The following is a 54529-nucleotide window of genomic DNA, read 5'->3' as shown; positions in this document are numbered from 1 at the left end:
TGCTCGCCGGCCACGTCAAGGTTGACGACTATGCCATCCTCGGCGGCGGCTCCGCGGTTCACCAGTTCGGCCGCATCGGCCGCAACGCCTTCATCGGCGGCCTGTCGGCAGTGAGCTACGACGTCATTCCCTACGGGATGCTCAACGGCAACCCAGGTATCCTTGCCGGGCTCAACGTCGTGGGTATGACGCGCGCGGGCATAGAGCGGGCGACGATCCATCGGGTTCGGCGCGCCTTCAAGCAGATCTTCGAGGGCGAAGGCAACATCCGCAACAATGCGGCTGCCATCCGCGACGAATATGCGGACTGCAAGGAAGTGGTCGAGATCCTTGATTTCATTGCGGCCGAAAGCGATCGCGCGATCTCCTCTCCCTTCCGTGGCAAAGCCTGACGGCATGACTACGCCCGCTCCGTCCCGAACCAGGGGACGGCTCGCGATCGTCGCGGGCTGGGGGTACCTGCCGCTCTATCTGGCCCAGGCCGCGCGTGCCGCCGGCGAGGATCCGGTCATCGTCGCTCTGGCGAGCGAGGCCGATAGGACGTTCGATGGTTTTGAGACGGTGACGGCGGGCGTCGGCGACCTTGCCGGAATAGAGCGTTTCATCCGTCAGAAGGGCGTAGACCGGGTCGTGATGTCGGGCGCTGTGCGCCGGCGGCCGGATCTGCGCGATATTCGTCCGACGCTGCGCACGCTGCTGCGCGTTCCGTCGGTGGTGCGCACCTTGTTGTCCGGTGGTGACGACACCGTGCTCCAGATGGTCATAAAGCTCTTCGAAGGCATGGGCTGCCGGGTCATCGGAGCGCATGAGGTGGCTCCGCATCTCCTGGCACGGACGGGAACCCTGACCTCCATCAGCCCATCGCAGGAGGACGTGCGTGACATCGAGGAGGCAGTGAAGGCCGCGCTCGCCCTTGGTGCGCTGGATGTGGGGCAGGGCGCCGTGAGCATTGGCGGCAGGGTCGTCGCGCTGGAAGGCGTTGAAGGAACCGACCAGATGCTAGATCGCGTCGCGAGCCTGCGCCGGGAAGGGCGCATCTCGAAACGGCGGAAGGGTGTTCTGGTGAAGCTCTGCAAACCCCAGCAGGACGTTCGCGCCGACCTTCCGGCGATCGGCTTGTCGACGATAGCCAACGCCTCCCGTGCCGGGCTTGCCGGAATTGCGGTGGAGGCGGGGCGTTCGCTCGTGCTGGATGAACGGGAGGTCCTTGGAGCGGCAGAGGGCGCCGGTCTGTTCGTATGTGGTATTGATGCCGGGCTTCCACGAGGAGGATTGTGATGGCCGAGGCGATGCTGAAGGTGGCTGTCGTGGCAGGGGAGGTGTCGGGCGACCTTCTTGGCGCCGATCTTGTGGCGGCGTTGAAGGCGTCTCGCGCCGGCGGTGTGGAACTGGTCGGCGTCGGCGGAGATGCCCTGCAGGCGCAAGGTCTGCGGTCTCTCTTCGATTTCTCCGAGCTTTCCATCATGGGGCTGACGCAGGTTCTTGCCCGTCTGCCGCAACTGATGCGCCGCATCCGGCAGACGGCGGATGCGATTGTAGCCGCCAGACCGGATGTCCTCGTCATCATAGACAGCCCCGATTTTACCCATCGCGTCGCAAAACGCGTTCGCGCGGCGCTGCCCCACCTGCCGATCATCGATTATGTCTGCCCCAGCGTCTGGGCCTGGAAGGAATACCGCGCCAGGGCCATGGTCCCCTATGTCGATCATGTGCTGGCCGTGCTGCCCTTCGAGCCGGCTGCGATGGGTCGCCTCGGCGGGCCGCCGACAACCTTTGTCGGGCACCGGCTGACGAGCGATCCGGATGTCTCGAGAGTCCGGGCCATCCGCAAGGAGCGGCAAGCCAGGCAGGCGGGCGAGAGCCGGACGATCATGCTTCTTCCCGGCTCCCGTTCCGCCGAGATTCGTCACCTGCTTCCCGTTTTCGGTGAAGCAGCGGCAGAGTTTGCGGCGCGCAACGGACCCGCTCGCTTCGTTCTGCCGACCGTACCGCGGCAGGAGGCGCTGGTCCGGGAGATTGCGGGAACTCTGCCGGTCGCGCCTGAAATCAGCGTCACCCCCGAAGAGAAATGGAATGCCTTCTCCGAGGCGGATGCCGCGCTTGCTGCCTCCGGAACGGTGCTGCTGGAACTTGCGCTGTGCGGCGTTCCGGCAGTCTCAGCCTATAAGGCGGACTGGCTGATCACGCTGCTTTCGAAACGGATCAAGATCTGGTCGGCAGCGCTTCCCAACCTGATCGCGGATTATACGGTGATACCGGAATATCTCAACGAGGTCGTTCGCCCCGGAAGCCTCAGCCGCTGGATGGAGCGGCTTGCCTCCGATACGCTGCAGCGTCGGGCGATGTTGGAAGGCTTCGATCTCACATGGCAGCGCCTGCAGACCGCGGTGCCGCCGGGGGAAGCCGCGGCCGGCATCGTCCTTGAGCTCCTGGAAAGAAAGAAGCCCGGTCAATGACCGGGCTTCAGACATTTTAGTGGCCTGCGCTCAGCGCTTGGAAACCGGCACGTAATCGCGCTTCGGGGCACCCGTGTACAGCTGGCGCGGACGTCCGATGCGCTGCTGCGGATCCTCGACCATTTCCGCCCACTGGGCGATCCAGCCGACCGTGCGGGCAAGGGCGAAGAGCACCGTGAACATGGTGGTGGGGAAGCCCATCGCCTTCAGCGTGATCCCGGAATAGAAGTCGATATTGGGATAAAGCTTCTTTTCGACGAAGTATTCGTCGGTCAGGGCGATGCGCTCGAGCTCCATGGCGACCTGCAGCATCGGATCGTCCTTGTGGCCGAGCTCGCTGAGGACCTCATGGGTGGTCTTCTGCATGATCTTGGCGCGGGGGTCGTAGTTCTTGTAGACCCGGTGGCCGAAGCCCATAAGGCGGAACGGATCGTTCTTGTCCTTGGCGCGGGCGATATATTCGGGGATGCGGTCGACGCTGCCGATTTCCGTCAGCATGTTGAGCGCAGCTTCGTTGGCGCCGCCATGGGCGGGACCCCAGAGGCAGGCGATGCCGGCCGCGATGCAGGCGAACGGATTGGCGCCCGAGGAGCCGGCGAGACGCACGGTCGAGGTCGAGGCGTTCTGCTCATGGTCGGCGTGCAGGATGAAGATGCGGTCCATGGCGCGCGCCAGGACGGGGTTGACCTTGTACTCCTCGCACGGCACCGCGAAACACATGTGCAGGAAGTTCGACGCGTAGTCGAGGTCGTTCTTCGGATACACGAAGGGCTGGCCGACATGGTACTTGTAGGCCATCGCAGCAATGGTCGGCATCTTGGCGATCATGCGCAGCGAAGCGACCATGCGCTGGTGCGGATCGGTGATGTCGGTCGAGTCGTGGTAGAAGGCCGAGAGCGCGCCGACGCAGCCGCACATCACGGCCATCGGATGCGCATCCCGGCGGAAGCCGGTGAAGAAGCGCGTCATCTGCTCGTGCACCATGGTGTGGTGCGTCACGCGATAATCGAAGTCCTTCTTCTGCGCCGCCGTCGGCAGCTCGCCGTAGAGGAGGAGGTAGCAGGTCTCGAGGAAATCGCCGTGCTCGGCCAGTTGTTCGATCGGATAGCCGCGATGCAGGAGCACGCCTTCCTCACCGTCGATATAGGTGATCTTGGACTCACAGGATGCGGTTGACGTAAATCCGGGATCGTAGGTGAAGGCTCCGGTCTGCTTGTAGAGAGAGCCTATGTCGATGACGTCGGGACCGATGGTGCCGGACTTCACCGCCAGTTCGACGCTCTTGTTGCCCAAAACCAGATTTGCGCTCTTGTCCGTCATGCTGATCCTCCAACCTGTTGGCGGCGTGGCGTCTCAAAACGCCACAAGAATTAAGCGTAATGTGTTGCTATATGATCCGGCGCCTGCTGCCAAGCACTGCTGATGTCTAATTGTGCAGTGCCGAAATCGCTTCTGCCCTGACGTTCAGTTTGCGGTTAAAAATCAGTCATGAAGGCTGATCCGACGAAGACGCTGAGAAACCGTTGCACAGGTTGGGGTTGCAATTTCATCGTGGCGGTTGCATGGTTCATGCGAGGCTGGGTGGGTGCCGATGTCGCAGGAGGGGGCAGTTCGGGAACGAACCGAACCGGGGGATCTATCCTCACGCGGTACGACCCGGCTCGTTTCTGCCGCCACCGGAGATCACGTGTCCGCCGACCGCCGTCTTGCCGGTCCGCTGAGGCTGTTGAGCAGGCGCAAAAGGGTTGATTCCGGGTGGTCCCGGGAGCCTTCGGCAGCGAAGCTGCAGAAGGCGCTGAACGAGGAGGTCTCCCACGGTCATGCCTTCCTGTTCATCCCGGTCCTGATAGGCGGTGGCGCGGCAGTCTGGTTCGCGCTGCCCCGTGATCCTCCTGCCTTTCTGGTGTTCACGCTTCTCCCGTTGTCCTTGCTTGCGCTCTCCGTCGCGTCTCCTCTCGGCAGGATCCGTAGCTTTCTTCTTTCCTTCAGCCTTCTTCTCATCGGGGCGGCCGCCGCGGAAGTCGAGACGTGGCGGCGTGCAACGGTAATCCTCGACTCCCCCGTCACCACCAGCGTGGTAGGGGAAGTTCATCGGCGCGAACCGGCGGGAGAGGGCCGCTGGCGCTATTTCATCCGCGTCAACGCGACAGAGCGGCCGATCCTCAAGCGGCCCCCGGAGGATGTGGTACTCCTCGCCCGCGCGAAGCACCGGCCTTTCGAGGCCGGAGATGTGCTGCGGGGGCGAGCGCGCCTTTCGCCTCCATCCGGCCCGGCCCTTCCGGGACTGAACGACTTCGCCTTTCGCTCCTACTACGACGGCATAGGAGCGGTCGGCTTCTTCTATGGGGCGCCTCAGCCCGCGGGGACGCGGAAAGCCGACGAGCGAGATTGGAGCGAGAGGCTCTCGCAACGGATATTCGAACTGCGCGGAACGATCGCCGACCGTATCCGTGCGACCGTCGCCGGCGATGCCGGCGCCTTTGCGGCGGCCATTGTCACCGATGAGAGACGTGCCATCTCGGAGGAGACGACGGAGGCGCTGCGCATATCGGGGCTTGCCCACATCGTCGCCATTTCGGGTCTCAACATGGCGCTCGCCGCCGGCATATTCTTCATCGGACTGCGCAGCGGCCTCGGGCTCTTCACCGGTTTCGCACAGGCCTGGCCGATCAAGAAGATCGCCGCGGTCGGAGCGCTCCTGATGGCGACCGTCTATTACCTCATATCGGGCTTCGCAGTTTCCGCCGAGCGCGCATACCTGATGATGGCCGTGATGCTGATCGCCGTCCTCGTCGATCGCGCGGCCATCAGCCTGCGCAATGTGGCAATCTCCGCGATCGTGATTCTGCTGGTGTCGCCGTCCGAGGTCATGGGGCCGAGCTTCCAGATGTCATTCGCCGCCACGGCGGCGCTGATCGCCGGCTATGCGTTCTGGAGCAGGCGCCAGAGCCACCGGGAACCCCACCCCTTTCCGACCGGGCACGGCCGGTTGGCGCCATTCCTGACGGTCTGGCACCTGATGGCCGGCATCTTCGCAACGTCGCTGATCGGAGGGCTTTCGACGGCGATCTACTCGATGGACCATTTCCATCGGCTGTCCGGCTACGGCTTGGTCGCCAACCTGGCGGTGATGCCGATCATCTCCTTTCTGGTCATGCCTGCAGGCCTTGTGGGTATGCTGCTCATGCCGTTCGGGCTGGATGCGCCCTTTCTGAAGCTTATGGGAGCGGGATTGGAAGCGGTCATCCATGTGGCGAAAGCGGTGTCGTCCTGGGGCGGAGATGTCGGTGTGGGCCGCCAGCATCCCTGGTTTCTGCCGGTCGCCTCGGTAGGGCTTCTGTTGCTGACACTCCTCCGCACGAAGTTGAGGCTATTGGGCATCCCGTTGATTGCGACAGCCTTTCTGCTGTCCTGGCAGGCGCAGCGCGCACCGCTTCCGGATATCCTCGTTGCCGATGACGGCACGCTTGTCGCGACCCTACAGCCGTCGCCTGCCACGAATCGCACCCGCCCGCCCGGTTTCGTCTTCGACCAGTGGCGGCGGGCCCTGTTGCTCACCGATCCGCGAAAGCCTGTCGTATCACCGGGCGAAGACATTGCCCCCAAGGGCGTTGGAGAGGGAGGCCTGAGCGCAACCGGAAAGGAGAAGGACGGCGGCGCGTTCGATGATGAGCAACGGCATCGCCACCGCGCGGCGATGCGGCAAGCTTTTGCTGCGGCAGGTGCGGATGCCGGCCGTTTCCAATGCCTGCCGAAGGCCTGGTGCGTGGCTGTGACCGACGAAGGCGTGGCCATCGCCGTGGTGGAGGACGGCCGCATTGCCGGCATCGCGTGCGATCTGGCGGTGCTGGTCGTCGCACCGCGGGCCCCCTTCGACCAATGTCGGTCCGGCGCAAGACTGATAAGCGGCGCTACGTTGAGAAGAGCGGGCTCCCTGGAGATCAGCCTCAACGGCAGCCGGGACAGTCACCAATGGACGATCGTCGCCGCCATGGCCGGCATTGACCGTCCCTGGTCCAGGCACCGCTTATTCGACTGGAGGACCGGAGAGTTCGAGGCGCCGGTTCCGTCCTCTCGAGGCGAAGCTGATCAGTGGTAGCGGCGGATGAGACCAACGAGCTTGCCTTGAACCTTCACACGGTCCGCCGGCAGGATACGCGTTTCGTAGGCAGGATTGGCCGCCTCCAGTGCGATCGAGGCGCCGCGGCGGCGGAAGCGCTTGAGGGTCGCCTCCTCGTCGTCGACGAGTGCCACGACGATATCGCCGGGGCTGGCGGTCTGGCCATTGCGGATGATGACCGTATCACCGTCGAGGATGCCCGCCTCGATCATCGAGTCACCTTTCACTTCCAGTGCGTAGTGTTCCCCGGAGCCGAGCATTTCCGCCGGAACGGCGATGTCGTGTGTGTTGTTCTGGATGGCGGAGATGGGAACGCCGGCTGCGATGCGCCCCATGACCGGAATGCTTGTGCTTGAGGTTTCGTCGTTGGCCGCCTTTGCCGGAGCAGCGGGCGTCGGCTTCTGCTTGCCGAGGCTGCCTTCGATGACGCTCGGCGAGAAGCCGCGGCGAGGTTGCAGGCTGCTGCTGTAGGCTTCCGGCAGCTTGATGACCTCCAGCGCCCGGGCCCGGTTCGGCAGGCGGCGGATGAAGCCGCGCTCTTCCAGCGCCGTGATGAGGCGGTGGATCCCCGATTTGGAAGCAAGGTCGAGCGCGTCCTTCATCTCGTCGAACGAGGGCGGCACGCCCGATTCCTTCATCCGCTCGTGAATGAAGAGTAGCAGTTCCTGCTGTTTGCGCGTGAGCATCCGGGTTCCTTCGGGATGAAACAAATCCGGAACGGAATCTATCTGTTCCGCATGTGTTCTGCAAGGGGAAAGTTCCCGCCTGCCTGCGGCATCCGCATCCATCCTGCCGTGACAGAGCCCATACTTGCTGCTAATGACGTCGCGTCCGCTGGCGAGAGCCGAGGCGGAACAGGATGATTGCCTTCGGAGTGCTGCGATGGACGTGAAGCCAAATTCTGAGGTCCTTGTCGGCGAGGGCGAGGGCCGCGTGCTGTTCTCCCAGAACGCGCGTTTCTCGTTGATCGCCGGGCCTTGTCAGATGGAAAGCCGCGATCACGCCTTCATGGTCGCCGGTACGCTGAAGGAGCTTTGCGGCGATCTCGGAATCGGCCTCGTCTACAAGTCCTCCTTCGACAAGGCCAACCGCACCTCGCTTTCCGGCAAGCGCGGAATAGGCCTGGAAAAGGCCCTGCAGATTTTTTCCGATCTGAAGAAGGAGTTCGGGTTTCCCGTTCTCACGGACATCCACACCGAGGAGCAATGCGGGCTCGTGGCGCCTGCGGTCGACATCCTCCAGATCCCTGCCTTCCTCTGCCGCCAGACCGATCTTCTGATCGCGGCCGCCAGGACCGGCCGTACCATCAATGTCAAGAAGGGCCAGTTCCTGGCACCCTGGGACATGAAGAACGTCCAGGCGAAGTTTACCGCCAGCGGCAATCCCAACGTCTTGCTCTGCGAGCGGGGGGTATCCTTCGGCTACAACACGCTCGTCTCCGACATGCGCTCGCTGCCGATCATGGCGGCCATGGGATCGCCAGTCGTCTTCGACGCGACCCATTCGGTGCAGCAGCCGGGCGGGCAGGGCGGCTCCTCCGGGGGGCAGCGTGAATTCGTCGAGACGCTGGCGCGTGCGGCCGTGGCCGTGGGCGTTGCCGGACTCTTCATCGAAACGCACGAGGATCCGGACAATGCGCCGTCCGACGGGCCGAACATGGTGCCCCTGAAGGATATGCGGCGGCTTCTGGAGAAGCTGCTCGCCTTGGATGCCGTGGCGAAATCCGCCTGATCGGGACGTAATTGTAATTTGCCTGTCATCGAGTAAGAGACATCTTCGATGAGCAAAGGGCTTCAGCTTCACCTCGGGGAGAGACAATGACTGCCATTACCGACATCATCGCGCGTGAGATCCTGGACAGCCGCGGCAATCCGACCGTCGAGGTCGACGTCTATCTGGAAGACGGCAGCATGGGCCGCGCCGCGGTTCCCTCGGGTGCGTCGACCGGCGCGCATGAGGCGGTCGAGCTTCGCGACGGCGGCAAGCGCTACGGCGGAAAGGGTGTCGAGAAGGCGGTCGAGGCGGTGAACACCGAGATCTTCGACGCGATCGGCGGGTTCGACGCGGAAAGCCAGATCCACATCGACAAGACGATGATCGCGCTCGACGGCACGCCGAACAAGTCGCGTCTCGGCGCCAACGCCATCCTCGGCGTGTCGCTCGCGGTCGCCAAGGCTGCGGCTGATTCCTCGGGCTTGCCGCTCTACCGCTATGTCGGCGGCGCGAGTGCCCATCTCCTGCCGGTGCCGATGATGAACATCATCAATGGCGGCGCCCATGCGGACAATCCGATCGACTTCCAGGAATTCATGATCATGCCCGTCGGCGCCGAAACGCTGCGCGACGCGGTGCGCATGGGCGCGGAAGTCTTCCACGTCCTCAAGAAGGAACTGGCGGCGCAGGGCCACAACACCAATGTCGGCGACGAGGGCGGTTTCGCGCCCGGCCTCAACAGCGCCTCCGATGCGCTCGATTTCATCATGCGTTCGGTCGAGAAAGCCGGCTATCGTCCCGGAGACGACATCTGCCTCGCACTCGACTGCGCCTCGACCGAGTTCTTCAAGCACGGAAAATATGCCCTGGAGGGCGAGGGCCGTACGCTGGAATCCGGTGCCATGGCGGAATACCTGGCCGAACTCGTCGGCAAGTATCCGATCATCTCCATCGAGGACGGCATGGCCGAAGACGACTGGGACGGCTGGAAGACGCTGACGGATCTCGTCGGTTCCGAGTGCCAACTTGTCGGCGACGACCTTTTCGTCACCAATTCGGCCCGCTTGCGCGATGGGATCAAGATGGGGGTCGCGAACTCGATCCTCGTGAAGGTCAATCAGATCGGTTCGCTCACCGAGACGCTTGATGCGGTCGAGACGGCCCACAAAGCCCGGTACACGGCGGTCATGTCGCACCGCTCCGGCGAGACGGAAGATTCGACGATTGCCGATCTCGCGGTCGCCACGAATTGCGGGCAGATCAAGACGGGATCGCTGTCGCGTTCGGACCGGCTCGCCAAGTACAACCAACTGATCCGCATCGAGGAGATGCTGGGACCGCAGGCCGTCTATGCAGGCCGGTCCATCCTGAAGGCTTGAGTTCTCCTCGCGCCGGTACTCCAGGCCGGCGCTTGGCGGAGTGCCGCACGCAATCCAAGTAAGAGAGAAGGGCCCGCATCCCGCATGCGGGCCCTTCTCTGTCCGAGCCCGGTCAACCATTGCTTAAGCATGTTCTGCGAGTTTGGGCGCGACGTAATGCGTTTCAAAGGTGTCGCGCGCCATGTGGACCAAGCACCACAAGGAAAGAAAACTCGGGCGGTTCGTCCTTCCGCTCATCACTGTCGCTTTCCTTTCCTATTTCGGCTACCATTCCGTGAACGGTGACCTCGGTCTGGTTGCCACGGAACAATTCGAGCGGCAGCGGCTTGAGAGGGTCGCGGAACTCGCCAGGCTCACCGAGAAGCGGCAGGCGCTGGAGCGGCAGGTCCAGTTGCTGAGCGACGGTTCGCTCGAGAAGGACATGCTCGACGAGATCGCGCGGTATCAGTTGAACGTCTCGCGCGAAGACGAAATCGTCATCTTCAACAATTACTTCTAGATTAACCGAGTTCGGGTTAATCCCGAAACCGTTAATGATATCAGCAAGTTGCCACGAATGCGAGCCATGCATTTATAGCATTGCTGGTGTTCTGTTTCTTCCCTATGTTAGCGGCCCGAAACGAGACAACTGCAGCACAGAGGGAGGGATGAATGGCGCCGAGAAAAATCGCGTCTGGATCCGGCCGCACATTCGCGGCGAAGCCTGCAAAGAAGGATTTCAACGGCGGCACCATCGCCGAGTTCGACAAGGAGCAGGAGCTCCAGGCTTATCGCGACATGCTGCTGATCAGGCGGTTTGAAGAGAAGGCCGGCCAGCTCTATGGCATGGGTTTCATCGGCGGCTTCTGTCACCTCTATATCGGCCAGGAAGCGGTCGTCGTCGGCATGCAGATGGCGCTCAAGGAAGGCGACCAGGTCATCACCGGCTATCGTGACCACGGCCACATGCTGGCAACCGGCATGAGCGCTCGTGGCGTCATGGCGGAACTGACGGGGCGCCGGGGCGGCTATTCCAAGGGGAAGGGTGGCTCCATGCACATGTTCTCCAAGGAAAAGCACTTCTATGGCGGCCACGGCATCGTCGGGGCCCAGGTCTCCCTCGGCACGGGCCTCGCCTTCGCCAACAAGTATCGCGGCAATGACAGCGTCTCGACTGCCTATTTCGGTGATGGCGCCGCCAACCAGGGCCAGGTCTACGAGAGCTTCAACATGGCCAACCTGTGGAAGCTGCCGATCGTCTATGTGATCGAGAACAACCGCTACGCCATGGGCACCTCCGTCTCGCGCGCCTCCGCGCAGACCGATTTCTCCCAGCGCGGTGCCTCCTTCGGCATTCCTGGATACCAGGTGGACGGCATGGACGTCCGCGCCGTCAAGGCAGCGGCCGACGAGGCTGTCGCCTACTGCCGCTCCGGCAAGGGCCCGATCATCCTCGAAATGCTGACCTACCGCTATCGCGGTCACTCCATGTCCGACCCGGCGAAGTACCGCTCCAAGGACGAAGTGCAGAAGATGCGTTCGGAACACGATCCGATCGAGCAGGTAAAGAACCGCCTGCTGGACAAGGGCTGGGCCTCGGAAGATCAGTTGAAGACGATCGACAAGGATGTCCGCGACATCGTCTCCGACTCCGCCGACTTTGCCCAGAACGATCCGGAGCCGGACGTTTCCGAGCTCTACACCGACATTCTGCTCTGAGACGGGGAGGGACACTAGAATGCCAATCGATATCCTCATGCCCGCCCTTTCTCCGACCATGGAAGAGGGCACCCTCAGCAAGTGGCTGAAGAAGGAAGGCGACACGGTCGCGTCCGGTGACGTCATTGCTGAAATCGAGACCGACAAGGCGACCATGGAAGTGGAAGCCGTGGATGAAGGCGTGATCGGCAAGTTGCTGGTCGAGGCCGGCACCGAGAACGTCAAGGTCAACACGCCGATCGCCGTGCTGCTCCAGGAAGGCGAGAACGCTGATTCCATTTCGGCGGAAAAGCCCGCCCAGCCGGAAGCGGCAAAGGCTGATGCCGATACGCCGGCCGCGACCTCGGACGCTGCAGGCGGCAAGGCTCGCGAAGCCAAGGACGAGCCGGCCTCCTCCGCCGACAACAAGGTCCCTGCTCAGCCGAAGATCAACGTGGCAAGCGATCCGGATATTCCGGAAGGCACGGAAATGGTGTCGACGACCGTGCGCGAAGCCCTGCGTGACGCGATGGCGGAAGAGATGCGTCGTGACGAGACAGTATTCGTCATGGGCGAGGAAGTCGCCGAATACCAGGGTGCCTACAAGGTGACCCAAGGCCTGCTGCAGGAATTCGGTGCGCGCCGCGTCGTCGACACCCCGATCACCGAGCACGGCTTTGCCGGCGTCGGCGTCGGGGCGGCCATGGCCGGCCTTCGCCCGATCGTCGAGTTCATGACCTTCAACTTCGCCATGCAGGCGATCGACCAGATCATCAACTCGGCCGCCAAGACGCTCTACATGTCCGGCGGCCAGATGGGCGCGCCAATGGTCTTTCGCGGCCCGAACGGTGCGGCCGCCCGCGTCGCCGCCCAGCACAGCCAGGATTATGCTGCCTGGTATTCGAGCATTCCCGGCCTCAAGGTCGTCATGCCCTATACGGCCGCAGACGCCAAGGGGCTGCTGAAGGCCGCGATCCGGGATCCGAACCCGGTGATCTTCCTGGAAAACGAGATCCTCTACGGCCAGTCCTTCGACGTGCCGAAGCTGGATGATTTCGTCCTGCCGATCGGCAAGGCCCGCATTCACAAGCAGGGCAAGGACGCGACGATCGTCTCCTTCGGCATCGGCATGACCTATGCCACCAAGGCCGTCGCCGAACTGGAGAAGGAAGGCATCGACGTCGAACTGATCGATCTTCGCACCCTGCGCCCGATGGACCTGCCGACCGTCATCGAATCGGTGAAGAAGACCGGCCGTCTGGTCACCGTCGAGGAAGGCTATCCGCAGAACTCGGTGGGTACGGAAATCGCCACGCGCGTCATGCAGCAGGCCTTCGACTATCTCGATGCGCCGATCCTGACGATCGCCGGCAAGGACGTGCCGATGCCCTATGCGGCCAATCTTGAAAAGCTCGCCTTGCCGAGCGTCGCTGAAGTCGTCCAGGCGGTGAAGACCGTCTGCTACAAGTAAGGGAGGGCGTCCGATGCCGATCAACATCACCATGCCGGCCCTTTCCCCCACCATGGAAGAGGGCAATCTCGCCAAGTGGCTGGTCAAGGAGGGTGACAAGGTTGCTCCCGGCGACGTGATCGCCGAGATCGAGACCGACAAGGCGACGATGGAAGTGGAAGCCGTGGATGAGGGAACGGTGGCGAAGATCGTCGTCCCGGCCGGCACGGAGGCTGTCAAGGTCAATGCGCTGATCGCCATCCTTGCTGAAGAAGGTGAGGATGTCTCGGCCGCCGCATCCGCTGGCGGCGGTGATGCACCTACGTCGGAGGCACCCAAGGCCCAGGCACGCCAAGCCCAGGCACCCAAGGCGGAGGCTGCGCCTTCGGAAAAGGCCTCCGAGTCTCCGAGGGGTGACAAGCCGGTTGCGGATGCCGCTCCGGCGCCGTCCACCTCGGCGCCTGCTGCCGATGGAAAACGCGTCTTTTCCTCGCCGCTTGCCCGTCGCCTCGCCAAGGAAGCCGGCCTTGATCTTTCGGCCGTCACCGGATCCGGCCCGCATGGCCGCGTGGTGAAGGCGGATATCGAAAAGGCCGTCGCCTCCGGTACCGGCAAGGCTGCTCCTGCTGCCGCGCCGCAGGCAGGTGCTACGGGCGCCCCGGCTCGGGCCATGGCGAAGGGTCCGTCCGACGACGCCGTGCTGCGTCTTTTCGAGGAAGGCTCCTACGAACTCCTGCCGCATGACGGCATGCGCAAGACGATCGCCTCGCGCCTTACCGAGTCGAGCCAGACAGTTCCGTCCTACACGATCTCGATGGACTGCGAACTCGATGCGCTGATGGCGCTGCGCGCGGAGATCAACAAGTCGGCGCCGGTGAAGAAGACGGAGAAGGGCGACGTTCCGGCATTCAAGCTCTCGGTCAACGACTTCATCATCAAGGCGATGGCGCTGGCGCTTCGCGATGTCCCGATGGCGAATGCCTCCTGGACGTCTACGGCTCGCGTGCTGCACAAGCATTCGGATGTCGGCGTTGCCGTGGCCATCCCGGACGGGCTGATCACGCCAATCGTCCGCAAGGCGGAAACGAAGACCCTCTCCGCCATCTCCAACGAGGTGAAGGATCTCGCCCGTCGCGCCCGCGACAAGAAGCTGAAGCCGGAGGAATACCAGGGCGGTACGACCTCGGTCTCCAATCTCGGCATGTTCGGCGTGTCCAACTTCACCTCGATCATCAACCTGCCGCAGGCCTCGATCGTCTCGATCGGTGCCGGCGTGGAGAAGCCGATCGTCAAGAACGGCGAGATCAAGGTCGGCACGGTGATGACCGCAACCTTCGCCTTCGACCACCGCGTCATCGACGGCGCACTCGGTGCGGAGCTGGCTTCAGCCTTCAAGCGCTACATCGAGAACCCGATGGCGATGCTGGTGTAGTGCATATTCCTCCCGGCGCGCCGGGAGGAACTCTTCCGCCCGCGAGTGGCGGTACCGTGACTTTCGCAGGCAGGATCTCCATATTCATCCGGTAGGAACACCCGTTCAGGGAGAGTGTCGATGGCAAATGAACCTGTCGATATGATCATGCCGATGCTGCGCGAGATACGCGCCGACATTCGTGACACGCGTACTGATATGCACGACATGAAACAGCAGTTGGACAAGCTGGAGAGCGGGCAGAAGACCATCCGTCAGGCACTTCAGGCGGATACGATGATGTCGAGGCTTGTCACCGGCGAGTTCGAGGAGCGGATCTTCGAGCTGGAGCGCAAGGTGGAAGCACTGATGAAGGACAAGTGATGGCAGATCGCGACAGACCAGCCTGCCGACTATTGGTCGCCTGATGAGCGATACCAAGTCCGTCCTCTGCTTCGGCGATTCGCTTACCTGGGGCTATGACCCAGCCGGCTCTGGCCGCCATGCCCTTGAGGATCGCTGGCCGAGCATTCTTGCCTCGGCCCTCGGTCCCGAAGTGAACGTCATCGCGGAAGGCCTCAACGGGCGCACCACCGGCTATGACGACCATCTGGCGGATTGCGACCGCAACGGCGTGAAGACCCTGCCGACGGTCCTGCACACCCACATGCCGCTCGATCTCATTATCATCATGCTCGGCACCAACGACATGAAGCCGGGCATTGCCGGAACGGCCATTGCGGCACGCCAGGGAATCCAGCGCCTTGTCGCGCTCGTTCGCCATCACGAATGGTCGTTTGACTACGACGCCCCGGACATCCTGATCGTCTCGCCGCCGCCCCTTTGCGAGACGGCCGATCCGATCTTCGCGGCGATGTTTGCCGGCGGCATAGAGCAGTCGGCCATGCTGGCTTCGCTTTACCGGGATCTGGCAGACGAGCTTGGCTGCGGCTTTTACGATGCCGCGTCGGTTGCGCGCACGACGCCGCTCGATGGTGTGCATCTCGATGCCGAAAACACCCGCGCACTGGGCCGCGGCCTTGAGCCGATCGTCCGGATGATGCTCGGGATATGACACAGTCACAGACGGAGTTGACCACGATCAAAGACTAGACGGGCATGCTCACTAGGCTGGTCCTCGCAGTTGATGCGCAAGAGGAGATACAGCCATGGCGAACACGCCTCACGAAATTCACGACGAATTTCCGGAATATGTCGGCAAGATGCACGCGCTGAAGGTCAGTGACGAGCATTTCGCCAAGCTCCTCGAGGATTACCGCGACGTCAACCGCGCCGTCCATCGGGCAGAAACCAAGGTTGAACCGGTCGGCGACGCGTACATGGAAGACATGCGCAAGCGCCGTATGGTTCTGAAGGATGAAATCTACGGGATGCTGGTCAGGGCGTGATGCCTCTGATGCTTCATCCCGCTGGGCAGAGGGCCAACTGCGGTTGGCCCGTCCAGTCAGAAAAGGAGATGAAGGCCCGTGTCCAACGCTTATGACGTCATCATCATCGGCTCCGGCCCCGGCGGCTATATCGCGGCGATCCGTGCCGCCCAGCTCGGAATGAAGGTTGCGGTCGTCGAGCGCGAGCATCTCGCCGGAATCTGCTCCAACTGGGGCTGCATCCCGACGAAGGCGCTGCTCCGCTCCGCGGACGTGATGCATAGCGCCAGCCACGCCAAGGATTACGGATTGACCCTCGAAGGTTCGATCAAGCCGGATATCAAGGCGATCGTTGCCCGCTCGCGTGGCATTGCCCATCGGATGAACAACGGTGTCGGCTTCCTGTTCAAGAAGAACAAAGTCGATATCATCTGGGGCGAGGCGAAGATCACCAAGCCGGGCGAAGTGGTGGTCGGCAAGGTCACCAAGCCGATCGTCCAGCCGCAGGGTCCGGTGCCGAAGAACACGCTGGGCGAGGGCACCTATACCGCCAAGCACATCATCGTCGCAACGGGCGCACGCCCGCGCGCGCTGCCGGGCATCGAGCCCGACGGCAAGCTGATCTGGACCTATTTCGAGGCGATGAAGCCGGAGGAAATGCCGAAGTCACTCCTCGTCATGGGCTCCGGCGCGATCGGCATCGAGTTCGCGAGCTTCTACCGCACCATGGGCGTCGACGTCACGGTCGTGGAAATCATGAAGCAGGTCATGCCGGTAGAGGACGAGGAAATCTCCGCATTGGCGAAGAAGCAGTTCGAGCGCCAGGGCATGAAGATCCTGCTGGAAGCCAAGGTGGCCAAGGTGGAGAAGGGCTCTAACTCCGTTACCGCCACGATCGAGTTGAAGGACGGCAAGACGCAACAGATCACCGCCGACCGGATGATCTCCGCCGTGGGCGTGCAGGCGAATATCGAGGGCATCGGCCTGGAGGCGGTCGGCGTGAAGACCGATCGCGGCTTCATCGTCATCGACGGCTACGGCAAGACCAATGTGCCCGGCGTCTACGCCATCGGTGATGTCGCCGGTCCGCCGCTGCTCGCCCACAAGGCCGAGCACGAGGCGGTGATCTGCATCGAAAAGATCGCCGGCCTGCCGAACGTCCATCCGATGGATAAGGCGAAGATCCCGGGTTGCACCTATTGCAATCCGCAGGTCGCGTCCGTCGGCCTGACGGAAACCAAGGCCAAGGAGCAGGGCCGTGACATCCGCGTCGGCCGCTTCCCCTTCGTCGCCAACGGCAAGGCGATTGCGCTCGGCGAAGACCAGGGACTGGTCAAGACGATCTTCGACAGGAAGACCGGCGAGTTGCTCGGCGCCCACATGGTCGGCGCGGAGGTGACGGAACTCATTCAGGGCTTCGTCGTCGCCATGAACCTGGAAACGACGGAAGAGGACTTGATGCACACGATCTTCCCGCATCCGACCATCTCGGAGACGATGAAGGAAAGCGTGCTCGACGCCTATGACCGGGCGTTGAACGCTTGAACGGCAACGGATGCCGGCTTGTCTCGGGTCCCGGCATCTCCCACATGCGGAACTTTAACAGGGGGTTGGTGATGGAAGGCGTGGGTTGGTTTGCGGCAATCGTCATAGGCGGCCTGGCGGGATGGCTCGCCGGCAAGCTGATGGACATGCGCTTCGGCGTCCTGATGAACATCGTGATCGGGATCGTCGGCGCAGTCGTCGCAAATGCGGCTTTCGAAAGCGCGAACATCCATGTTGCAGACGGATGGCTGGGTTTCCTGGTGACAGGTTTCGTCGGCTCCTGCCTTCTGTTATTCCTCGCGAAACTCGTCCGTCGTTGACGGCAGCCGCCATGGCGGCAAAGGCAGGTAAGTGATGGTGACCATTCTCGACAGAACCACCGCGGACGACGCAAAGCGTGTGCGCCACCCTGAAAAGGCGCATCGCCCTGATACGGAAGTGCTGCGCAAGCCGGAATGGATCCGGGTGAAGGCGCCTGTCTCCAAGGGTTATGCCGAGACGCGGTCGATCGTGAAGGACAACAAGCTCGTCACCGTCTGCGAGGAAGCCGGCTGCCCGAATATCGGCGAATGCTGGGACAAGAAGCACGCCACCTTCATGATCATGGGCGAGATCTGCACCCGCGCCTGCGCCTTCTGCAACGTCGCGACCGGTATTCCGAACGCTCTCGACCCCAATGAGCCGGAGAACGTCGCCAAGGCCGTCAGGCAGATGGGCCTCAGCCACGTCGTCATCACCTCGGTGGATCGCGACGATCTGGCCGACGGTGGTGCCGAGCATTTCGAGAAGGTGATCTGGGCGATCCGTGCGGCTTCGCCGTCGACGACGATCGAAATCCTGACGCCCGACTTCCTCAAGAAGCCGGGGGCGCTGGAGCGTGTCGTCGCCGCCAAGCCCGACGTCTTCAACCACAATCTGGAAACCGTGCCGGGCAACTATCTGACGGTGCGCCCCGGCGCCCGCTATTTCCACTCCGTTCGCCTGTTGCAGCGGGTGAAGGAGCTGGATCCGACCATGTTCACCAAATCGGGCATCATGGTGGGCCTCGGCGAGGAGCGGAACGAGGTCCTGCAGTTAATGGACGATCTTCGCGTGGCGGACGTCGACTTCCTGACGATCGGCCAGTACCTGCAGCCGACCCGCAAGCACCACAAGGTGATGAACTTCGTCACGCCGGAGGAGTTCAAGTCCTACGAGACGGTGGCCTACACCAAAGGCTTCCTGATGGTGTCTTCGAGCCCCCTGACACGTTCGTCCCACCATGCCGGCGACGACTTCGCGCGCCTGAAGGTGGCGCGCGAGCGGAAGCTGCTGCAGGCGGCGGAGTAAGTGGTGTACTCTAACGGACGGGTAACCGAGCGCCGGCTATTGCCATCGTGCCGCTTCGACATTAGCTCTCGGCTATGCCCAAGTTTGAGACCCACCGTCCCGTCAAGCACTCGCCCCAGCAGATGTACGATCTGGTGGCGGACGTCGAGCGCTATCCGGAATTTCTGCCGCTCTGCGAAGCCCTGGCCATCCGCTCCCGAAAGGAGCGGGACGGAAAGGCGCTGCTGATTGCCGACATGACGGTCGGTTACAAGGCGATCCGCGAGACCTTTACGACGCAGGTTCTCCTCAATCCGGGAGAGCTGGCGATCGACGTGAAGTACATCGAGGGGCCGTTCCGGTATCTCGACAACCGCTGGCGCTTCCAGCCGGCGGCCAACGGCTCCGTTGTGCATTTCTTCATCGACTACGAATTCAAGAGCATGATCCTGGGCGCCCTCATGGGGTCGATGTTCGATCGCGCCTTCCGGATGTTCGCCGAAGCCTTCGAGACCCGTGCCGACAAGATCTACGCCGCAGCCTGAGCCGCCTCGACGAGCATGTCGAGTGTCGTGCGAAGCGTTGCCATGCGCACGCCGCTCCGTCCGATGTCGCCGTAGTGCATCTCGCGGTGGAGGAGCAGGCCCGTCTTCGTCTGCGCCGCCAGATGCACCAGCCCCACCGGTTTTTCAGGCGATCCTCCGGTCGGTCCGGCAATTCCGGTAACGGCCACCGCCACGTCCGCGCGGGAGCGATAGAGCGCTCCATGCACCATCTGCAGTGCCGTTTCCTTCGAGACTGCGCCGAAACGGGCCAGCGTCGCCGGTGAAACCCCTAGCAGGTCCATCTTCGCTTCGTTGGTGTAAGTGACGAAGCCGCGATCGACGACGGCGGAGGAGCCGGAAATTTCCGTGAGGGCGGCGGCGATCAGCCCGCCGGTGCAGGATTCGGCGGCAGCCAGCATCAGTCCGCCCGCCTTGTAGCGGCGGACGACGGATGCGGCGAGTTCCTCCGTCCCGGAGTGAAACGGGCTCATGACGCACCGTCGCGATAAATGACGGTTGCGGTGGCGATCGCCGCGATACCTTCACGGCGGCCGATGAAGCCGATCTGCTCGTTGGTCGTCGCCTTGACGGAGCAGCGATCCACGGAGATTTCCAGTATACCCGCCATGGTTTCCCGCATTGCCTGGCGGTGAGGCCCGATCTTCGGTGCCTCCGCGATCAGCGAGACGTCGGCATTCATGATCGTGCCGCCGTTCTGCCGGACGATCTCTGCGGCGCGCGCGAGGAAGATCCGCGAAGGCGCGCCCTTCCACTGCGGATCGGACGGCGGAAAATGATCGCCGATGTCGCCTGCGCCGCAGGTGGCGAGCAGCGCATCCGTGAGCGCATGCAGGCCGACATCTGCGTCGGAATGACCCTTGAGCCCCTGGTCGTGAGGGATGAACACGCCGCAGAGGGTGACGCCGTCGCCGGCCTCCGTCTGGTGAACGTCATAGCCGTTGCCGGTGCGTACGTCGGGCATTGTAGCCCCAGCCATTCGTTGATCCGCCATGATGATGTCTCGCCTCACTGTCAGTTTCACATTGTCCGGGGATCCCTCGACCAGCTTCACCTCGGTTCCGGACCACTCGGCAATGGAACAGTCGTCCGTAAAGGCTTCGAGGCCGGCGTGGGCTGCATCGCGATGCGCCTGCAGGATCGTCGGAAGCCGGAAGCTCTGCGGCGTCTGGGCGGCAAACAAACCGTCCCGGGGCACCGTTTCCTGCACAATTCCGCCCACCCCCCGCTTCAGCGTGTCGAAAACGGGCAGCGCAGGCAGGACCGCCTCGTCTCCCGCATCCAGGCGCGCGGCGATGCGCTCGAGAAGCGCATGATCGATGAAGGGCCGGGCGGCATCGTGTATCATCACATGCGTGGCCTCTGCCGTAGCAAGCGCCTCTAGTCCCGCCAGCACCGATTGCTGGCGCGTCGCTCCGCCGAGGGCTGTGAGCACGCGGTCGGCGCCGGATATCCTGGCTATGGCTTTCTCGAACAGATCGCGGTCGTCGGGATGGATGACAACGACGACAACCGTCGCCCGGTGCCATGTCAGGAACACCTCGAGGGTGTGGGCGATGACGGCGCTGCCTCCTATCCGGCGATATTGCTTCGGCCCATCCTCCATCCCGGCGCGTTCTCCGCGGCCCGCTGCGACGATGACGATCCCTATTTGCATGCGCTTCTCGTCCGATGCCTGTTCTGACACAAAGAGTTGACAGTCGAGACCTATAGACTCACAAGGCATTTTGCCAGCCGCTACCATTTATCCTTTCTCCGTGATTGCTCTTGTGATCTACAGAAAGTATGGCTAAAAATCATGCATTCGAATTGCATGCCCGAAAGATCATCAATTGCTTCCGTGTCTCGCTGCTTCGTTCCGCATCGGAACGGTAAACATCCGGAACCGTGTCGTGCTCGCGCCGATGTCGGGCGTCACGGACCTGCCGTTCCGGGAGATTTCCTGGCGCTGGGGGGCGGGCCTCGTGGTGACCGAAATGATCGCGAGCCGCGAACTGGTCCTGAGCCGGGGTGAATCCTGGGCCCGCCTGAAGCGGGCCGGGCTCGGCCCTCATATGGTCCAGCTCGCGGGGCGCGAACCGCACTGGATGGCGGAAGCGGCGCGGATCGCTGCTGACAACGGTGCCGACATCATCGATATCAACATGGGCTGCCCCGCAAAGAAGGTGACGGGCGGCTATTCGGGCTCTGCGCTGATGCGGGACCCGGAGCTGGCGCTGTCGCTGATCGAGGCGACGGTAAAGGCGGTAGAAGTACCTGTGACGCTGAAGATGCGCCTGGGCTGGGACGAGACGTCGATCAATGCTCCCGAGATCGCATGCCGCGCCGAGGCGGCGGGTATCCAACTCATCACCATCCACGGGCGCACGCGCATGCAGTTCTATGAGGGCAGGGCCGACTGGGATGCCATTCGGAGAGTCCGCGACGTGATCTCGATTCCGCTGATCGCCAACGGTGACGTCCAGTCCGCGGAAGATGCCGCTGAGATCCTGCTCCGTTCCGGAGCGGATGCGGTCATGCTTGGCCGGGGCGCCCAAGGCAGACCCTGGCATGTCGGGGCGCTCGCCGGATATCGGCCTCCATCGCGAGGCGAACAGGCCGAGATCGTTGCCGGGCATTACGATGCGATGCTGCGTTTCTACGGCCGCAAAGCCGGGCTGCGTCACGCCCGCAAGCATCTCGGCTGGTATCTCGACCGGTTGGCGCCGGCCGTGGCGGGCGATGAGAAGGCGGCGATTTTCCGTTCTACCGATCCGCAGGACGTCATGCGGCGAATGATGCAGGCATTAGCGGCCTCCACGCCGCCGATCTCAAGGGAGGCGGCATGACTGCCATCGAATCTCCGGCCGGTGACAACGGTTTGGCGCTGGCCGTCCTCAACTCCGTGCAGAACCCCGTGATCCTGGTCGACAGGGCCGGCCATGTCGCCTTTGCCAACTGGGAGGCCGAGTCCTTTTTCGGGGCCAGCGCAGCCCAGCTTGCCCGCCATGAGATATCCGGCCTCATCCCGTTCGGCAGCCCGCTTCTGGCGCTGATCGATCAGGTCCGGGAGCGCAAGGCACCGGTCAACGAGTATCGCGTCGACCTCTCGTCGCCGCGGCTGGGGCAGGACAAGCTTGTGGACCTCTACGTGGCACCGGTGGTGAGCGAGCCGGGTTGTGTGGTCGTCGTCTTTCAGGAACGCTCCATGGCCGACAAGATTGACCGGCAGCTGACCCATCGTGCGGCGGCCCGTTCGGTCACCGGTCTGGCGTCGATGCTCGCGCACGAGATAAAGAATCCGCTCTCTGGCATCCGCGGCGCCGCACAGCTCCTGGAGACGTCCGTGCCGGATGAGGATCGATCGCTGACCCGGCTCATCTGCGATGAAACCGACCGCATCGTCTCTCTGGTCGACAGGATGGAGGTATTTTCCGACGAGCGGCCCGTTGACCGCCAGCCGATCAATATCCATTCCGTCCTTGATCACGTGAAGGCGATCGCAAAGGCCGGCTTCGGACGCGACGTCCGGATTTCGGAGAACTACGACCCGTCGCTGCCGCCGGTCTACGCGAACAGGGACCAGTTGGTGCAGGTCTTCCTGAACCTCGTCAAGAATGCCGCGGAGGCGGTCGGGGATGAGGCGGACGGCGAGATCTTGCTGACAACAGCCTATCGGCCGGGCATTCGTCTGTCGGTCGCGGGATCGCGCGAGAAGATATCGCTGCCTTTGGAATTCTGCGTCATCGACAACGGACCCGGCGTTCCCACCGACCTCCTTCCCAATCTATTCGATCCCTTCGTCACCACCAAGACCAACGGTTCCGGCTTGGGGCTCGCGCTCGTTGCCAAGATTATCGGCGCGCACGGCGGCATCGTCGAATGTGACAGCCAGAGCCGCCGAACCGTCTTCCGGGTGCTGATGCCAATGCACAAGGAAGCGAGTAGCGTCGAGCCGGCTGCCTCCCTTACCACCACAGGAAAAGCGAAATGACTGCCACGATCCTAGTTGCAGACGACGATGCGGCCATCCGTACCGTCCTGAACCAGGCACTGACACGGGCGGGTTACGATGTCCGCATCACCTCGAACGCGGCAACGTTGTGGCGCTGGGTGTCGGCGGGCGAGGGCGATCTGGTGGTCACCGACGTGGTGATGCCGGACGAGAACGCCTTCGACCTCCTGCCGCGCATCAAGAAGGCGAGGCCCGATCTTCCCGTCCTGGTCATGAGCGCCCAGAACACCTTCATGACGGCGATCAAGGCTTCCGAGAAAGGGGCCTATGACTACCTGCCGAAGCCCTTCGACCTCACCGAGCTGATAGCCATCATAGGGCGTGCTCTCGCCGAACCGAAGAAGAAGCCGGCGCGGCTCGACGATGACATGCAGGACGGCATGCCGCTGGTCGGCCGTTCGGCGGCGATGCAGGAAATCTACCGCGTGCTGGCCCGCCTGATGCAGACCGACCTGACGCTGATGATCACCGGCGAGTCCGGCACCGGCAAGGAACTGGTCGCCCGCGCGCTGCATGATTACGGCAAGCGCAGGAACGGTCCCTTCGTGGCGATCAACATGGCCGCAATACCGCGCGACCTGATCGAATCGGAGCTCTTCGGCCACGAGAAGGGCGCCTTCACCGGTGCGCAGTCGCGTTCCACCGGCCGCTTCGAACAGGCCGAGGGCGGAACGCTTTTTCTCGACGAGATCGGCGATATGCCGATGGACGCGCAGACGCGCCTCCTGCGGGTGCTGCAGCAGGGCGAATACACGACCGTTGGCGGTCGCACGCCGATCCGCACGGATGTGCGCATCGTCGCGGCCACCAACAAGGACCTCAAGCAGCTGATCAACCAGGGCCTGTTCCGCGAGGATCTGTATTACCGACTGAACGTCGTCCCCTTGCGCCTGCCGCCGCTTCGCGACCGGGCGGAAGATATTCCCGACCTCGTTCGCCACTTCATGCAGATGGGCGAGAAGGAAGGCCTTGACGTCAAACGCTTCGACAACGAGGCGCTGGAGGCCATGAAGGCCTATGCATGGCCCGGCAATGTGCGTGAGCTGGAGAACCTCATGCGCCGCCTGATGGCCCTTTATCCCCAGGACGTCATCACCCGGGAGATCATCGAGGCGGAACTGCGGTCGGACGCGCCGGACAGCCCCATCGACAAGATGACGAGCCGGGGCGAGGCGTTGACGATCTCGCAGGCGGTGGAGGAAAACATGCGCAGCTATTTCGCCGGCTTCGGCGACAGCCTGCCGCCCCCCGGCCTTTACGACCGGGTTCTGAGGGAGATGGAGTACCCGCTGATCCTGGCGGCACTGACGGCAACGCGCGGCAACCAGATCAAGGCGGCCGACCTGCTTGGACTGAACAGGAACACGCTGCGCAAGAAGATCCGCGAACTCGGCGTTTCCGTCTATCGAAGCTCCCGCAGCCCGTGATACTCGCTTGACAGCTCAACAGGATTCGTTGCAATTTCGCCACAATGCGTTGCTCATTAGTCACGCACCGGTCTGCCGCACCGTCGGTGTGGCAGTGACGCACTCGCCCTCTTAGCCGCGTTAGCGATCCCGACCGGACATCGGTTGCAAGGAGTTTGATGCAATGATCGAGGGCGTCATGTCGCCCGCGGATGAAGCCGGATCGGAACTTGCTGCGCAAGACCGTCGTGCCTCCTTCGCATTGCCGGGTCTCCTTCTCGCTGGCGGGGCACTGCTGTGCGCGATCCTGACGCTTTTCGTGCTTCTGGGATTGACGCCCATTGCCCCGACGACGCCGGTGGTGATCGCCTCGGCCGTGCTGAACGGGATCTTCATCGTCGGCCTGATCTACCTTATCGCCCGCGAGGTCAGCCGTCTGCTGAAGGCCCGCAACCGAGGGCGCGCGGCTGCTCGGCTTCATATCCGCGTTGTGGTGCTGTTCTCCATCGTCGCGATCACGCCGGCGGTTCTTGTCGCCCTGTTCGCCAGTATCACGCTGAGCGCGGGCCTCGACCGTTGGTTCTCCATCCGCACGCAATCGATCGTCAAGTCTTCGATCGACGTGGCGCAGGCCTACATGATGGAGAATGCCAGCTATCTTCAGGGTCAGACGGTTTCCATGGCCAATGACCTGGAGCGCAACCGGGCGACCTTCTACCTGGATCGCACGGGCTTCGTGGACCTCATGACCCGCCAAGCGCGGGGCCGCGGCATGCTCGGAGCCTTCCTGGTCCGGGAGGACGGATCGGCGATCGCCCAGGCGGATATCAAGACGGAACGGCCGCTTCCCGCCATTCCGCAGGACGCACTGCAGAAGGCGGCGGCAGGCCAGCCCACGCTCATTCCGCCCGGCGTCACGAACCTCGTCGGCGCCATCATCAAGCTAGATGCGCTGCCAGGATCGTTTCTCTACACCATCCGCGCCGTCGATCCGAAGGTCATGTCCGCCATGCGGCTGATGGAGGACAACACGGCCGAATACCAGGCGATGGAGGCCGGCAGGACATCGCTGCAGCTCGCATTTGCCATCCTCTATCTGGGCTTTGCACTGATCGTCCTCCTTGCGGCCATCTGGACGGCGATCGCGGTTGCCGACCGGATCGTTCGCCCGATCCGTCTCCTCATCAGTGCGGCCGATAGCGTCGCCTCCGGAGATCTGAATGTGGTCGTGCCGGTGCGCGCCGCAGATGGCGACGTCGGCAACCTGTCGCGCACCTTCAACAAGATGATCTCCGAGATCCGCAGCCAGCGGGACGAGATCCTCGAGGCGAAGGACGAGGTTGACGATCGCCGCCGCTTCATCGAGGCCGTTCTCTCGGGCGTCACTGCCGCCGTCATCGGCGTGGAGGATGACCGCCGCATCACCATCGTCAACCCGTCCGCCGAGGTGTTCCTCGGACTGCCCGCCGAAAAACTGATCGGGCGGAACCTGTCGGAAGTGGTGCCGGAGCTCGATCATGTCCTGTCGGAGGCCGCCGCCCGGTCGAGGAACGATTTCCGAAAACAGGTGAACCTGACGCGCAGCGGCAAGGAGCGGACGCTCAGCGTCCAGGTGACCCGCGAGGAGCAGAGTTCGTCACGCGATTCCTACGTCATTACCCTGGACGACATCACCGATCTCGTAATCGCCCAACGCTCTACCGCCTGGGCCGATGTGGCCCGGCGCATCGCCCATGAAATCAAGAACCCATTGACGCCGATCCAACTGTCGGCCGAGCGCTTGAAGCGTCGCTACGGCAAGCAGATCGCCGACGACGACCGCGCCGTTTTCGACCAGTGCACCGAAACCATCGTCCGACAGGTGGGGGATATCGGTCGGATGGTGGATGAATTCTCATCTTTCGCCCGCATGCCAAAACCCGCCAAGGAGGAGACCGATCTGCGCCACATCCTTCGCGATGCCATCTTCCTGCGTGAAATGGGAACGACTCACGTCGAGTTCGTTCGCGATCTCGGGGAGGAGCCTCTGCTCGGGATGTTCGACGCCCGCATGCTGGGCCAAGCCTTCGGGAACCTGGTGAAAAATGCTGTAGAAGCCATCGAGGCCGTGCCCAGCGATCAGGAACGGGATGGCCGGAGGGTGTGGGTGCGGGCAAATTTCGACCGTAGCCGCGACAGCTTCGTCGTAGACATCATCGACAATGGCAACGGCCTGCCGACCGAGAACCGGCACAGGATCCTGGAACCCTACATGACGATGAGGGAAAAGGGGACGGGGCTGGGGCTCGCGATCGTCAAGAAGATCATCGAGGAGCATGGGGGCCAGCTCGAATTGCATGATGCTCCAGTCGAATTCGACCGTGGCCGGGGCGCCATGATCAGGGTGCTGCTGCCGCATGTGGCGTCGGCTGCCGGCTCCGGAACTGGAAATGACAAGGAACTCGCATATGGCGTCTGATATTCTGGTCGTGGACGACGAGGTCGATATCCGCGAGATCGTCTCGGGCATACTGTCCGACGAAGGGCATGAAACGCGGACGGCCCACGACAGCGACAGCGCGCTCGCCGCCATCTCCGATCGGGTGCCGCGCCTGGTCTTCCTCGATATCTGGATGCAGGGCTCAAGGCTCGACGGACTTGCGCTGCTCGACGAGATCAAGGGTCGTCATCCGGACCTTCCGGTCGTGATGATCTCCGGCCACGGAAATATCGAGACGGCCGTATCCGCCATCAAGCGCGGCGCCTTTGATTTCATCGAGAAGCCCTTCAAGGCGGATCGCCTGATCCTCATCGCCGAGCGGGCGCTCGAGAACTCGAAGCTCAAGCGCGAGGTGACCGAGCTCAAGAAGCGGGCGGGCGACGCCGTCGAGCTGGTCGGAACCTCGGTCGCCGTCTCCCAGCTTCGCCAGACGATCGAAAAGGTGTCGCCGACGAACAGCCGCATCATGATCCTCGGCCCTTCGGGCGCCGGCAAGGAACTCGTGGCCCGCATGATCCACAAGAAGTCGGCGCGCGCCGGTGCCCCCTTCGTGGCGCTCAATGCGGCGACCATCACGCCGGACCGGATGGAGGTTGCCCTGTTCGGCACGGAGGGCGGGCCCGGCCAGCCGCGCAAGATCGGCGCGCTGGAGGAGGCACATCGGGGCATTCTCTACCTCGACGAAATCGGCGAAATGCCGCGCGAAACCCAGAACAAGATCCTCCGCGTCCTTGTCGACCAGCAGTTCGAGCGGGTGGGCGGCTCCAAGCGCGTCAAGGTGGACGTGCGTATCATCTCGTCGACCGCCTATAACCTGGAGAACCTGATTGCCGAGGGCATCTTCCGGGAGGATCTCTACCACCGACTGGCCGTGGTCCCCGTGAAGGTGCCGGCGCTCGCCGAGCGGCGCGAGGACATACCTTTCCTGGTGGACATGTTCATGCGGCAGATCTCCGAGCAGGCCGGCATCCGGCCGCGCCGGATCGGAGAGGATGCCATGGCGGTGCTGCAGGCGCATGACTGGCCGGGCAACATCCGCCAGTTGCGCAACAATATCGAGCGACTGATGATCCTGGCTCGTTCCGACGGGCCGGACACGGCGATCTCGGCCGACATGCTGCCGACCGACCTTGGCGACATGCTTCCGAAAGTCTCCTCGCAGGGAGACCATCACATCATGACGCTGCCCTTGCGCGAGGCGCGGGAAATGTTTGAACGCGATTATTTGGTCGCGCAGATCAACCGCTTCGGCGGCAACATCTCCCGCACAGCCGAGTTCGTCGGCATGGAACGGTCGGCTCTGCACCGCAAGCTCAAGTCCCTCGGGGTCTAGCGTCCGTTTCAGCCGCAACCAGCGATGAAAGAAGCAATATGAAGGTCATCATTTGCGGTGCCGGCCAGGTCGGATACGGCATTGCGGAGCGTCTGTCGCAGGAAGACAACGACGTCTCGGTCATCGACACCTCCGCCTCGCTCGTCAACGCCATAACCGAGACGCTGGACGTGCGCGGCTATGTCGGCCACGGCGCTCATCCCGACGTGCTCGCCAAGGCGGGCGCCGAGCAGGCGGACATGATCATCGCGGTGACCCTCTACGACGAAGTCAACATCGTCGCCTGCGAGGTGGCGCATGCGCTGTTCAGCGTGCCGACCAAGATTGCCCGGATCCGTGCCCAAAGTTACCTGCTGCCGGAATATGCCGATCTCTTCAGCCGTCAGAACATGTCGATCGACGTGACGATCTCGCCGGAGATCGAGGTCGGGAAGATGGTCCTGCGGCGCATTTCTTTTCCCGGAGCGACCGACATCGTCCGCTTCGCGGAGGATTCAATCGCCATGGTGGCGATCGAATGCATGGAGGACTGCCCGGTTCTCAACACGCCGCTTCAGCAACTGAGCCAGCTCTTTCCCGACCTGATGGCGACGGTCGTCGGCATCTTCCGGGACGCGCGGCTGACGATTGCGCGATCGAGCGACCAGTTGCAGGTGGGCGATCTTGCCTATGTGATCTGCCAACGCGAGCATGTGCGCCGGACCCTCGGGCTCTTCGGCCATGAAGAGCAGGAAGCGCGCCGCATCATCATCGCCGGCGGCGGCAATATCGGTCACTACGTCGCCCGGACGATCGAGGAACACCAGCCAAGAACCCGGCTGAAGATCATCGAGAGCGACCGCGACCGCGCGGCAATGATCTCGGAGCAGCTACGCAACACCGTGGTCTTGCACGGCTCCGCCCTCGACCAGAACATCCTGCAGCAGGCCGATGTCCAGGATGCCGATCTTATCGTCAGCCTCACCAACAGCGACCAGATCAACATCCTGGGCGCGGTCATGGCCAAATCGCTCGGCTGCAAGTCGAACCTCGTCCTGATCAACAGTTCATCCCTGAACCAGGTGACCGAATCTCTCGGGATCGATGCTCAGATCAACCCGCGTGCTGTGACGATCTCCCGCGTGCTCCAGCATGTCCGCAAGGGGCGGATCCGGTCGGTCTATGCCGTGCAGCAGGGGTCGGCAGAGGTGATAGAGGCGGAGGCACTGGAGACGTCGCCGCTGGTCGGCAGGCCGTTCCGCGAGCTTCACCTGCCGGAAGGAATCCGCATCGGCGCCATCTACCGCGGCGGCACGGTCATACGGCCGAGCGGTGACACCAAGATCAAGGCGAAGGATCGCGTCGTCCTCTTCTCTAGCGCCGAGGCGGTGAAGAACGTCGAGCAGATGTTCCGCGTCTCCATTCAATATTTCTAAGCATCAATCGGAACGGGAAGCCATGTCGAGAATAGCCTATGTCAACGGCCGCTACCTGCCGCATCCGGATGCCGCCGTTCATATCGAGGATCGCGGCTTCCAGTTCGCCGACGGCGTCTACGAGGTCTGCGAAGTTCGTGACGGGCTCATCATCGACCTGACGAGGCATCTCGACCGCCTCGATCGTTCGCTTCGCGAGCTGCGGATGGCAAGCCCGATGGGACGTGAGGCATTGAGGGTCGTCATTCGGGAAGTGCTGCGGCGCAACCGCGTCAGGAATGGCCTCTTCTACCTCCAGGTGACGCGGGGCGTCGCCAGGCGGGATCATTACTTCCCTGCCGAGACTACGCCTCCGACCATCACGATCACTGCGAAGTCCGTCGATCCCGCCCCCATGGGGCGCAAGTACGAGACGGGGATAAAGGTCATCACGCTGCCGGAAAATCGCTGGGACCGGGTGGATATCAAGACCGTCGGGCTGCTCCCCAACGTCCTTGCGAAGCAGCAGGCAAAGGACGGCGGCGCGCAGGATGCGATCTTTGTCGACCCCGCCGGCCACGTGAAAGAGGCCGCCTCCTCCAATGTCTGGATCGTCGACGGGAAAGGATCCCTCGTGACGCGTCCGGCGGAGCACGGAATTCTGAGGGGAATCACCCGCACGACGCTGCTTGACGTCGCCGAGCACATCGGTTTGCCCGTCGAGGAGCGGGAATTTTCGGTAGAGGAGATGCTGGGGGCACGGGAAGTCTTCCTGACCTCGGCCACCGGATCCTGCGTGCCTGTCGTGGAAGTGGACGGCAAGCCGATCGCCAATGGCCATCCCGGCAGTGTCGCGGCCAGCCTGCGGGGTGCCTTTTTGGACATTGCGGAAAAGACGACGATTTGGTAACGAGGAATTGTACGGGGAGGGGAGCACGAGGGACGCTTCCCGAGCATCTCCAAAGGCGTGATCAAAATCCCGGCAGGATGCCGGCAAAAAAGAAAGAAGCGGCGCTATGGCGGAACGTTCTCAGAACTTGCAGGACTTGTTTCTTAATACGGTCCGCAAGCAAAAGATTTCTTTGACCATTTTCCTTATCAACGGCGTGAAGCTGACCGGTGTCGTCACTTCCTTCGACAATTTCTGCGTTCTTCTGCGCCGTGACGGCCACTCTCAACTCGTGTATAAGCACGCGATCTCGACCATCATGCCCGGTCAGCCGATGCAGATGTTCGAGAGCGAGGAAAACGCCGCTTAACGGGACAACAGCAGATTACCCATCGCGATACTTCGAATGAATCGATGATCCCGGAGGCCCAGCGCCGCCGGGACGACATGCGTGCCGTGGTCGTCGTGCCGGTGCTGAAGCAGGCGCGTGCCGGTCGTTCCGGCCAGGCCGAGGCCGCTCTTCCTGCCCCGAAACGCTCCGATGAAGCGCGGCTTGAGGAGGCGATCGGCCTTGCCCGGGCGATCGACCTGACCATCGTGCAGGGACTGATCGTGCAGGTGTCTCAGCCCCGGCCGGCCACCCTGATCGGCACGGGCAAGATTGAGGAGATCAAGGCGCTGCTCGACGAGCACGACGCGGGGCTGGTGATCGTCGATCATCCGCTGACGCCGGTGCAGCAGCGCAATCTCGAAAAGGAATGGAACGCCAAGGTCATCGACCGGACAGGGCTCATCCTCGAAATCTTCGGTCGCCGCGCTTCCACGAAGGAAGGTACGCTGCAGGTCGATCTCGCGCACCTCAATTACCAGAAGGGTCGCCTGGTCCGCAGTTGGACCCACCTCGAACGGCAGCGCGGTGGTGCGGGCTTCATGGGCGGTCCGGGTGAAACGCAGATCGAGGCGGACCGTCGGCTGCTGCAGGAGCGTATCGTCAAGCTTGAGCGCGAGCTTGAGCAGGTCGTCCGCACCCGTCAGCTTCATCGTGCCAAGCGCCGCAAGGTACCGCACCCGATCGTGGCGCTCGTCGGCTACACCAATGCCGGAAAATCGACCCTGTTCAACCGGATCACCGGAGCCGGCGTGCTCGCCGAGGACATGCTCTTTGCGACGCTCGACCCGACACTGCGCCGCATGAAGCTTCCGCACGGGCGCACAGTCATCCTGTCCGACACGGTCGGCTTCATTTCCGATCTTCCGACGCACCTCGTGGCCGCCTTCCGCGCCACGCTCGAAGAAGTGCTGGAGGCGGATCTGATCCTGCACGTCCGCGATATGTCCGATCCGGACAACGCCGCCCAGTCCGCCGACGTCCTGCGCATCCTCTCCGATCTCGGCATCGACGAGAAGGAACGGGAGGAGCGGATCATCGAGATCTGGAACAAGATCGACCGGCTTGACCGTGAAGCGCACGACGCCTTGGCGGAGCGGGCGAACGGCCGCGAAGACGTGATGGCGCTATCGGCGGTCACCGGCGAAGGCGTCGGTGATCTGCTGGATGAAATCGCCCGGCGCCTGTCGGGCGTGCTGACGGAAACCACCGTCACCATACCGGCAGACAAGCTGTCGCTCGTTTCCTGGATCTACGAAAACGCGATGGTCGACGAACGCAGGGATCTCGAGGACGGCTCGGTGGAACTCGACGTCCGGCTCTCCGAAAGCCAGGCCGCGGCGCTGGAGCGTAAGCTCGGCAACGGGCCCAAGCCGCCCAAGGAGGACTGGGAGCGGTAGGACTGGCGCTTCTTCGAACTCTCCGCTGTTGAGCGGCCGGCGCTCATCCTGCTACGATCCGGGCTGCCGAAAACGGGAGGGATGGATGGACGATGACAGCAGGAGGATCGACGCCTTCTTTGCGGAGCAGGAGCGTTGGAGGCAGGAGCTTCTGGCACTGAGGCGAATATTGCTCGACTGCGGGCTTACCGAAACCTTCAAATGGAGTTCGCCCTGCTACACGGCCGAGGGCGGAAATGTCGCGCTGCTGTGGGGTTTCAAGGACAGCGCCACGCTGGGTTTCTTCAAGGGCGTGCTCCTCAAGGACCCAGAGGGGCTGCTCGTGGCGCCCGGCGAGAACTCGCGCTCATCCCGCGTGCTACGGTTTACCGATGTCAGCGACATCGCCTCCCAGGAGCGGATCATCCGTGACTATGTTCTTGAAGCGGCCGCGTTGGAGGAGGCAGGCGCCAAGGTCAATTTTCCGAAGGACGATCTCGCCTATCCGGATGAACTTGTCGATGCTCTCGAAGCGGACCCTGAGTTGCAAGCCGCCTTCGACGCGTTGACCCCCGGCCGCCGACGCGGCTATGTCCTCCATGTCTCGCAGGCCAAGCAGTCAGAAACACGTTCGGCCCGGATTGCGAAACACAGGGACAGGATTTTGGCCGGCAAGGGCATGCACGACCGGTAGATCCGTGGCGCCGCGGCGAAGTCGTCTCCCGCTACCGCTCGCCGCCTTTGGCTTCCTGCCAGAGTGCCTCCATCCGCTCCAGCGTTGCCGCCTCCAGCGTTTCGCCTGCTTTATTAAGTTCTTTCTCTATATAGCTGAAACGACGCCGAAACTTCGTGTTCGTGCCTCGCAGTGCGTCCTCGGGGTCTGCATCAACGTGGCGGCCGATATTGACTAAGGCGAAGATCAGGTCTCCGAGTTCCTCCTTCACCTTCTCCTTCCGCCCACCGCGAAGGGCCTCCCGCAATTCGCCGATTTCTTCCTCGATCTTGTCGAGGATCGGTTCCGCTTGCGACCAGTCGAAGCCGACCTTGGCCGCCCTCTGCTGCAGCTTCAAGGCCTCCGTCAGCGCCGGCTGGCTGCGCTGGACGCTGCCGAGAAAGCCTCGGCTGAAATCCTCGGTGATGCCGCGGCGGGCGCGGCGCTCGGCGCGCTCACGCTTTTCCTCCGCCTTGATCTCGTCCCACTGGACCTTCACCGCATCCGGCGTTGAGGCATCCGAGACGGCAAAGACATGCGGGTGGCGGCGGATCATCTTTCGGGTGACGGCATGGATGACGTCGCCGAAGGAAAACTCACGGGCTTCTTCCGCCATCCGGGCATGGTAGACGACCTGCAGCAACAGGTCCCCGAGTTCCTCGCAGAGATCGTCGAGGTCTCGGCGCTCGATCGCATCGGCCACCTCATAGGCCTCCTCGATCGTGTAGGGTTTGATGCTCTCGAAGGTCTGAACGATGTCCCAGGGGCAGCCGGTGTGGGGGTCGCGGAGCGCCGCCATGATCTCGATCAGCCGGGAAATGTCACGTGAGGCTTCCATGGTCGTTTCCTGCGTCGGTTAGCGGAGCGGGATAGTATTGTCGTCCTTGCCGGCCTGGTAGGCAGCCGACAGGCGGTCATAGGCGTCGCGGAGCCGTAGCGCCTGTGCCCTCAACTGGCCCCTCTGCGGCTCTGCCTCCAACTCGATCATCTCGGTTAGTGCGTGTGAGTGCCAGAAGGCGTTCCGGCGGCGGTATCCGCCCGGTTCCAGCCCGAAAACCTCCTTGAGGATCTTCAGGTCGTGCGGGATGGCAAAGGCGTCGCGGGAATCCTCGTGGCTGAAGAAGAAGTAGAAATTGTCGAACCCCGCCCAGGTGATCGCGGACATGCACATGGTGCAGGGTTCATGCGTCGAAAGGAAGATGAGGTCCGTGGTGTCCGGCTTCTCGCCCATCTCGTAGAAGCGCTTCAAGGTATGCACCTCGCCGTGCCAGAGCGGGTTTTCCAACTCGTTGTTGGTCTCAGCGAGCACCAGGGAGAGGTCCGACTTCCTGAGGATTGCGGCGCCGAAGACCTTGTTGCCGGCGGCAACGCCGCGTTCGGTCAGCGGCAGGATGTCCTGCTCCATCACGTCGAGAAGGCGGCCGGCGAGCGACATGGGCTTTTCCTTACAAGCTTGGCGCTCCCTGCGATGGAATCACGCCGGGCGCCTGCGGGTGATCGGTGGCTTTTACTCAAGAACGGCAGAGAGCGAGAACAGAAATGTTTGCTGGCATGACAAGTGGCATAACGGTTTCTTCCGTCTGGGGCTGCGATAAACGATAGTGAGCGGCCAAGACTGGGAGTCCTGATGTCCACCGAACGATTGACGACATTTCCGGCGTTCTTCCGCGTCAGCGGCAGGAAGGTTGCGATCTTCGGCAATGGTGATGAAGCCTTTGCCAAGGTGCGGTTGCTGCGCAATACCGACGCGCGCATTGTCGCGTACGCCGCTGATCCTGCGGATGACTATCGGGCGTTCCTGCTGACCCATGCCATCGATATGGTCGAGGAGGCCTTTTCCGCCTCGCAACTGGAGGATGCCGTGCTGGCGTTCGCCGCAACCGGTGACGAGGAGCAGGACCGGGCCATCGTGGCGACGGCTCGGACGCGAGGTGTTCCCGCAAATGCGGTAGACCAGCCGGACGTCTGCGATTTCCTGACGCCGGCGCTCGTCAATCGTGCCCCCGTCGCAGTGGCGATCGGCACGGAAGGTGCAGGGCCGGTGCTCGCGCAGATGATCCGCGCCCGCATCGACCAGATGCTCTCGCCATCGCTCGGCCGCTTGGCTGCCCTCGCTGTCGATTATCGGGATGCGGTTGAGCGGCTGGTTCCGAAGGGGGTATCGCGCCGCGTCTTCTGGCGCCGCTTCTTTTCCGGTCCCGTCGCCGACGATGTCGGTGCCGGCGACCTGTCTGCGGCCCGCCGTTCCGCAAACGAACTCCTGTCGGCATCCGGACGCGTCCATGGCCATGTCTGGCTGGTCGGCGCAGGTCCCGGCGCGGAGGACCTCCTGACGCTGCGTGCGCAGCGGGTGCTGATGGAAGCTGACGTCATCGTCTACGACGCGCTGGTGCCGCAGGCGATCGTCGACATGGGGCGCCGTGATGCGGAGCGTCTGCCGGTCGGCAAACGCAAGAACTGCCATTCCAAGTCGCAGGACGAGATCAACCGTCTGCTGGTGAAGCTCGGCTCCGAAGGCAGGCGCGTCGTTCGGCTGAAGTCCGGCGATCCGCTCGTCTATGGCCGGGCCGGCGAGGAGATGGCTGCACTCCGCGAGGCCGGTATATCCTATGAGATCGTGCCGGGCATCACCTCGGCCTTCGCCGCGGCTGCCGATTTCGAGCTGCCGCTGACGCTGCGCGGAGTGGCCTCGTCGCTGGTGTTCACCACCGGGCACGACCTGACGGGCGACGTCCTGCCCGACTGGATGAGCCTTGCCGTCTCCGGTGCCACCATCGCCGTCTATATGGGACGCACCGTTGCCGCCTCCGTCGCCGGACGATTGATGACCGCGGGCCTTTCGCCGGACACCACGGTCGCCGTCGTGGAGAATGCGAGCCGCGCCTATCGCCGGCTCTTCCACGGTGTCCTGAAGGAACTGCCTGATCTGGAGGCGAGGGACGATCTCCCCGGCCCGGTGATGGTCATCATCGGCGAAGCTGTCGCCGGTGCGAATTTTGAACGATCCGAGCCTCTGTCCGCCTCGACCGCGACGGCTCGTGCCGAGATGGGAATGGAAGCATGACAGACAAGGTCTTGACCGCCAATCGCCTGGGCGACGGCATTGCCGTGTGGCTCGATGCCAACGGCCGGTGGACGGAGAACCTGCAGGAAGCCCTGGTTGCGCGCCACGCGGAGGCTGTGGCTTCGCTCGAGGCGATCGGCAAGCGTGACTTCGCAGCCAACCGGGTGGTTGACGTCAATGTCATCGACGTGCAGGAGGTAAAGGGGCAGCTCTGGCCGATCCGCCTGCGCGAGCGCATCCGCGCTGCCGGTCCCACCATGGAATACGCCCCCGGCTTCCGTCCGGCCGACGCCGCATTTATCGCAGTCTGAGGATATCATGTACCGTTACGACGAGTTCGACCACGCCTTCGTCAGGAGCCGCGTCGAGCAGTTCCGCGACCAGGTGAACCGGCGCCTTTCCGGAGAATTGGCGGAGGATGCGTTCAAGCCTCTGCGTCTGATGAACGGCGTCTATCTGCAACTGCACGCTTACATGCTGCGTATCGCGATCCCTTACGGCACTCTGAATTCCCGCCAGATGCGCATGCTGGCGCATGTCGCGCGCAAGTATGACCGAGGTTACGGCCACTTCACCACCCGCCAAAACATCCAGTTCAACTGGCCGAAGCTGTCGGACACGCCGGACATCCTGGACGAGCTGGCGACGGTGGAGATGCATGCGCTGCAGACCTCCGGAAACTGCATCCGCAATGTCACCGCGGACCACTTCGCGGGTGCCGCCGCTGACGAAGTGGCTGATCCACGGCCCTATGCGGAAATCCTACGCCAGTGGTCCTCCGTTCATCCGGAGTTTTCCTACCTGCCGCGCAAGTTCAAGATCGCCGTCACCGGCGCCCCGCGCGACCGCGCGGCGATCCAGGTTCACGACATCGGCCTGCACCTGAAGAAGAACGACGAGGGCCAGCTCGGTTTTGCGGTCTATGTCGGGGGCGGGCAGGGGCGCACGCCGCTCGTCGCCAAGAAGATCCGCGACTTCCTGCCGGAAGAGGACCTGCTCACCTACACCACCGCGATCGTGCGGGTATACAACCTCTTCGGCCGCCGCGACAACAAGTTCAAGGCCCGCATCAAGATCCTCGTGCATGAGATCGGTGTCGAGGAGATGACGCGCCGGGTGGAAGAGGAATTCTCGCACCTCCAGGGCAACGAACTGACGCTGCCCGAGACGGACATCGAGGCGATCGGCCGCTATTTCGCTCCGCCCGCTCTGCCGGAGCGGGCCGAGGGTTGGGCACAGCTCGCAGGCTGGAAGAAGCAGGATGCCGAGTTCGGCCGCTGGGTGGACCAGAACGTGCAGCCGCACAAGCATCCTGACTACGGCATGGTGACCATTTCGCTGAAGCCGATCGGCGGCATCCCCGGCGACGCCTCGCACGAGCAGATGGATGCGATTGCAGACATTGCCGAAGAATACGCCTTCGACGAGATCCGCATCAGCCACGAGCAGAACGTCATCCTGCCGCATGTGGCCCTGGCGGACCTCGAACCCGTCTACCGGGCGCTGGTGGCACAGGGGCTGGCAACGGCGAATTCCAACCTGATCACCGATATGATCGCCTGTCCGGGGCTCGACTACTGCGCGCTGGCCAATGCCCGCTCCATTCCCGTGGCGCAGGCGATTTCCACCCGTTTCGGCGATCCGGCGCGGCAGGCGGAGATCGGCGAACTGAAGATCAAGATCTCCGGCTGCATCAACGCTTGCGGCCATCACCATGTCGGCCATATCGGGCTGCTGGGCGTCGAGAAGAAGGGTGCGGAACTCTACCAGATCACCCTCGGCGGCTCCGGCGACGAACACACCTCTATCGGCGAGATCATCGGCCGCGGCTTCGAGCCGGAAAAGGTGACCGATGCGGTGGAGACGATCGTCGATACCTATCTCGGGCTGCGCCTGGGCAAGGAGGAGACGTTCCTGGAAGCCTATCGCCGCGTCGGGCCGCAGCCGTTCAAGGATGCGCTCTACGGCTCGGCGGCGGAAGCGGCGTGAGGGAGCGGGCGATGACAAGGATCTGGAGAGAAACCGGTTTCGTGGAGAACGACCCCTGGGTGATCGAGACGGAGGAGGTGAAGGCGGCCGGCGAGCAGAAGCCGCTGCTGACGCTGGATGCGTTGATCGAGAGGGCCGATGCCAGCAACGACGTCGGCTTGGGCGTATTGATCCGGCCGGCGGACGACGTGCGCCGGCTCGAACCGTACCTCTACCGCCTGGGGATTGTCGCGGTGGAGTTCCCGGCCTTCAACGACGGTCGGGCGTTCTCCCATGCGTCCCTGCTGCGCGAGCGGCTCGGCTACAAGAACGAACTGCGCGCTGTGGGAGACGTCCTGATCGACCAGGTCCCGCTGATGCTGCGGGTCGGCATCGACAGCTTCGCGGTAACGAACGAGACGGCACTGAGGCGACTCGAGGAAGGGCGACTGCCTGCCATTCCCGTTCATTATCAACCTGCAGCCCGTCCCGCGGCGGACGGTCCATCCTACAGCTGGCGCCGACGTTCCGTCGCATCCTGAAGGAGACGGGTTCTTCCGGGCATATTTTCTCGGGCATCCGCGGCTTATGGACGCGGATACCTTCAAATACCGGGGCGGATGGTATATTTCGCTCGGGCAGACAACAGGATCAAGCGAGACGCGAACCGCATGAACGCTCCAGCCAAGACGGAAGACTTCGTTGCCACCAAGCCGGCCGCCATCCCGGACAATGTCTATGCCGAGACGGTGCTGGCGGTCGAGCATTACACCGAGTTCCTGTTCCGCTTCCGCATGACGCGCCCGGCGGGCTTCCGCTTCCGCTCCGGTGAGTTCGCCATGATCGGCCTGATGGTCGGCGACAAGCCGATCTACCGCGCCTATTCGATCGCCAGCCCGTCCTGGGACGAGGAGCTGGAATTCTTCTCGATCAAGGTGCCGGACGGCCCGCTTACGTCCCATCTGCAGAAGATCCAGCCGGGCGATACGGTGCTGATGCGCAAGAAGCCGACCGGCACGCTGGTGCTCGATGCGCTGACCCCCGGCAAGCGCCTCTACATGTTCTCTACCGGCACCGGCATCGCGCCCTTCGCCAGCCTGATCCGCGACCCGGAGACCTACGAGAAGTTCGACGAGGTGATCCTCACCCATACCTGCCGTGAGGTGGCGGAGCTGAAATACGGCTTCGACCTGATGGAGGAGATCAGGAACCACGAATTCCTCTCGGAGATCGTCGGAGACAAGCTGAAGCACTACCCGACCGCTACTCGCGACCCCTCCTACCCGAACCAGGGCCGCATCACTGACCTGATCGAGAGCGGAAAGCTGTTCACCGATCTCGGCGTGCCGCCGCTCGATCCGGCGACCGACCGCGGCATGATCTGCGGCTCCACCGAGATGCTGAAGGACACCAAGGCCTTGCTGGAAGCCGCCGGGCTGACCGAAGGCGCCAACAGCCAGCCCGCCGAATTCGTCATCGAAAGGGCGTTTGTGGGATAAGGCCATAGCGCCGGCCACACCGGGATGCGGTAGATAAGCTCCGGCAAAAAATACGTCGAGCTAGCTGTTGTCCAACTGCCGTACCAATTGCTGAAGCCGGTCCGTGACAGGCTCAACCTCTTCCGGTTCGAGCTTCAGGATGCTTCGATCGTGGACCTTGAACTGGTACCAGTCGATGAGGGCAGACGCGACATCCGCGGCCGACTCGGCGGTCGCATCCACCCCGTTTTCTTCGCACCAGGCTTGCAGAAACTTCTGCAACAGCTTCAGATCGTCTGGTGCAAGCGGCACCGTAGAGGGGAAAGGGTTCTGCTGCAGCATCTCGCTATCCATGGGCACGCCGGGTCACAATCGCTTTCAACTGCGGTGACCAGGAAGGCATGCACATCTAGCGAGTGTGGCTTGTGCAGGACTTGCTAAGATAACGCCCTGAGCGCATGGGCAGGAATTTCAACGCCGCAACGCCGGATACAGGCGTTTCAGCCGGCCAGCCAGGACAGGCCGCCGCCGATGATGACGAAGACCGCCACCAGCGCGACGAAGCGTCCGGTTCCCGCCTGGGAATCGACGTTGAACACCTTGTTCCAGAGTCCGTCGTGGTTGTTGGTTTCCATCATGCCTCTCCTGTTGAGTTCCAGCATCGGATTAATGCTTCACCCGGCGCTGTCAGCGGAACACGAAGATCCTGCACCAGAGATCTTTCGCTGTGCCGGACATCTCCTGAACTAGGTATTCGATGTTTTTCGACCACGCTTCTTCGGCGCTTCATCGGGTGCCGGTTGAGCGAGGCGCAACGCCTTCAACTTCTCGGTCTTCTTCTCACGAGCCGTGGCCTCCGCGGCGAGAATGTCGCGGACGACGGCGTTGGTCTGTTCTGCCTTCGCCTGAGCCGATAGCTTTCCGGGCTTGAAGAATTCTTCCTTGGTGGCGGTCATAGGATGCTCCTCCTGTCTTTTCCGAAGGTATGGACGCGGCCGCGAAGGACCGCGTCATGTCATGCCTCAGCGGCTACGGGCGACGACCTTTTTCTTCGGTGCCGGAAGCAGGCCCTCGCGTTGTGCCTTTTTGCGGGCCAGCTTGCGTGCCCGTCGAACACCCTCAGCCTTCTCACGTGCCCGCTTCTCCGAAGGCTTCTCATAGGCGCTGCGCGCCCGCATTTCACGGAAGAGGCCCTCGCGCTGCATCTTCTTTTTCAGAACACGAAGGGCTTGATCGACATTGTTGTCTCTAACGAGTACCTGCAAAAATATCTCCTTTCCGGCCTAGGGCCGCTACTTCTTGATCCTGATGGAGTTCGGATTGACCCAGGATGACGTGGCCGAAGGGGAGGTGGGTCGACCTGGTCCCTTGGACATAGGAGAAGCCGCACGGCCGATGTCGGCTTCGGTCACGCGGCGCTCGAACGTCTCACTTCCGAAGCGGACGCGATACTGAACCACGCCCTGTGCCTCTGGAAGGACCGAGATGATGCGGCATGCCAATTCCGGTGACATCGTGCGAAGGATCCCGCTTTTCAGGAAAACGGTGTCACCGACAGCATAGATTGGGTCAGACATGATAGTCTCCCATGTGTGAAAAACAAAAGGCCGGGACTGCTCCCGACCTTCCAAATCATCGCCTCATGCGTGCCAGTACATCCGTGGTCACGCGGGCAATGAAATTCCTTAGACGGCCTGCAGGTTGTCTGCAGAGCTCTTGCCCGAACGCTTGTCCTGGACGATGTCGTAGCTGATCTTCTGACCTTCGGTCAGGCCACGCATGCCGGCGCGCTCAACGGCAGACACGTGGACGAAAACGTCCTGGCTGCCATTATCGGGCTGGATGAAGCCGAAGCCCTTGGTGCTGTTGAACCACTTGACGGTACCTGTATTCATGACGATTTCCTTCAATCGTTGGTGGGCCCGGTCGTATTCGACCGATCTAAAAATCGACGTTGAGAGGAAATCTGAAACAGCCGTGGCTGAGGACAAAAGTCGCTAGCAAAGTTCGATGATGTAAACATAGCGCCTAAATGAGCCCAGACAAGGGCTGGCGCGAAATAAATACAGAGGCTGTTTATCAAAAGGGCGCCGGCCCCGTTCAGGGCCGGCGATTTTACATGGGGATGTCTTACTCAGCCGCTTCAGCGTATTCGCTCATCGGCGGGCAGGTGCAGACGAGGTTGCGGTCGCCATAGACATTGTCGATGCGGTTGACCGGCGACCAGTACTTGTCGACCCTGAAGGAGCCCGGCGGAAAGCAGGCCTGCTCGCGCGAATAGGGGCGGTTCCAGTCGCCGACCAGGTCCTCCACCGTGTGAGGAGCGTTCTTCAGCGGGTTGTTCGCCTTATCCATGCGACCGTCTTCGATGGCACGGGCTTCCTCGCGGATAGCCAGCATCGCATCGCAGAAGCGGTCGATCTCTGCCTTGGTCTCCGACTCGGTCGGCTCGATCATCAGCGTGCCGGCGACCGGCCAACTCATGGTCGGCGCGTGGAAGCCGCAGTCGATGAGGCGCTTGGCGACATCGTCCACCGTGACGCCGGCAGAGGTATTGAGCGGGCGGGTGTCGATGATGCACTCGTGCGCAACCCGGCCGTTTGCCGACTTGTAGAGCACGTCATAGGCGCCCTTCAGGCGGGCGGCGATGTAGTTGGCGTTGAGGATCGCCACCTTGGTCGCCTGCGTCAGGCCTTCCCCTCCCATCATCAGGCAGTAGGACCAGGAGATCGGCAGGATCGACGGCGATCCGAACGGCGCCGCCGAGACGGCCCCTTCACGGCCATCCGAGGCGAGATGCCCGGGCAGGTAAGCAGCGAGATGCGCCTTGACGCCGATCGGGCCCATGCCCGGGCCACCGCCACCATGCGGGATGCAGAAGGTCTTGTGCAGGTTGAGGTGCGAGACGTCCGAGCCGATGTCGCCGGGGCGGGCGAGGCCGACCATGGCGTTCATGTTCGCGCCGTCGAGATAGACCTGGCCGCCGTGGCGATGGGTGATCTCGCAGATCTCCTTCACCGTCTCCTCGAAAACCCCGTGGGTGGACGGATAGGTGATCATGCAGCAGGAAAGGTTTTCCGCATGCTGCTCCGCCTTGGCGCGGAAGTCTTCAAGGTCGACGTCGCCGTTCTCTTTGGCCTTCACCGGCACCACCTTCATGCCTGCCATCTGTGCCGAAGCAGGATTGGTGCCGTGCGCGGAGGTCGGGATGAGGCAGACGTCACGATGCGTGTCGCCATTGGCGATGTGGTAGTTGCGGATGGTGAGAAGGCCCGCATATTCTCCCTGAGCACCGGAATTCGGCTGCATGGAGAAGGCGTCATAACCGGTGATCTGGCAGAGCTTCGCCGACAGGTCATCGATCATTTCCCTGTAGCCAAGTGCCTGGTCGGCGGGGACGAAGGGGTGGATGTCGGAGAATTCCGGCCAGGTGATCGGCAGCATTTCCGCCGTCGCATTGAGCTTCATCGTGCAGGAGCCGAGCGGAATCATCGCCCGGTCGAGCGCCAGATCCCGATCCGAGAGGCGGCGGATATAGCGGGTCATCTCGCTTTCCGCGCGGTTCATGTGGAAGATCGGATGCGTCATGTAGGCCGACTTGCGCAAAAGGTCTTGCGGCAGCCGGTAGGACGGATCGAAGTCCGAAACCTTGAAATTGCCGCCGAAGGCACGCCAGACGGCCTCCAGCGTGGCAGGGCGGGTCCGCTCGTCGAGAGACATGCCGATCTTCGTCGTGCCGACCCTGCGCAAGTTGACACCTTCCGCGACGGCCGCGCGCAGGATTAGCGCCTGCATGTGGCCCACCTCGACGGTGATCGTGTCGAAGAAGGTATCGGGTTCGATGGTATAGCCCAGCTTCTCCAGCCCCTTCGCCATCAGGACGGCCTTCTTGTGGACCTGCTGGGCAATGGCCTTCAGTCCGTCCGGGCCGTGGAAGACGCCGTACATGGAGGCCATCACGGCGAGCAGGACCTGCGCGGTGCAGATGTTCGACGTCGCCTTCTCGCGGCGGATGTGCTGTTCGCGGGTCTGCAGCGAAAGGCGGTAGGCCCGGTTGCCGCGTGCGTCGACAGAAACGCCGACGAGGCGGCCCGGCATCGCCCGCTTGTGGGCATCCTTCACGGCCATATAGGCCGCATGCGGACCGCCGTAGCCGACCGGCACGCCGAAGCGCTGCGAGGAGCCGATGGCGATATCGGCGCCCATCTCGCCGGGCGACTTCAGGAGCGTCAGCGCCAGCAGGTCCGCAGCCACGGCGGCGACCGCACCGGTCTGGTGCAGGCGGGCGATCAGGCCGGAAAAGTCACGGATATGGCCGTGGGTGCCGGGATATTGGAAGATCGCGCCGAAGACGTCGACCGGGTCGAGATCGGTCACCGGGTCGCCGACGATCACCCTCCAGCCGAGCGGTGCCGCCCGCGTCTCGATCAGTGCGATCGTCTGCGGATGGCATTCCCTGTCGACAAAGAAGGCGGTGGCCTTCGTCTTCGCCTGGCGCTGGCAGAGCGCCATGGCTTCGGCGGCGGCGGTGGCCTCGTCGAGCAGCGAAGCGTTGGCGACGTCGAGGCCGGTCAAATCACAGATCATCGTCTGGAAGTTCAGGAGCGCCTCCAGGCGTCCCTGCGAGATCTCCGGCTGGTAGGGCGTGTAGGCCGTGTACCATGCCGGGTTCTCGAGGATGTTGCGCTGGATGACCGGTGGTGTGATCGTGCCGTAGTACCCCTGGCCGATCAGAGAGACCAGAACCTGGTTCTTGTTTGCCGTCTCGCGCAGCTTGTCGAGCGCCTCGCGCTCCGTCAGCGCCGCTCCCCAGGTCAGCGGCTCCGTCTGACGGATGGAGGCGGGCACAGTGGCCTCGATCAATCTATCCAGCGTGGGATAGCCGATCACCTTCAGCATCTCCGCCATTTCGGACGGCGAGGGGCCGATATGCCGGCGATTTGCGAAATCGTAGGGCTGGTAATCGGTGAAGTGGAAGTCGGTGGAGTCGCTCATCCGATCAGGTCCTTGTAGGCTGCTTCGTCAAGCAACTCATCGGCATCGGAAGGATTCTTCAGCTTCAGCTTGAAGAACCAGCCGGCACCCTGCGGGTCCGAGTTGACGATCGAGGGGTCGTCGACGATTGCCTGATTTACTTCCGTCACTTCCCCGTCCAGCGGACAATAGACGTCGGATGCTGCCTTGACGGACTCGACGGTGGCAGCATTGCCGTCCTTCGTCAGCTCGGCGCCGACCTCGGGCAGTTCAACGAAAACGAGATCGCCCAGCTGCTCGGCGGCATGGGCAGTGATCCCAACAGTGGCAACGTCGCCTTCGAGCTTCAGCCATTCGTGTTCAGGGGTGAATTTCAGCATTGTTCTCTCCGGAGGTCTTTTAGCGTTTGTAGGTGGTGGTGATGAAGGGAAGGGTAGTGACGGTGAGCGGCAGGTACTTGCCACGCACCTCGGCAAAGACGCGGGTGCCGGGCTCGGCGAAAGGTGCAGGCACGTACCCCATGGCAACCGGGCCTTCGACAGTGGGCCCGAACGTACCGGAGGTGACTTCACCGATCGGTGACTCCGGAGAGCCCTCGGCGTAGAGGACTGCATGAGCCCGCACGGGCGCCTTGCCTTCAGGCTTCAAGCCGACGCGGCGGCGGATGGGACCCTGCGCCAGGTCATCCTCGATTCTCGTGGCGCCGGGATAGCCGCCGGCCCGCTCGCCGCCGGGGCGCCGTACCTTCTGGATCGCCCAATCGAGCGCCGCTTCGATCGGCGACGTGGTCGTGTCGATGTCGTTGCCATACAGGCAGAGGCCAGCCTCGAGGCGTAGAGAGTCGCGGGCGCCCAATCCGATAGCCTCGCAATCCGGATGGGCGAGCAATGCCTTCGCCAACTCCTCCGCCTTGACCGCAGGGACGGAAATCTCGAAGCCGTCCTCGCCGGAATAACCCGAGCGCGAGACGATGCAGTCCACACCCAGGATGGCCGCGTCGTGGACGTCCATGAACTTCATCCCGCTCGCGCCGGCCCAAAGGGAGGCAAGTACCGTTTCCGCCTGTGGCCCCTGCAGGGCAAGCAGCGCGCGGTCATCGAGAAGCGTCACCCCGCAGCCGGCAAGGTTCGTCCTCATATGCGCGACGTCCTGATCTTTGCAGGCGGCGTTGACCACGACGAGAAGATGATCGCCGCGGTTGGTGATCATCAGGTCGTCCAGGATGCCGCCGTTCTCGGCGGTGAAGAAACCGTAGCGCTGGCGTCCCGTCTTCAGGCCGAGAATATCGACCGGCACCAGCTTTTCCAGCGCAAGCGCGGCATCAGCATAGCTTCCGCTCTCCGCCCTGACGACGACCTGTCCCATGTGGGACACGTCGAAAAGGCCTGCGGCGGCGCGGGTATGGAGATGTTCCTTCATCACTCCGAGCGGAAATTGCACCGGCATGTCATAGCCGGCGAAGGGCACCATCCTAGCACCGAGCGAAAGATGCAGGGCGTGCAGCGGCGTTTGCTTGAGGGCAGGGGCTTGATCCAAAAGTGCCTCCAGGGCGCGTGGTCGCGCGTAAGCTCATCTGACGGCGCGATTGCGCCCGGTTCATGAGCCCCCTCTGTCCTTGTCGCCTGAGATTGTTATCCCTTCGGCGTGCCACGTCTATCGACGGGCCTCTCTCCAGAGTCCTGTTAGGCCGTTCGCTGGTCCTTTTGCCTGAGAGTTTCCGGGGCGGTTGCTCCTTCGGCACCGCAATGAAGCGGCTTCTCCCAATGAACGTGCCGCCCATTATCCGGGAGGTCGGGTCCTTGGCAAGGGTCTAGTGGTGCACCTGCAAAGTTTTTCGTTCCATACCTGCGAGATTGATGCGGCGCAAAGAAACGGGCGGAACGATTTGCTCTTTGTCTAGCTGTGAGTTAAGTGGCACCGAGCCTCGACGAGCGGGACAATGGTCTTTCCGAACCGGACAATGACGAACGCGCTGCGCATCTTCTGCGCGATGCTGTTCCTGTCTCTGGGGTTCGCCCACCGGCCGGTTCAGGCAATGCTGCCCGGCGAGGCCTTCAGCGAGGCCTACAGGCTTCCCGATGGAAGCTTCGCGGATATCTGCGCCGATCACGGTGAGCGGGGGGCGCACGATCCCCATCGGGACGAGGGTCTCCGCCTGACCTGCGAAGCCTGCCTTCTGGCGGCCTCGATCATCCTCCCGCCGCCGGCGGAAGGCCTGGGCGTACCGCTGCAACAGGCCTTCCTCCTCAATCCTTTGCGTGTCGAGTCGCTGCGCGTCGGCTTCACGGCCCTCGCGCGACCGAGTTCACGGGCACCACCCCTGCCGATCTGATTGCGTCCACCTCTCATCAGATCAACACGTCCGGAATCCGCGGCCAGGAGCGCCGCAGCCGGCAGGGGATACAAGACCATGACCAATCTCAAGACCATCAAGCTGTCGGCCCTCGCTGTTCTCGCCGCCGCAGGAACCGCCAATGCCCATGCCACCTTCACCAATGCCAGCGTCACCGCAGAAGGTTATGCCGTGATGCAGTTGCAGGTACCCCACGGCTGCGACGGGAAGGCGACGAACGAAGTCCGCATGGAGCTGCCGGAAGGGTTTGTCTTCGCCAAGCCGCAGCCAAAGCCCGGCTGGGAACTGGAGGTCATCCAGGGCGAATACCAGAAGACCTACGACAATCACGGCACCAAGGTAAGCGCCGGGCCTGCCGAAATTCGCTGGAAGGGCGGCGAATTGCCTGACGAATACTATGATGTCTTTGTCGTCCGCGGGAAAATCTCCGGCGTTGCTCCCGGCACCGAACTGGCTTTCCCAACCACGCAGCTTTGCGGCGGTGATGCCAGCGTGACATGGACCGAGATTGCGGCTCCCGGTGAGGATGCGCATGACCTGAAGAGCCCGGCGCCGGTGGTCAAGGTCGTTGAAAAACAGGGGCATGCCCACATGGCGGCGCCGGCCTCCGTCAAGGTCGGAGACATCGAGCTGCAGGATGCCTATACCCGCGCAATGCTGCCGGGACAGCCCGTCGGCGGCGGCTTCGTGACCATCCGCAATACCGGTGGCGCCGACCGCCTCGTTTCCGCGACCTCCGCAGCCGCCGAGACCGTCGAATTGCACGAGATGGCGATGGAGGGCGAGGTCATGAAGATGCGCAAGCTCAACAACGGCATCGACGTGCCTGCCGGTGAAACGGTCGAGCTGAAGCCGGGCGGACTCCACATGATGTTCATGCAGGTGAAGACGCCGTTCAAGGAGGGCGACACCGTTGCGGTCACATTGACCTTCGAGAAGGCGGGCAGCGTCGACATCAAGCTTCCGGTGAGGGGGGCAGCCCCCAAGGCGCATCAGCACAACTGATTCGCCGCCGCTCCTCCCGGCTTGCCGGGCCCCACAATACCGCCGTCTCCACGAGACGGCGGTATTGCCTTTTCCGGCCGACGGCCATGCGAAGTATGCGGTGATGTCTTGGGATGCCTCAATCTTCGAGGCTACGATAGGCCGCCTGAACCTGAGCAAGCGTGGCCTGCTGGTGCAGCCGGTATTCGGGCGCAAGCAGATCGAAATCGACGGCCGAGGCGGGTATCAGCTGCTCCACGGTAGGATGACCGGTCCGATCGCGCTGCATGTTCCGGTCGGCGGTGATGCGCATATCCTGGGCCTCGTCCTTGGCCGACAGCCGGCGCGCCGGCTTCAACGCATCCGCTGCGTAAGCCGCCGTGTTGGCCGAAACTGAAACAACCAGGGTCATGCGAGTTTATCCACTGCTCCAGCATAAACCCTAGTTCGGTCCCGCTTGGTTCCCTGTTAAGAAATCACTCGGCATTTTACCCATTGTTCATTTTCGTGCGCCGGGATCGGACTGTTGAACATGCTTCATGTGCTCCTCGTTGCCCTCGGCGGCGCCATAGGCTCGGTCTGCCGCCATGTTGTCGGGCACTGGAGCCTGCGCATCCTCGGGCCGGCCTTCCCTTGGGGCACGTTGGTCGTCAACGTGGCGGGGTCGTTCGTCATCGGCCTGCTTGCGGAACTGATCGCGCGGCGGCTCGACGCATCCGTGGAGATGCGGCTTTTCCTGATGACCGGCTTCCTCGGTGGCTTCACCACTTTTTCGGCATTCTCGCTGGACGCGCTCGCGCTTTTCGAGCGGGGCGCGCTCGCCGCTGCCGGGACTTACGTGCTGGCCAGCGTCTGCCTCTCCCTTGCTGCCGTCCTCGGCGGACTGGCGCTCGGCCGGTCGATGTTCTAAAGACGCCCGAACGGCACCAAACGGCATCAGAAGAAAGATCCCCATGGCAGGCATCGAGCACATCCGCGTTGAGGCGGACGAAGCGGGCATGCGCCTCGACCGCTGGTTCAAGGTTCATTATCCCGGGCTCGGCTTCGGTGCGTTGCAGAAGCTCCTGCGATCCGGACAGGTGCGGGTCGACGGCGGCCGGGTGAAGTCGGATACGCGGATCCAGCCGGGCCAGACGGTCAGGGTGCCGCCGCTGGATGTGGATGCCAGGAAGAGCGGTCCGATCGCCTCCAAGGACCTCAAGCATTCGGGCGACGCCGAACTCCTCTCACGCATGCTGCTGCACGAGGACGACAAGGTCTTCGTGTTGAACAAGCCGGCCGGACTGGCCGTGCAGGGCGGTTCGGGCGTTACCCGTCACATCGACCAGATGCTCGACGCCTGGACGAACCAGAAGGGCGAGAAGCCACGGCTCGTGCATCGGCTCGACCGGGACACCTCCGGCGTTCTCGTCATCGCAAGGACGCGCGGCGCCGCTCAGAAACTCACGGCCGCTTTCCGCGAACGCGATACCAAGAAGACTTACTGGGCCCTGGTAAAGGGAGTGCCGCGCAAACGCGAGGACAAGATTTCGACCTGGCTGGTAAAGGAGCAAACACCCGATGGCGACCGCATGCGCGTCGCCAGGCATGGCGAGGAGGGCGCGGACCACGCCGTCTCCTATTACCGTGTGGTCGAAGCCGCCGCGCAGCGACTGGCCTGGCTGGAGATGGAGCCCTATACGGGCCGCACCCATCAGTTGCGCGTTCACGCGCTTCATATCGGTCATCCGATCATCGGCGATCCGAAATATTTTATCGATGATCCGAACTGGGATTTTCCGGGAGGCGTCCAGAAGCGGTTGCACCTTCACGCCCGCCACATCGACATCCCACATCCGTCCGGCGGCCGCCTCAAGGTAACGGCGCCTCTGCCGCCGCATATGATGCAAAGCTGGAACCTGCTGGGCTTTGACCAGGCTGCAGCCGATCAGAACGGTGAACAATGAAACTCGTGCTCTTCGATTGCGACGGCACGCTCGTCGACAGCGCCTCTCTGATCCACGAAACGATGCGCCGTACCTTCCTTCACTTCCGGAAGCCGGAGCCGCGGCCTGAGCAGACCAGGGCGATCATCGGCCTGACCCTCGACATCGCCATTGCCCGCATGCAGGGCAAGCCCCATGCCGACGAGGAAGATGTCGCGATGATGGCCTACTACAAGTCCCTGTTCACGACTGTCCGCCGCGACCTCGACTTCCGCGAGCTCCTTTTTCCCGGCATCGGTGACTTGATCGGCGAGATCGGCCCTCGCAAGGATCTGCTGATCGGCGCCGTCACGGGGAAATCTCGGCGGGGGCTCGACCTGATCCTCGACACGCACGGCTACCGTCGGTTTTTCGTCGTGTCGCGGACGGCCGACGATTGCCCCTCGAAGCCGCATCCCGCCATGGTGACGGAGTGTTGCGACGAGACCGGCATGGTACCTGCGGACACGGTTGTCATCGGGGATGCGATCTACGATATGCAGATGGCCAAGGCGGCAGGCGCGAAGGCGGTCGGCGTGTCCTGGGGCTATGCGTCGGTGGACCAGTTGTGGAACGCCGGAGCGGATGCGGTCGTTGACCATCCGGGCGAGTTGCTTGCCCATATCGGCTGAGGTTGTCCATGCGTGAGATCTTCGACATTCCGGACGTAAGTCATCCGGACCCGACACGACGAGCACAGATCCAGATGAAGCGCCCGCTGCCGAAGCGCTTCTATTCCGACGTCTCCGTTTCCCAGGAAGAGGGTGGGTTTGCGATTCTTCTGGACGGGCGCCCGGTCAGAACTCCTGCGAAGAACCCGCTCGTCGCGCCGACGGCGGCTCTGGCGGAGTTGATACGCGTCGAATGGGCGGCGCAGGGTGAGGAGGTGGATCCGGCCACCATGCCCGTCACCAAGCTCGTCAACACCGCCATCGACGGCGTGGCGGCCGATCCGCAGGCAGTCTTTGAGGATATTCTGAGGTTCTCGGCCAGCGACCTCCTTTGCTATAGGGCGGAAAGCCCGGAAGAACTGGTGGCCCGGCAGGCTGACAAGTGGGATCCGATCATCGACTGGGCGGCGAGCGATCTCGGCGCACGCTTCATTCTGGTCGAAGGAATTATGCCGCAGGAGCAGCCGCGGGAAGCCACCGCCGCCTTTGCCGTGACGTTGAAGAAATACGATACGCCGATCGAATTGGCCTGTCTCCACACGGTGACGACGCTAACGGGGTCGGCCATCCTGGCCCTCGCCGTCGCGGAGGCGCGGCTCGCGCCGGACGATGCCTGGGCGCTCGCCCATCTGGACGAGGACTGGACCAATGAACATTGGGGTACGGACGCCGAGGCGCAGGCGCGCCGCAGCCAGAGACAAGGGGAATTCAGGGCGGCGACGTCCGCCTTCCTGAGCCTGCGGGCGCCCTCTTAATCCTCCGCTAACGCAGTCAGGGCAGGATCCGGGATACCCAAACCGGATCTCCCATGCGCCGTTCCGCTCCCTATTGCCTCCTGATCGTAGCCGCAGCCTTGGCGCTGATGTCCTTTCGCCTCGACAGGAACGGGAAGGAGCGGGAGAGCCTGCTCTACGACGTACGTGCGGCCTTTGTTGCCGCCTGGGGTGACGTCCCGCATCCTTTGGTGGCGAAAACGGACAGGCTGGTCAACGAAGCGATTCTTTCGACGGTCCGGACGACCCCTCTGCCGCGGGCCGTTCTGGCCGTGCGTATAGAAGCAGTTGATTTCATCCCCACCATCGTCGGGGTCCGACGCTCGGCAACCGTGACCGTTGAGGCAATCGCGGTCGCAAACGGAGATGTGATTGCGCAAGGAACCTTCGATGTTTCGGCTCACGCCATACGCAAGGAGGCGGTCGACGGCCTGCTCGCTGAGCGGATCGCGGCCCGGATCGGCCGCGAGTTCAAGCTCGAGCTCGAGCCTTCGACCGCCTTCGCGACAGCCCTTATTGCCGTTCGCTGACGATGTGAATCAGGCTGCGAACTTCAGTCCTGCTATCCCGGCAATGATCATTGCGATGCAGCCGAGGCGAAGTGCGGTCGCGGGTTCGGAGAACAGGAATATGCTGAGAATGACGGTACCGACCGTACCGATTCCCGTCCAGACGGCATAGGCCGTGCCCACGGGCAGGGAGCGAACCGCGAGTCCCAGGAGGACCATGGAAATCACCATCGCGGATACTGTCAGGACGGTGGCGAGAGGGCGGCTGAAACCGCCGGTGTATTTCAGGCCGATCGCCCAGCCGATTTCAAAGAGTCCCGCGAGTGTAAGAAGAAGCCAGGCCATTGCCTACTCCGTTTCAAGGAGCGAGGCCGTCCCCGCGATCGTTGCCGGCCGAGCCGGCGGCAGCCGTCTGCCGAGGTTGCATATGGCAATGATTGTCCTCCGGGGCAAGTCCCGCGAAGACATGGGAGCCCTGCCCGAAAGGCTAGCGAAGCCGCTCCGCATGCCACTTCAAGTGATCGTCCATGAAGGTCGAGATGAAGTAGTAGGAATGATCGTAGCGCTCGTGCATCCGAAGCGTCAGCCCGATCCCGGTTCCGTTGATGGCCTCCTCGAAGAGCCAGGGGCGCAACCCGTTGTCGAGGAAGCTGTCCGCCTTCCCCTGGTCGATCAGGAACTCGGGAAAGCGTGCGCCGTCCTCGACAAGCGCGCAGGCGTCGTAGCGTCGCCAGGTGGAACGATCCGGCCCAAGATACTTCTCGAAGGCAGGCACAGACCAGTCGGCGGTCGAAGGCTGAACGATAGGAGCGAAGGCTGAACAGCTCTTGAAGCGGTCTGGGTGCTTCAGTGCTATGGTCATGGCGCCATGGCCGCCCATCGAATGGCCGAATATGCCTTGGCGGCTCATGTCCATGCGGAAGTGCTGGCTGACCAGGGCAGGCAGTTCTTCCGTGATGTAGGTGTACATCCGGTAATGCTCGGACCACGGCATCTCCGTGGCGTCGAGGTAGAAGCCGGCGCCCTTGCCCATCTGCCAGTTGGTAAGCTCATCGGCTACGTCGTTGCCACGCGGACTGGTGTCCGGGCAGACGATGATGAGGCCGAGTTCCGCCGCCATGCGGCGATATTCGCCCTTCTCCATCACGTTCGCATGGGTGCAGGTGAGGCCGGAAAGGTACCACAGAACGGGGCGGGGCTCGCTGATCGCCTGCGGCGGAACGAAGACGGCAAACGTCATTTCGCAGTTGCAGGCGCTCGACTCGTGCGCGAAGACGCCTTGCATGCCGCCGAAGGCGGTGTTCTGTGAGATGACTTTCATGATTTGTCTCCTGGAATCATTGCGTTCTTGGCGCGGCGGCAGAGGCGGTCCAGCGTCTCGAGAAACTGCGATCGGTCGCGGGGGCTGAAGGCTGCGTTGTAGCCCTTGCTCTCGCCGGTCTCACGCAGGTGCTGACCGAGGTTGCGCATGGCAGTCGCGACGCCGATGTTCGTCTCGTCGAAGACGCGGCCGGTCGGTCCGGTCACCAGGGCGCTGTTGGCGACACAGCGGCCGGCGAGCGGCACGTCCGCCGTGACAACCACGTCACCCGGCCCGGCGTGCTCGGCGATCCAGTCGTCGGCCGCGTCGAAGGCGCCGGAAACGATGACGTTCTTCACCATCGGATCCCGCGAAGGACGCAGACCCGAATTAGCGACGAATGTCACCTCCAGGCCATGCCGCTCGGCAACCCTGAGGATTTCCGGCTTGACCGGACAGGCATCGGCATCGACGTAGATCACATTGCAGCCCTCAGCATATCTACGTGAGAGATCCCGTCCTCGACGTATTCCTCCGAAACCTTCTCAAATCCCAGCGAACCATAAAAGCCTTGGAGATGACTTTGCGCAGAAATGGCGATGGGCTGACGCGGGAACCGATCCTGGCAGGCCGAGATGGCCTCCCGCATGAGGGCCTCTCCCAGCCGCTGTCCGCGATGGGCCTGCGAAACGGCCACGCGCCCGATCCTCGGAGGTGCATCCGGCGGCTGCCAGAAGCGGGCACAAGCGATGACCTGGTCCTCGTCGAGAAGCCGCAGATGCAGTGCCTCAAGGTCGTGATCGTCCAGTTCCGGGTAGGCGCAGTTCTGTTCGACCACAAAGACGTCGACCCGCAGCTTCAGCATCGCGTGCAGATCGAGCGCGGAAAATGCGTCAAGTCTCCGCACGTCGACATGATAGGCCTGCGGGCTCATCAATAGATCACGACGCTCCTGATGCTCTCGCCGCCATGCATCAGGTCAAAGCCCTTGTTGATGTCTTCGAGAGGCATGGTGTGGGTGATCATCGGGTCGATCTCGATCTTACCCTCCATGTACCAGTCAACGATCTTCGGCACGTCGGTTCGCCCACGCGCGCCGCCGAAGGCCGTGCCCATCCAGGTGCGGCCGGTGACGAGCTGGAAGGGGCGGGTGGAAATCTCCTGGCCGGCGCCCGCAACGCCGATGATGACCGACTTGCCCCAGCCGCGGTGCGAACTCTCCAGTGCCTGGCGCATGACCTTGGTGTTGCCGGTGCAGTCGAAGGTGTAGTCGGCCCCGCCGATCTGGTCGGCGCCGCGCTTGGTCATGTTGACGAGATAGGGGACGATCTCTTCGCCGACCTCCTTCGGGTTGACGAAGTGCGTCATGCCGAAGCGCTCGCCCCAGGCCTTCTTGTCGTTGTTGAGGTCCACGCCGATGATCATGTCGGCGCCGGCAAGGCGCAGGCCCTGGATGACGTTGAGCCCGATTCCGCCGAGGCCGAAGACGATCGCCGTGGAGCCTATC

Annotated in this window: 60 protein-coding genes and 2 riboswitches (1 of these 62 cut by a window edge); of the genes, 39 read left to right on the top strand and 21 right to left on the bottom strand. The window is 62.9% G+C overall.

Annotated features, from left to right (window positions below; all coding sequences use genetic code 11):
• The 3 genes in view from lpxA to lpxB are tightly spaced (at most 4 nt apart) and all read left to right on the top strand, a layout consistent with a single transcriptional unit that may run on beyond the window.
• Nucleotides 1–392 carry the end of an acyl-ACP--UDP-N-acetylglucosamine O-acyltransferase gene (gene lpxA, locus RTCK_RS14915; protein ID WP_142520796.1) on the top strand. It extends 424 nt beyond the left edge of the window, so only the last 392 of its 816 coding nucleotides appear in the window; its start codon lies beyond the left edge, outside the window; the stop codon is at nt 390–392.
• Between the two features lie 4 nt (nt 393–396).
• Entirely contained in the window at nt 397–1278 is an 882-nt protein-coding gene (locus RTCK_RS14910) for an LpxI family protein (protein ID WP_142520795.1), read from the top strand.
• Entirely contained in the window at nt 1278–2456 is a 1179-nt protein-coding gene (lpxB, locus tag RTCK_RS14905) for a lipid-A-disaccharide synthase (protein WP_142593368.1), read from the top strand. The genes RTCK_RS14910 and lpxB overlap by 1 nt, the downstream gene beginning before the upstream one ends.
• 30 nt (nt 2457–2486) lie before the next feature.
• Here the strand turns inward: lpxB and gltA are convergent, their stop codons facing one another.
• A complete protein-coding gene (gene gltA / locus RTCK_RS14900; protein ID WP_142520793.1) occupies nt 2487–3776 on the bottom strand; it encodes a citrate synthase in 1290 nt (429 codons plus the stop codon).
• Nucleotides 3777–4143: 367 nt separating this feature from the next.
• On the opposite strand from gltA, the gene RTCK_RS14895 reads away from it, so the two are divergent.
• Nucleotides 4144–6555 carry a ComEC/Rec2 family competence protein gene (locus tag RTCK_RS14895; protein WP_235988704.1) on the top strand — a complete coding sequence of 804 codons (2412 nt, stop codon included), beginning with the start codon at nt 4144–4146 and terminating at the stop codon, nt 6553–6555.
• Here RTCK_RS14895 and lexA read toward each other — a convergent pair.
• Complete coding sequence (gene lexA, locus RTCK_RS14890) at nt 6546–7262, bottom strand: transcriptional repressor LexA (protein WP_142520791.1); 717 nt, start codon at nt 7260–7262, stop codon at nt 6546–6548. The two genes, RTCK_RS14895 and lexA, sit on opposite strands and share 10 nt — an antisense overlap.
• Nucleotides 7263–7458: 196 nt before the next feature.
• Here lexA and kdsA point away from each other — a divergent pair, with 196 nt between their 5' ends.
• The 13 genes from kdsA (at nt 7459) to RTCK_RS14825 (ending at nt 18992) form a co-directional block, all read left to right on the top strand.
• Nucleotides 7459–8307, top strand: a complete 849-nt coding sequence (kdsA, locus tag RTCK_RS14885; protein ID WP_142593366.1) for a 3-deoxy-8-phosphooctulonate synthase — start codon at nt 7459–7461, stop codon at nt 8305–8307.
• A gap of 86 nt (nt 8308–8393) precedes the next feature.
• Complete coding sequence (gene eno / locus RTCK_RS14880) at nt 8394–9668, top strand: phosphopyruvate hydratase (protein WP_142593365.1); 1275 nt, start codon at nt 8394–8396, stop codon at nt 9666–9668.
• Between the two features lie 181 nt (nt 9669–9849).
• On the top strand, nt 9850–10167 hold the full coding sequence (locus RTCK_RS14875; RefSeq protein ID WP_142520788.1) for an FtsB family cell division protein: 318 nt from the start codon (nt 9850–9852) through the stop codon (nt 10165–10167).
• A 152-nt stretch (nt 10168–10319) separates the two neighbouring features.
• Entirely contained in the window at nt 10320–11366 is a 1047-nt protein-coding gene (gene pdhA, locus RTCK_RS14870; protein ID WP_142520787.1) for a pyruvate dehydrogenase (acetyl-transferring) E1 component subunit alpha, read from the top strand.
• A gap of 19 nt (nt 11367–11385) precedes the next feature.
• Complete coding sequence (locus RTCK_RS14865) at nt 11386–12816, top strand: pyruvate dehydrogenase complex E1 component subunit beta (protein WP_142593364.1); 1431 nt, start codon at nt 11386–11388, stop codon at nt 12814–12816.
• Between the two features lie 13 nt (nt 12817–12829).
• Nucleotides 12830–14227: a pyruvate dehydrogenase complex dihydrolipoamide acetyltransferase gene (locus tag RTCK_RS14860; protein WP_142593363.1), complete on the top strand. Its 1398-nt coding sequence runs from the start codon at nt 12830–12832 to the stop codon at nt 14225–14227.
• Nucleotides 14228–14347: 120 nt separating this feature from the next.
• Complete coding sequence (locus RTCK_RS14855; protein ID WP_142520784.1) at nt 14348–14590, top strand: hypothetical protein; 243 nt, start codon at nt 14348–14350, stop codon at nt 14588–14590.
• Between the two features lie 43 nt (nt 14591–14633).
• The gene (locus RTCK_RS14850; protein ID WP_142520783.1) at nt 14634–15281 is read left to right on the top strand and encodes an SGNH/GDSL hydrolase family protein; all 648 of its coding nucleotides are present in this window, start codon (nt 14634–14636) and stop codon (nt 15279–15281) included.
• A 94-nt stretch (nt 15282–15375) separates the two neighbouring features.
• On the top strand, nt 15376–15615 hold the full coding sequence (locus RTCK_RS14845; RefSeq protein ID WP_142593362.1) for a YdcH family protein: 240 nt from the start codon (nt 15376–15378) through the stop codon (nt 15613–15615).
• A gap of 78 nt (nt 15616–15693) precedes the next feature.
• Nucleotides 15694–17139 carry a dihydrolipoyl dehydrogenase gene (gene lpdA, locus RTCK_RS14840; RefSeq protein WP_142593361.1) on the top strand — a complete coding sequence of 482 codons (1446 nt, stop codon included), beginning with the start codon at nt 15694–15696 and terminating at the stop codon, nt 17137–17139.
• A gap of 71 nt (nt 17140–17210) precedes the next feature.
• Nucleotides 17211–17459 carry a GlsB/YeaQ/YmgE family stress response membrane protein gene (locus tag RTCK_RS14835; RefSeq protein WP_142520780.1) on the top strand — a complete coding sequence of 83 codons (249 nt, stop codon included), beginning with the start codon at nt 17211–17213 and terminating at the stop codon, nt 17457–17459.
• A 34-nt stretch (nt 17460–17493) separates the two neighbouring features.
• Nucleotides 17494–18468: a lipoyl synthase gene (gene lipA / locus RTCK_RS14830; protein ID WP_142593360.1), complete on the top strand. Its 975-nt coding sequence runs from the start codon at nt 17494–17496 to the stop codon at nt 18466–18468.
• A 74-nt stretch (nt 18469–18542) separates the two neighbouring features.
• A complete protein-coding gene (locus RTCK_RS14825; RefSeq protein WP_142520778.1) occupies nt 18543–18992 on the top strand; it encodes a type II toxin-antitoxin system RatA family toxin in 450 nt (149 codons plus the stop codon).
• Here RTCK_RS14825 and RTCK_RS14820 read toward each other — a convergent pair.
• Together RTCK_RS14820 and RTCK_RS14815 are read right to left on the bottom strand one after the other, a co-directional pair.
• The gene (locus tag RTCK_RS14820) at nt 18977–19483 is read right to left on the bottom strand and encodes a CinA family protein (RefSeq protein ID WP_142593359.1); all 507 of its coding nucleotides are present in this window, start codon (nt 19481–19483) and stop codon (nt 18977–18979) included. The two genes, RTCK_RS14825 and RTCK_RS14820, sit on opposite strands and share 16 nt — an antisense overlap.
• Entirely contained in the window at nt 19480–20667 is a 1188-nt protein-coding gene (locus RTCK_RS14815; protein ID WP_142593358.1) for a bifunctional 2-C-methyl-D-erythritol 4-phosphate cytidylyltransferase/2-C-methyl-D-erythritol 2,4-cyclodiphosphate synthase, read from the bottom strand. Before RTCK_RS14815 ends, RTCK_RS14820 begins: the two co-directional genes overlap by 4 nt.
• A 151-nt stretch (nt 20668–20818) precedes the next feature.
• Here RTCK_RS14815 and dusB point away from each other — a divergent pair, with 151 nt between their 5' ends.
• The 10 genes from dusB (at nt 20819) to RTCK_RS14765 (ending at nt 32966) form a co-directional block, all read left to right on the top strand.
• On the top strand, nt 20819–21838 hold the full coding sequence (gene dusB, locus RTCK_RS14810) for a tRNA dihydrouridine synthase DusB (protein ID WP_142593357.1): 1020 nt from the start codon (nt 20819–20821) through the stop codon (nt 21836–21838).
• On the top strand, nt 21835–22983 hold the full coding sequence (locus tag RTCK_RS14805; protein WP_142593356.1) for a two-component system sensor histidine kinase NtrB: 1149 nt from the start codon (nt 21835–21837) through the stop codon (nt 22981–22983). Before dusB ends, RTCK_RS14805 begins: the two co-directional genes overlap by 4 nt.
• Nucleotides 22980–24431, top strand: coding sequence for a nitrogen regulation protein NR(I) (ntrC, locus tag RTCK_RS14800; protein WP_142593355.1), 1452 nt, complete (start codon nt 22980–22982; stop codon nt 24429–24431). The genes RTCK_RS14805 and ntrC overlap by 4 nt, the downstream gene beginning before the upstream one ends.
• 163 nt (nt 24432–24594) lie before the next feature.
• Entirely contained in the window at nt 24595–26868 is a 2274-nt protein-coding gene (locus tag RTCK_RS14795; RefSeq protein WP_142593354.1) for a sensor histidine kinase NtrY-like, read from the top strand.
• Nucleotides 26858–28222: a nitrogen assimilation response regulator NtrX gene (gene ntrX, locus RTCK_RS14790; protein ID WP_142520771.1), complete on the top strand. Its 1365-nt coding sequence runs from the start codon at nt 26858–26860 to the stop codon at nt 28220–28222. The genes RTCK_RS14795 and ntrX overlap by 11 nt, the downstream gene beginning before the upstream one ends.
• 38 nt (nt 28223–28260) lie before the next feature.
• Nucleotides 28261–29637, top strand: coding sequence for a Trk system potassium transporter TrkA (trkA, locus tag RTCK_RS14785; protein ID WP_142593353.1), 1377 nt, complete (start codon nt 28261–28263; stop codon nt 29635–29637).
• Nucleotides 29638–29659: 22 nt separating this feature from the next.
• On the top strand, nt 29660–30526 hold the full coding sequence (locus tag RTCK_RS14780; protein WP_142520769.1) for a D-amino-acid transaminase: 867 nt from the start codon (nt 29660–29662) through the stop codon (nt 30524–30526).
• 106 nt (nt 30527–30632) lie between these two features.
• Nucleotides 30633–30875, top strand: a complete 243-nt coding sequence (gene hfq / locus RTCK_RS14775) for an RNA chaperone Hfq (protein ID WP_037155370.1) — start codon at nt 30633–30635, stop codon at nt 30873–30875.
• Nucleotides 30876–30919: 44 nt separating this feature from the next.
• A complete protein-coding gene (hflX, locus tag RTCK_RS14770) occupies nt 30920–32293 on the top strand; it encodes a GTPase HflX (protein WP_142593352.1) in 1374 nt (457 codons plus the stop codon).
• Between the two features lie 85 nt (nt 32294–32378).
• A complete protein-coding gene (locus RTCK_RS14765) occupies nt 32379–32966 on the top strand; it encodes a YdeI/OmpD-associated family protein (RefSeq protein ID WP_142593351.1) in 588 nt (195 codons plus the stop codon).
• 31 nt (nt 32967–32997) lie between these two features.
• Here RTCK_RS14765 and mazG read toward each other — a convergent pair whose 3' ends face one another.
• Both mazG and RTCK_RS14755 read right to left on the bottom strand, forming a co-directional pair.
• Nucleotides 32998–33822 carry a nucleoside triphosphate pyrophosphohydrolase gene (gene mazG / locus RTCK_RS14760; RefSeq protein WP_142593350.1) on the bottom strand — a complete coding sequence of 275 codons (825 nt, stop codon included), beginning with the start codon at nt 33820–33822 and terminating at the stop codon, nt 32998–33000.
• An 18-nt stretch (nt 33823–33840) separates the two neighbouring features.
• The gene (locus tag RTCK_RS14755) at nt 33841–34419 is read right to left on the bottom strand and encodes a deaminase (protein ID WP_142593349.1); all 579 of its coding nucleotides are present in this window, start codon (nt 34417–34419) and stop codon (nt 33841–33843) included.
• A gap of 192 nt (nt 34420–34611) precedes the next feature.
• Here RTCK_RS14755 and cysG point away from each other — a divergent pair, with 192 nt between their 5' ends.
• The 5 genes from cysG to RTCK_RS14730 all read left to right on the top strand — a co-directional run bounded on the left by cysG (nt 34612) and on the right by RTCK_RS14730 (nt 39515).
• Nucleotides 34612–36048 carry a siroheme synthase CysG gene (gene cysG / locus RTCK_RS14750; RefSeq protein WP_142593348.1) on the top strand — a complete coding sequence of 479 codons (1437 nt, stop codon included), beginning with the start codon at nt 34612–34614 and terminating at the stop codon, nt 36046–36048.
• Nucleotides 36045–36359 (top strand): DUF2849 domain-containing protein, encoded by a 315-nt coding sequence (locus tag RTCK_RS14745; protein WP_142520763.1) that lies wholly within the window; start codon nt 36045–36047, stop codon nt 36357–36359. Before cysG ends, RTCK_RS14745 begins: the two co-directional genes overlap by 4 nt.
• A gap of 7 nt (nt 36360–36366) precedes the next feature.
• Entirely contained in the window at nt 36367–38037 is a 1671-nt protein-coding gene (locus tag RTCK_RS14740) for a nitrite/sulfite reductase (RefSeq protein ID WP_142593347.1), read from the top strand.
• 11 nt (nt 38038–38048) lie between these two features.
• Complete coding sequence (locus RTCK_RS14735) at nt 38049–38558, top strand: DUF934 domain-containing protein (RefSeq protein WP_142593346.1); 510 nt, start codon at nt 38049–38051, stop codon at nt 38556–38558.
• Nucleotides 38559–38687: 129 nt separating this feature from the next.
• The gene (locus tag RTCK_RS14730) at nt 38688–39515 is read left to right on the top strand and encodes a ferredoxin--NADP reductase (protein WP_142593345.1); all 828 of its coding nucleotides are present in this window, start codon (nt 38688–38690) and stop codon (nt 39513–39515) included.
• Nucleotides 39516–39575: 60 nt separating this feature from the next.
• Here RTCK_RS14730 and RTCK_RS14725 read toward each other — a convergent pair whose 3' ends face one another.
• From RTCK_RS14725 to gcvT, 9 genes are all read right to left on the bottom strand, one after another.
• The gene (locus RTCK_RS14725) at nt 39576–39836 is read right to left on the bottom strand and encodes a hypothetical protein (protein WP_142520759.1); all 261 of its coding nucleotides are present in this window, start codon (nt 39834–39836) and stop codon (nt 39576–39578) included.
• Nucleotides 39837–39994: 158 nt separating this feature from the next.
• Complete coding sequence (locus RTCK_RS21055) at nt 39995–40129, bottom strand: hypothetical protein (protein WP_268963135.1); 135 nt, start codon at nt 40127–40129, stop codon at nt 39995–39997.
• Nucleotides 40130–40240: 111 nt separating this feature from the next.
• Nucleotides 40241–40450, bottom strand: a complete 210-nt coding sequence (locus RTCK_RS14720; protein ID WP_142520758.1) for a hypothetical protein — start codon at nt 40448–40450, stop codon at nt 40241–40243.
• Between the two features lie 66 nt (nt 40451–40516).
• Nucleotides 40517–40759, bottom strand: coding sequence for a 30S ribosomal protein S21 (rpsU, locus tag RTCK_RS14715; RefSeq protein ID WP_142520757.1), 243 nt, complete (start codon nt 40757–40759; stop codon nt 40517–40519).
• 27 nt (nt 40760–40786) lie between these two features.
• Complete coding sequence (locus RTCK_RS14710) at nt 40787–41071, bottom strand: cold-shock protein (RefSeq protein WP_142593344.1); 285 nt, start codon at nt 41069–41071, stop codon at nt 40787–40789.
• Between the two features lie 108 nt (nt 41072–41179).
• Nucleotides 41180–41389: a cold-shock protein gene (locus RTCK_RS14705; RefSeq protein ID WP_142520755.1), complete on the bottom strand. Its 210-nt coding sequence runs from the start codon at nt 41387–41389 to the stop codon at nt 41180–41182.
• 235 nt (nt 41390–41624) lie between these two features.
• Nucleotides 41625–44489, bottom strand: coding sequence for an aminomethyl-transferring glycine dehydrogenase (gene gcvP, locus RTCK_RS14700; RefSeq protein ID WP_142593343.1), 2865 nt, complete (start codon nt 44487–44489; stop codon nt 41625–41627).
• Complete coding sequence (gene gcvH, locus RTCK_RS14695) at nt 44486–44848, bottom strand: glycine cleavage system protein GcvH (RefSeq protein WP_142593342.1); 363 nt, start codon at nt 44846–44848, stop codon at nt 44486–44488. The genes gcvP and gcvH overlap by 4 nt, the downstream gene beginning before the upstream one ends.
• A 19-nt stretch (nt 44849–44867) precedes the next feature.
• The gene (gcvT, locus tag RTCK_RS14690) at nt 44868–46004 is read right to left on the bottom strand and encodes a glycine cleavage system aminomethyltransferase GcvT (RefSeq protein WP_142593341.1); all 1137 of its coding nucleotides are present in this window, start codon (nt 46002–46004) and stop codon (nt 44868–44870) included.
• A 63-nt stretch (nt 46005–46067) separates the two neighbouring features.
• A riboswitch (glycine riboswitch) is annotated at nt 46068–46153 on the bottom strand.
• Nucleotides 46154–46241, bottom strand: a riboswitch (glycine riboswitch).
• A 187-nt stretch (nt 46242–46428) separates the two neighbouring features.
• On the opposite strand from gcvT, the gene RTCK_RS14685 reads away from it, so the two are divergent.
• Together RTCK_RS14685 and RTCK_RS14680 are read left to right on the top strand one after the other, a co-directional pair.
• A complete protein-coding gene (locus tag RTCK_RS14685) occupies nt 46429–46800 on the top strand; it encodes a hypothetical protein (RefSeq protein ID WP_142593340.1) in 372 nt (123 codons plus the stop codon).
• Between the two features lie 78 nt (nt 46801–46878).
• Nucleotides 46879–47826 (top strand): copper chaperone PCu(A)C, encoded by a 948-nt coding sequence (locus RTCK_RS14680; RefSeq protein WP_142520750.1) that lies wholly within the window; start codon nt 46879–46881, stop codon nt 47824–47826.
• 118 nt (nt 47827–47944) lie between these two features.
• Here RTCK_RS14680 and RTCK_RS14675 read toward each other — a convergent pair whose 3' ends face one another.
• Nucleotides 47945–48217, bottom strand: a complete 273-nt coding sequence (locus RTCK_RS14675; protein ID WP_142520749.1) for a hypothetical protein — start codon at nt 48215–48217, stop codon at nt 47945–47947.
• A 120-nt stretch (nt 48218–48337) separates the two neighbouring features.
• Between RTCK_RS14675 and crcB the strand changes: the two genes are divergently transcribed.
• The 5 genes from crcB to RTCK_RS14650 are packed head-to-tail and all read left to right on the top strand — an operon-like array spanning nt 48338 to nt 51743.
• The gene (crcB, locus tag RTCK_RS14670) at nt 48338–48715 is read left to right on the top strand and encodes a fluoride efflux transporter CrcB (RefSeq protein WP_142522874.1); all 378 of its coding nucleotides are present in this window, start codon (nt 48338–48340) and stop codon (nt 48713–48715) included.
• Between the two features lie 43 nt (nt 48716–48758).
• The gene (locus RTCK_RS14665; RefSeq protein WP_142593339.1) at nt 48759–49751 is read left to right on the top strand and encodes an RluA family pseudouridine synthase; all 993 of its coding nucleotides are present in this window, start codon (nt 48759–48761) and stop codon (nt 49749–49751) included.
• Nucleotides 49748–50401 (top strand): HAD-IA family hydrolase, encoded by a 654-nt coding sequence (locus RTCK_RS14660; protein ID WP_142520747.1) that lies wholly within the window; start codon nt 49748–49750, stop codon nt 50399–50401. The genes RTCK_RS14665 and RTCK_RS14660 overlap by 4 nt, the downstream gene beginning before the upstream one ends.
• A gap of 8 nt (nt 50402–50409) precedes the next feature.
• Nucleotides 50410–51195 carry an ATP12 family chaperone protein gene (locus RTCK_RS14655; protein ID WP_142593338.1) on the top strand — a complete coding sequence of 262 codons (786 nt, stop codon included), beginning with the start codon at nt 50410–50412 and terminating at the stop codon, nt 51193–51195.
• A 53-nt stretch (nt 51196–51248) separates the two neighbouring features.
• A complete protein-coding gene (locus tag RTCK_RS14650; protein ID WP_142520745.1) occupies nt 51249–51743 on the top strand; it encodes a hypothetical protein in 495 nt (164 codons plus the stop codon).
• 9 nt (nt 51744–51752) lie between these two features.
• Here RTCK_RS14650 and RTCK_RS14645 read toward each other — a convergent pair whose 3' ends face one another.
• From RTCK_RS14645 to RTCK_RS14625, 5 genes are all read right to left on the bottom strand, one after another.
• Complete coding sequence (locus RTCK_RS14645) at nt 51753–52067, bottom strand: DMT family transporter (protein WP_142593337.1); 315 nt, start codon at nt 52065–52067, stop codon at nt 51753–51755.
• Between the two features lie 142 nt (nt 52068–52209).
• Nucleotides 52210–53043, bottom strand: coding sequence for an S-formylglutathione hydrolase (fghA, locus tag RTCK_RS14640; protein ID WP_142520743.1), 834 nt, complete (start codon nt 53041–53043; stop codon nt 52210–52212).
• On the bottom strand, nt 53040–53504 hold the full coding sequence (locus tag RTCK_RS14635) for a YaiI/YqxD family protein (protein WP_142520742.1): 465 nt from the start codon (nt 53502–53504) through the stop codon (nt 53040–53042). Before RTCK_RS14635 ends, fghA begins: the two co-directional genes overlap by 4 nt.
• Nucleotides 53501–53956: a GNAT family N-acetyltransferase gene (locus RTCK_RS14630; RefSeq protein ID WP_142593336.1), complete on the bottom strand. Its 456-nt coding sequence runs from the start codon at nt 53954–53956 to the stop codon at nt 53501–53503. Before RTCK_RS14630 ends, RTCK_RS14635 begins: the two co-directional genes overlap by 4 nt.
• Nucleotides 53956–54529, bottom strand: a 574-nt coding sequence (locus RTCK_RS14625; RefSeq protein WP_235988703.1) for a zinc-binding dehydrogenase, incomplete at its 5' end; no start/stop codon positions are given. The genes RTCK_RS14630 and RTCK_RS14625, both read right to left, overlap by 1 nt.

It is taken from the genome of Pseudorhizobium endolithicum (genome assembly GCF_902153245.2).
Taxonomy (GTDB): Bacteria; Pseudomonadota; Alphaproteobacteria; order Rhizobiales; family Rhizobiaceae; genus Neorhizobium; species Neorhizobium endolithicum.
This window is presented reverse-complemented; position numbering and strand designations above follow the sequence as displayed.

What these genes read in the sequence shown, in the direction of transcription:
- RTCK_RS14910 (WP_142520795.1), top strand. Translation starts at nt 397, where the DNA reads ATGACTACGCCCGCTCCGTCCCGAACCAGGGGACGGCTCGCGATCGTC.
- lpxB (WP_142593368.1), top strand. Translation starts at nt 1,278, where the DNA reads ATGGCCGAGGCGATGCTGAAGGTGGCTGTCGTGGCAGGGGAGGTGTCG.
- gltA (WP_142520793.1), bottom strand. Translation starts at nt 3,776, where the DNA reads ATGACGGACAAGAGCGCAAATCTGGTTTTGGGCAACAAGAGCGTCGAA.
- lexA (WP_142520791.1), bottom strand. Translation starts at nt 7,262, where the DNA reads ATGCTCACGCGCAAACAGCAGGAACTGCTACTCTTCATTCACGAGCGG.
- kdsA (WP_142593366.1), top strand. Translation starts at nt 7,459, where the DNA reads ATGGACGTGAAGCCAAATTCTGAGGTCCTTGTCGGCGAGGGCGAGGGC.
- eno (WP_142593365.1), top strand. Translation starts at nt 8,394, where the DNA reads ATGACTGCCATTACCGACATCATCGCGCGTGAGATCCTGGACAGCCGC.
- RTCK_RS14875 (WP_142520788.1), top strand. Translation starts at nt 9,850, where the DNA reads ATGTGGACCAAGCACCACAAGGAAAGAAAACTCGGGCGGTTCGTCCTT.
- pdhA (WP_142520787.1), top strand. Translation starts at nt 10,320, where the DNA reads ATGGCGCCGAGAAAAATCGCGTCTGGATCCGGCCGCACATTCGCGGCG.
- RTCK_RS14865 (WP_142593364.1), top strand. Translation starts at nt 11,386, where the DNA reads ATGCCAATCGATATCCTCATGCCCGCCCTTTCTCCGACCATGGAAGAG.
- RTCK_RS14860 (WP_142593363.1), top strand. Translation starts at nt 12,830, where the DNA reads ATGCCGATCAACATCACCATGCCGGCCCTTTCCCCCACCATGGAAGAG.
- RTCK_RS14855 (WP_142520784.1), top strand. Translation starts at nt 14,348, where the DNA reads ATGGCAAATGAACCTGTCGATATGATCATGCCGATGCTGCGCGAGATA.
- RTCK_RS14850 (WP_142520783.1), top strand. Translation starts at nt 14,634, where the DNA reads ATGAGCGATACCAAGTCCGTCCTCTGCTTCGGCGATTCGCTTACCTGG.
- RTCK_RS14845 (WP_142593362.1), top strand. Translation starts at nt 15,376, where the DNA reads ATGGCGAACACGCCTCACGAAATTCACGACGAATTTCCGGAATATGTC.
- RTCK_RS14835 (WP_142520780.1), top strand. Translation starts at nt 17,211, where the DNA reads ATGGAAGGCGTGGGTTGGTTTGCGGCAATCGTCATAGGCGGCCTGGCG.
- lipA (WP_142593360.1), top strand. Translation starts at nt 17,494, where the DNA reads ATGGTGACCATTCTCGACAGAACCACCGCGGACGACGCAAAGCGTGTG.
- RTCK_RS14825 (WP_142520778.1), top strand. Translation starts at nt 18,543, where the DNA reads ATGCCCAAGTTTGAGACCCACCGTCCCGTCAAGCACTCGCCCCAGCAG.
- RTCK_RS14820 (WP_142593359.1), bottom strand. Translation starts at nt 19,483, where the DNA reads ATGAGCCCGTTTCACTCCGGGACGGAGGAACTCGCCGCATCCGTCGTC.
- RTCK_RS14815 (WP_142593358.1), bottom strand. Translation starts at nt 20,667, where the DNA reads ATGCAAATAGGGATCGTCATCGTCGCAGCGGGCCGCGGAGAACGCGCC.
- RTCK_RS14805 (WP_142593356.1), top strand. Translation starts at nt 21,835, where the DNA reads ATGACTGCCATCGAATCTCCGGCCGGTGACAACGGTTTGGCGCTGGCC.
- ntrC (WP_142593355.1), top strand. Translation starts at nt 22,980, where the DNA reads ATGACTGCCACGATCCTAGTTGCAGACGACGATGCGGCCATCCGTACC.
- RTCK_RS14795 (WP_142593354.1), top strand. Translation starts at nt 24,595, where the DNA reads ATGATCGAGGGCGTCATGTCGCCCGCGGATGAAGCCGGATCGGAACTT.
- ntrX (WP_142520771.1), top strand. Translation starts at nt 26,858, where the DNA reads ATGGCGTCTGATATTCTGGTCGTGGACGACGAGGTCGATATCCGCGAG.
- trkA (WP_142593353.1), top strand. Translation starts at nt 28,261, where the DNA reads ATGAAGGTCATCATTTGCGGTGCCGGCCAGGTCGGATACGGCATTGCG.
- RTCK_RS14780 (WP_142520769.1), top strand. Translation starts at nt 29,660, where the DNA reads ATGTCGAGAATAGCCTATGTCAACGGCCGCTACCTGCCGCATCCGGAT.
- hfq (WP_037155370.1), top strand. Translation starts at nt 30,633, where the DNA reads ATGGCGGAACGTTCTCAGAACTTGCAGGACTTGTTTCTTAATACGGTC.
- hflX (WP_142593352.1), top strand. Translation starts at nt 30,920, where the DNA reads ATGATCCCGGAGGCCCAGCGCCGCCGGGACGACATGCGTGCCGTGGTC.
- RTCK_RS14765 (WP_142593351.1), top strand. Translation starts at nt 32,379, where the DNA reads ATGGACGATGACAGCAGGAGGATCGACGCCTTCTTTGCGGAGCAGGAG.
- mazG (WP_142593350.1), bottom strand. Translation starts at nt 33,822, where the DNA reads ATGGAAGCCTCACGTGACATTTCCCGGCTGATCGAGATCATGGCGGCG.
- RTCK_RS14755 (WP_142593349.1), bottom strand. Translation starts at nt 34,419, where the DNA reads ATGTCGCTCGCCGGCCGCCTTCTCGACGTGATGGAGCAGGACATCCTG.
- cysG (WP_142593348.1), top strand. Translation starts at nt 34,612, where the DNA reads ATGTCCACCGAACGATTGACGACATTTCCGGCGTTCTTCCGCGTCAGC.
- RTCK_RS14745 (WP_142520763.1), top strand. Translation starts at nt 36,045, where the DNA reads ATGACAGACAAGGTCTTGACCGCCAATCGCCTGGGCGACGGCATTGCC.
- RTCK_RS14740 (WP_142593347.1), top strand. Translation starts at nt 36,367, where the DNA reads ATGTACCGTTACGACGAGTTCGACCACGCCTTCGTCAGGAGCCGCGTC.
- RTCK_RS14735 (WP_142593346.1), top strand. Translation starts at nt 38,049, where the DNA reads ATGACAAGGATCTGGAGAGAAACCGGTTTCGTGGAGAACGACCCCTGG.
- RTCK_RS14730 (WP_142593345.1), top strand. Translation starts at nt 38,688, where the DNA reads ATGAACGCTCCAGCCAAGACGGAAGACTTCGTTGCCACCAAGCCGGCC.
- RTCK_RS14725 (WP_142520759.1), bottom strand. Translation starts at nt 39,836, where the DNA reads ATGCTGCAGCAGAACCCTTTCCCCTCTACGGTGCCGCTTGCACCAGAC.
- RTCK_RS21055 (WP_268963135.1), bottom strand. Translation starts at nt 40,129, where the DNA reads ATGGAAACCAACAACCACGACGGACTCTGGAACAAGGTGTTCAACGTC.
- RTCK_RS14720 (WP_142520758.1), bottom strand. Translation starts at nt 40,450, where the DNA reads ATGACCGCCACCAAGGAAGAATTCTTCAAGCCCGGAAAGCTATCGGCT.
- RTCK_RS14710 (WP_142593344.1), bottom strand. Translation starts at nt 41,071, where the DNA reads ATGTCTGACCCAATCTATGCTGTCGGTGACACCGTTTTCCTGAAAAGC.
- RTCK_RS14705 (WP_142520755.1), bottom strand. Translation starts at nt 41,389, where the DNA reads ATGAATACAGGTACCGTCAAGTGGTTCAACAGCACCAAGGGCTTCGGC.
- gcvP (WP_142593343.1), bottom strand. Translation starts at nt 44,489, where the DNA reads ATGAGCGACTCCACCGACTTCCACTTCACCGATTACCAGCCCTACGAT.
- gcvH (WP_142593342.1), bottom strand. Translation starts at nt 44,848, where the DNA reads ATGCTGAAATTCACCCCTGAACACGAATGGCTGAAGCTCGAAGGCGAC.
- RTCK_RS14685 (WP_142593340.1), top strand. Translation starts at nt 46,429, where the DNA reads ATGACGAACGCGCTGCGCATCTTCTGCGCGATGCTGTTCCTGTCTCTG.
- RTCK_RS14680 (WP_142520750.1), top strand. Translation starts at nt 46,879, where the DNA reads ATGACCAATCTCAAGACCATCAAGCTGTCGGCCCTCGCTGTTCTCGCC.
- RTCK_RS14675 (WP_142520749.1), bottom strand. Translation starts at nt 48,217, where the DNA reads ATGACCCTGGTTGTTTCAGTTTCGGCCAACACGGCGGCTTACGCAGCG.
- crcB (WP_142522874.1), top strand. Translation starts at nt 48,338, where the DNA reads ATGCTTCATGTGCTCCTCGTTGCCCTCGGCGGCGCCATAGGCTCGGTC.
- RTCK_RS14665 (WP_142593339.1), top strand. Translation starts at nt 48,759, where the DNA reads ATGGCAGGCATCGAGCACATCCGCGTTGAGGCGGACGAAGCGGGCATG.
- RTCK_RS14660 (WP_142520747.1), top strand. Translation starts at nt 49,748, where the DNA reads ATGAAACTCGTGCTCTTCGATTGCGACGGCACGCTCGTCGACAGCGCC.
- RTCK_RS14655 (WP_142593338.1), top strand. Translation starts at nt 50,410, where the DNA reads ATGCGTGAGATCTTCGACATTCCGGACGTAAGTCATCCGGACCCGACA.
- RTCK_RS14650 (WP_142520745.1), top strand. Translation starts at nt 51,249, where the DNA reads ATGCGCCGTTCCGCTCCCTATTGCCTCCTGATCGTAGCCGCAGCCTTG.
- RTCK_RS14645 (WP_142593337.1), bottom strand. Translation starts at nt 52,067, where the DNA reads ATGGCCTGGCTTCTTCTTACACTCGCGGGACTCTTTGAAATCGGCTGG.
- fghA (WP_142520743.1), bottom strand. Translation starts at nt 53,043, where the DNA reads ATGAAAGTCATCTCACAGAACACCGCCTTCGGCGGCATGCAAGGCGTC.
- RTCK_RS14630 (WP_142593336.1), bottom strand. Translation starts at nt 53,956, where the DNA reads ATGAGCCCGCAGGCCTATCATGTCGACGTGCGGAGACTTGACGCATTT.